This window comes from Tolypothrix sp. FACHB-123 (assembly GCF_014697075.1).
Classification (GTDB): Bacteria; Cyanobacteriota; Cyanobacteriia; order Cyanobacteriales; family Nostocaceae; genus Aulosira.
Window position 1 is genome coordinate 1 of sequence record NZ_JACJRE010000025.1, and the last position, 57671, is coordinate 57671.

Genomic DNA, 57671 nt, shown 5'->3' on the forward strand with positions numbered 1-57671 from the left:
AAAGATATCCATTTTTATTCTATTTCTTAATCATTTTTATCTTTGCGCTTTTCTCTTGCTTGTAATCTCCTTATACTTCAATTTGAAGTGCGGAGTTTGGGATATAGTATTCAAAGTAAGAAAGTTATTATTAGTGATATTGAAGAAGTAATTAAGCTAAAAAATGGCGAAGCTAGCACTTTTGGAGATATTGACTGTAAGATAGACCAAGATTTTTTTATAAATAACCGATTCCGTTTTGATAACGCTAATACTAAAACATTTATTTTAATCCTAGCTAATAATGATCCAAAATCTTTTCTGTCAGGCGCATCTATTGACCTAGATAAAGTATTGCAAAAATATAACAGAACAGAGTTTCATCATATTTATCCAAAAGCATATTTAAAGGATTTACGGTTTGAAGATAGTTATATTAACTGTTTAGCTAATTTTTGTTTTTTAAATAGTTCAGAAAACAAAAAAATATCAGCTAAGAAACCATCACAGTATATAACAATGATGCCAAAAGATAAAGAGGCATTAAAAGAGATTTTAGATCGTGCTTTATGCCCATACAATACCTTCCAAGATAATTTCAAAGCTTTTATAGATAAAAGAGTAGAATTACTTGTCACGTTTACAAAAAACTTAATTCAAATTTAATATAGTTAACAAATTTAGTTTAGGCGATAAAAAAACATAACACACCTCATTTATTGCTAAATTTTATCATCAATATCTATGCATGAGCATAACGAAGTTTGCTGAGAACCGGATGCGCCAAAAGGCACATGTCCGGTTCTAAACAGCAGGGATGGGAGATAATTTCCCCTCAACTTAACTAACTAAAACGTGGTCTAAAATAGGCTCAATATGTACAGCAGCGAAAATAGAATAATCCAGATAATATCTACAAAATGCCAGTAGATTTCCGCCATTTCAATGCCAGTGTGTTTAGTTGCAGAATAATGACCGATACAGCGCGATCGCCACAGAACACCAAGTATTAACAATAACCCAATAAATACGTGTAAACCATGAAATCCAGTCATCAAGTAAAAGCAGTTGGCAAACACGTTGGTAGTTAAGCCATATCCCAGTGTCAAATACTCATATACTTGACCGCCTAAGAAAATGGCTCCCATTAGCGCCGTAATTCCATACCACAAGCGCATTCCGGCGACATTGTTCTTTTTAATCGCTGTATCGCCCAAATGAATGACAAAGCTGCTAGAAACCAAGATGACTGTGTTAATTGTAGGTACGAGTAATTCTACTTCTGTACCTTCTGGCGGCCAGACTTCTGCGCCACCACGCAAAATCAGGTAAGTGGCGAAAAAACCAGCAAACATTAAAGATTCGGAAACCAGAAACGTCAGCAGCCCAAACACTCGCAAGTCTGGGTGGTGTTCGTGAGAAGCGGCTGAAGCTAAGGCTATTTCTGGGGCGTTCAAAGTTGAATCCTGCATAAATTCCAATTTCTAGATAAATAATTGGACGGTGTAGTCTCAAGGCTTTCTTTTCTCTCTGTGTCCTCTGCGTCCTCTGCGATTAAATCATAAAACCACAGAGACACAGAGAACGCAGAGTTAAGAGGTTAGATAGTTTCTAATATCAATTTGAAAAAAGAATGGGACAGATGGTAGGGGCATGGCAATGCTATGCCCTCTAGAATATATTGATGTACCGCAAAAACTGTTTAAATTTAGGCTGCGGTTTGGGCTGTTTCGGTAACTTCTAAATTGCGCCCGTAATCATAGGGGCCGTGAGTGACTACAGGTAATACTTCCCAATTTTCAATCGCTGGTGGGGAAGCGGTTGTCCATTCTAAAGTTAGTGCATCCCAAGGGTTATTTGTGGCTTTGGTACCATACATCCAACTCCAAATGGCGTTGAAGAAGAAGGGTAATACAGATATGCCAAGAATCATTGCGCCAATGGTACAAATATGATTGATTCCGGCAAATTGCGGGTCATACATGGCGACTCGGCGCGGCATTCCCTGTAATCCCAACTGGTGCATGGGTAGGAAGGTGAGGTGAGTACCCACAAAAGTGAGGGCGAAATGAACTCTTCCCCAAGTTTCATTCATCATCCTGCCGGTAATTTTGGGAAACCAATGATAAATTCCGGCATAGATACCAAAGACAGAACCGCCAAATAAGACGTAATGAAAGTGACCGACGACATAATAAGTATCGTGAACGTGGATATCAAAGGGTGCTGTGCCTAAAGTTACACCGCCCAATCCACCAACAACGAACATGGATAGCAAGCCAATGGCAAATAGCATGGCGCTGGTGAAGCGAATTTTACCACCCCATAGAGTTGCTACCCAGCCAAAAATTTTCACGCCTGTGGGAACGGCGACAATTAGGGTAGAAATGGTAAAGAACATCCGCATCCAAGAGGGCGTACCACTGGTAAACATGTGGTGTACCCAAACGAATAAACCGATAATACAAATTGCCAAACTAGAATATGCGATCGCTTTATAGCCAAATATCGGTTTACGGGCGTGAACGGGAATCACCTCGGACATGATGCCGAAGATGGGCAAAATCATTAAATATACGGCAGGATGGGAATAAAACCAGAATAAATGCTGATAAAGCACCACGTTTCCGCCTGCATCTGGCTTAAAGAAAGAAGTGCCAAAGTTAATATCAAATAATAACAGCACTAATCCCGCCGCTAGCACTGGGGTAGACAGCAGGGCTAAAACTGAAGTTGCTAAAATTGCCCAGCAGAATAATGGCATTTGCATCCATTGCATACTGGGGACTTTCATTTTCAAGATGGTGACGACAAAGTTTAACGCCCCCAAAATTGAGGAAGTTCCCACCAAAACGATCGCTAAAATCCACATTGTTTGGGCAGTATTAGCGGTAATTAAACTCAATGGTGGGTAAGCAGTCCAGCCGCTTTGGGAACCGCCAAAAAAGAAACTACCTAAAAGTAATGCGCCGGCTGGGGGATTCAACCAAAAAGCGATCGCATTTAATTTCGGAAACGCCATATCCCGCGCCCCCACCATCAACGGAATCAGGAAGTTACCAAATCCACCAATGGCGGCTGGTACAATCCACATAAAAATCATCAATGTGCCGTGATTCGTCATGAAGGCGTTATACAGATTGGGGTCGAGAAAATCTGCATCTGGCGTATTTAATTCGATGCGAATAGCCATAGCCATCAATCCCCCAATCAGGTAAAACACAAAGGCTGTTACCAGATATTGAATGCCAATGACTTTGTGGTCAATATTAAACGTAAAGTAGTCGTACCATTTCCAACTATGGGGTATTTCGTGGGCGGTAACGACTGCTGTGGTTTGCGGATTTTGTAATTGTGTCATAGAAAAACTAAGGATTTACGGCAACGGTTCCATCCATTTCTGGCTGCTGGGCTACTTGGTTTTCTGCTAACCAGCGATCGTATTCTTCGGGGGTGTGGACGACTACGGAAGTACGCATACTACCGTGATAGCCACCACAAAGTTCGGCACAAACTATGGGGTAGGTTCCGGTTTTGGTGGCGGTGAAGCGTAACTGTGTAGCTTGTCCGGGTATTGCATCTTGTTTCAAGCGAAACTGAGGTACCCAAAATGAGTGAATCACATCATTTGCAGAGATGTTTAACAGTACATCTTGACCGATGGGAACGTGTAATTCGCCAGTATTGACGTTGTTATCGGGATAGTTGAACAGCCAAGCATATTGCATTCCCGTGACGTTGACTACCAAAGCTGGTGGCTTCCCTTCGTTGACAGGTGTGGAACCAATGCCAATGGGGTTAGATTTTGCTTCTGCTATCATCGACTCGTGACTCATCCCGTGATGGGATATGGCATCCATCCCGCCCATTTCTGTGTAAACATCAACACTGTAAATTCCCAATCCAATGACGATGATTCCAGGGATGATAGTCCACAAAATCTCTAGGGAAAAACTACCTTCAATTGGTTCTCCATCGCTGTTATCTCCACGACGACGGCGAAATTTAATGACAGAAAATAAAATCGCACCTTGTACTACTAAAAATAAAGCAGTACCAATGCCTACCATGACGTTAAAGAAATTATCTACTAAAGGCGCTTGGGCAGAAGCTTGTTCTGGCAGCAAATGATTATTTTGTCCGACCCACAAGCTAATGAGAGTAATTAAGATCCCTGCTATTAAAGTGACGATCCCAAGGGGTATTTGTTTCATAAAATAATTTCCTCTGGATAAGGCTGTTGCTGCCACATTCTTTGCAATATTTTGATTTTTCTTTGTCGCATCGCCGCCCGATAAGCAACATAGCTATTATGCAAATTCACTCCTAAACAAAGACCAATGGGAGCCAAAATTATCAACCATAATAATGCATAAATAGTTTGATTTTCTGGACGCTCAATTAATTGTTGACCATTTTTCATGGCAGACAATAAATTTTGTGTTGCCATAAAATTTAGATGTTCTTGCCAAACTACGATTATTGCTACTAAAGCGGGAGAAAGCACTACTAAGGTTAATAAAATTACTGTGATAATTTTTAATGTTTTCGGTTGCATAAGCATCACTGCGAAACCGCATATCTTCAGAAATGCGGCGGTATAGGTACTGCATTTTCAATCCGGTTAATTACAGGGTTTAAATGTCAATAATCTTTACGAATCACAGATAACCTCTTGGATATATGAAGATATTCTTGATCTTGTCTTCTCAGCACTTTGGATATGAAGACGAAAGTCGAGAGTCAGCTAATCGCGATACCATCTCACAACCAAGAAATGAAAATATTTCTTCCTTGGTTACTTATATTTTGTGATATATATCACGAAAAAAGATTATGTGGGTAAAATCTCCGCAGCTTGAGTGATTTTTTTAGGTTTTCTTAATAGTTTAGAATTCCTTAATGCTTTAGATTTCCTTAAATATTGATGCGGAAACTCTTCTCCTCCTTGTGCTTTTTATCTCTTTATCTGTTCATATATCAAAATAGAACTGCTAGGGAATATTGATGACACTTGTATCCGACCTGTATATCAGAAGTGTTATATCAGCTACCTGGTTTTCTCATAGCATGTAATTAAGCATGTACTCAACTGTCTAAACCCTTGCAGCATCAGAGTTTCAAAGTTTTCTTAAGTCGGGGTACTAGTATTTCTCTAAGGTTAAGAATATTTACTTATAGTCAGAAGTACTAGTGTTTTTGTCACCCATACCCAGCTCTACTGAGGTAATAGAGGCAGCTATTTGTTAATGTATTCTTGGAAATCTGTCTCATTAATTCATCAGAAAAGCACAATTCACTTCACACACTTATGTGAATCAAGCTTCCAAATTAGTTGGGTATTAATCAATTTCAAAACAGTTGAGATATTTTGAATAAATTGCAGAAAATCAGAAAATTTTTCGTATTTTCACCGAATATAAGCCTTGGCAGGGATTAATTATGAGTGAGAAGTTAGCTCGGAAAATTATTCAAGAAGTTGGCGAAATAAACGACTTGATTTTTCCCAGCTATGATGCAGATTTATATCACGAAAATAATGTCAAGATTTGATGATTTTGCAAGCTATAAATCTTTGCCAGGCTGACATGTCGCTATTTTGCGCTAATTCTTAAAAAACTCATGTTTTTATAGCAATTAATTACCTTTTATGCTTTTCTTCAAATCCCCTAACCATTAGGGATAATTTTGTTACGCTCATGTTAGAATTAGTAACTAAATTTTAGAGTCAACTACTCTGGTTAATAATTTTTTGGTAAATATGAAGATTCATATAATGGTTCAAAACGAACAAAATTCTCATAATTTTTTGGTTAAAAAAGTTACTAATGTAAAGATAGAAGAATGAGGATATTACAACAATTATTCAGTGGTGTGCAATCAGTTTTAAGTAATAGAAAGTTTTTGGCGATCGCCTATTAGTAAAATCCAGTAAATTCGGCATATTTGCCACCGAGAGGAATCAACAGAAGCTGTAATTCACAGATATTTACGGCTTTATTTAGCATTTCAACCTGAAAATAACACTTATAAAACCATGTCCTACGCCATTACTAAGCGCTGTATTCAGTGTGATAATTGCCTTCCTCAGTGTCCTCAAGGTGCTATCCAAGTGATAGATGGTGAGTACTGGATCGATCCTAGTTTGTGTGATAACTGTGAAGGTTATCTGACACCACAGTGTGTGCTTTCCTGTCCAGTGAATTCACCAGTACCTTATCAGGCGAAAAAGGGCAGATGCAAGGTTGACGCCAAAACTGTTGTCAGTGCGAAGCTGTTTACTAACGGAAATAGTCATCCTTTTGCTTCCGCGATTGTGATTTGGGAATTGTGCAACGTTTTAGCGCAACGCCAATCTCTAGTCTGGGATATGGATGCAGAGGGAGAGTTATATTATCAACGACAAATTAATGGTGGTAAAGGTGCGATCGCTTTTCGGGTGACAGATAGTGTTGATTCCACCCCAGCAGTCGCCCTCAAAGGTGCAAAAGCTGTCTCTGCAATTGAGAAATTTGATCTGAGATCTGCTTGTTTGCATTTAATCTATGCTGCTTATGCAACTAATTTAGAGCAGCCTTGGGCAGAAGAATTTATTATTAATGACAAACAAATTGAAGATTATTTAGGACTGGATAAGCGCAAAGATTTAAATAAATCTACCAAACTAGCTTTAATTAAAGACCTAGTACAGCAACCTTGTAAACTGGTAGCTTCGATTAATTTACCTGGAAAAGGTAAGATTCAGGGTGTGAGTTTAGAAAACAGTCGGTTGTGGCATTTATTAGAAATTCAGCACCACTTTCAAGAAGATGATTTAGGCTGTAAACATCTTGTAGGATTAACTTTTAAACTTAAAGCTGGAGAGTGGGCACAGTATTTTTTAAATCGCCAAGCTTGCAAAGAACGGACTGCTTTCTATCAATATGGTACTTTACCTAAAGCTTTACTAAATACTGTCATGAGTATTTGGCAACAGCATGAAGGTGCAGCGCGGATGATGCTGTGGTTATTATTTAAAACCAAAATGGGTAAAGAACAGCGCGTAACTATCCCCACTTTGATGAGGGTAGCTTATGGCGAGGGAAAATTAAGCCAAGTAGCTTTGCAAGCAGAACATCGCCAACGCCTTTTAAGAATATTTGAAAGCGATTTAGAAGTACTCAATCATTATGGACTTAAACCGATATTCGATCCCGTTACCTATCCTGTAGAAATTCAACCCTTATGGGCAAAATTAGTTGATATTCCAGAGGATGCAGAAGCAGCATTAGAATTCTGGATTGATGATGGTAGTAATAGTACGCGATTAACAGATGCGGCTCCTCGTGGTAAGTGGAATCGATTAATGAATGCCCGCATCCTATACTTTGAAATGCCACCAGAATGGAGAAAACAACTGAGCAAGTCAAAGAAAAAAAGCCAGCGAACTAATAAGAGTAAAACCAAGTTAAAACAACAGATAGTCCTTTCTACCGAGTATATTCTTGAGGCGAGAAAAAGACTAGGTTTGAGTCAAAGAGATTTGGCACAGCTAACAGGTAAAAGTCAAAGTTGGATTCGGGATATTGAAAATGGGCGATTTCAAGCTAAGTTAGAAGACCAGATATTATTAAGAAAAGCATTAGGGATCAATTCCAATTCTGTAGGTGGAAGTTAGTCATTAGTCTCTCTTCCCTTATCTTTCATTCATGGCGATGAAAATTTTTTCGTCAATACTCCCCTCTGCCTTCTGCGTTCTTTTTTCAAGCACGCCCAACCAAGCTAGCAACGACTGTGGCTAACTCCGCCGGCTCGATGGGTTTAGGTAAATGTAGCTGATAACCTTCTTGAATAGCGCGCATTCTGTCTTCGGCTCTCGCATAAGCTGTGAGGGCGGCGGCGGGAATATCTCCCCCTTGCTCTGGGGAAAGCGATCGCACTTTGCGGATGAATGAGTAACCATCTTCTGCTGGCATACCGATGTCACTGACAATGACATCTGGTTTCCACTGGGCAATAATCTCTAAGGCTTCTTTGACTGATGGGGCTGTTTGGACTTCAGCTTGGGATTGTTGCAGTACAGTCATGATAAAGTCTCGGCTGTCGGCTTCATCGTCCACAACTAGCACCCGCACGCCTAATAAGGAAGGCAACAACACTGATGGAGAATTTTCTTGTTGGTGTATTTGGGAAATTGTTATCTGTGTGGGCGATAACAGCGGTAGCTTGACTGTAAATGTTGCACCTTGCTCTTCCCCTGGGCTAGAGACTTGCACAATACCGCCATGCAATTCGACTAAATGACGGACAATTGCTAAACCTAATCCCAGTCCGCCATGCTTTCTGGTACTAGAACTATCTGCTTGGCGAAAGCGATCAAAGACGTAGGGCAAAAACTCGGAACTAATACCAATACCTGTATCTATTACTTGAATTTGAGCGTAGCTAGTTAGATTACCTTTGAATTTTTCGACGATTTTAGCCAGCTTAATGTCTATTTTACCGCCAGGTGAGGTAAATTTGATGGCGTTGGATAATAAATTCCAAATAATTTGTTGCAAGCGTTCGGCATCACCAGAAACTAAAAATTGAGAGTTATGATCTGGCAGATGAAATTGCACGTCAATTTCTTTGACTTGGGCGGCGAGATGCACGGTTTCTAAGGCTGAGTTAATCATGGAAATCAGATTGCAAGTAGCCACATTTAACCGCAACTTACCTCTGATCATCCGGGAGATATCCAGCAAGTCTTCAATTAGCTGGGTTTGGATTTTGGCATTGCGTTCGATGGTTTCTAAACCCCGACTAGCTTGCATTTCGCTGAGATTGCGCGATCGCAATAATTGTGCCCAACCGAGGATGGCGTTGAGGGGCGATCGCAATTCATGGGATAGTATGGCTAAAAATTCATCTTTCATCCGGTTAGCTTCTTGCAACTGTTCGGTTTGTTGCTGCAAAGAAGAAATTAACCGCGCCCGTTCCATTGCGATCGCTATTTGATCGCAAACTGCTTGCATCATTCCCTTTTGATTATCAGTAAAGCGCGTGCGGGTGCGGCTGCCGAAGGAAAGAGTACCTAAAAGCTGTCCTTGGGTAATTAAGGGGTAACTATAGTAAGCTGTGATGCCAATTGAGCGAATTAAGGCTGTTTTAGGATCGGTTGATTGCTGCACATTATCTAAAGCAATCTGACATTTTGTTTGCGCTGTCGTCCCACATACCGCTGCTCCCACAGCCAGATACTCAATTTCTTTTGCCAGTTCTTCAGAAATACCTGTAGATGAGGCGAGATGCATGACTTGCGAGTTGTCCTCTAACAGGTAATTTAAATACATATCTAGCCCAATCTGTTCAGCAAGTTTACGGTATAAACTATCAACTAAAGCCACAGGATTTTGACTGGATAACAATTCACTAGCCGTATCAAATAAAAGTTGCAGCCGCTTGTAACCTAAAGACAGGGCTTTTGCTACCTGCTTAATATTACTAATATCTTGGAAAATTAATACACAGGTAGCCGGATAACCATGCATTGCGGGCAAAGTATCAGCAAATATCAAAAGAGAACGCACACCTTGATTTGTATGCCAATCTACCTCTAAGCCATCAAGGCGTTCTCCACGGGCTACCCGCACTGCGGGGATTTGGTCATTCGTTAGGCGTTCACCATTGGCATCGGTGAAATAATAAAATTTATTGTAATCTTCGACTGGTATGCCTTGAGGAAATTCGCCCCCAGCTACTTCATTCGCTGCGCGATTAGCAAAAGTTACCCTTGCTGTTCCCGGTTCAATAAATAATAGTGGCTTGGGCATTAAATTGAGGACATCTTCTAGCCATTTTTGCTGATTGCGTAGCAATTCCTCAGCTTGCTTGCGTTCTGTAATATCTAAAAATGCACCAATGCAACCTCTAGTATTACCTTCCTCATCAAATAAGGGTGCAACATATTCCAGCAGTTTAACGATGTTGCCATTGTCTTGGACAACATCAACTTCAAAATCCATAATTTCCACACCATGAGCAGCAGCATACTGCATGGGTAGTTCTTCTCCAGATATTTCCCTACCTTCACGGTAGACTTTAAAATTCGGTTTCTCTTCCAGTGGCGCAGAAAGGGAAGCATTGTTATTAGCTGAAATTCCTAAATATTTAGCAAAAGCTGGGTTAACGCGGATATTTTTACATTCAGGATCTTCAGCAATCCCAATGCCAACGGGAATGACATCGAGCAAAGTTTGTAACTCAGTAACCCGCCGTTGTAAATCCTTGTTGAGTTGGATAATTTGTTTTTTGGCTTGTTGGCGTTCGCTTAAATCGAGAATAAATGCTACTGACTCTTGACGTTGTTCGCCCACAAGTACATAACCCAATAAAACTGGGATACGGCTGCCATCTTTGCGGATATATTCTTTCTCATAAGGAGTACAAGCACCATTAGGGCTTGCTTGAGCTTCCGCGATTCTCTCCTCATCTAAATAAAGGTATTCTGGGGGTGTAATTTCGCTCCAGCTAATTCTTCCGGCTAATAAATCTTCCTGCGTGTAGCCAATTAGAGATAAAAATTCGTTATTGGCTTGCTGGATACCGCCATAGATATCACCACATAAAATGCCAATGACATTTGCATCAACAAAACTTCTGAGTTTGGCTTCATAGGCTTTGAGTTCATCTTGCACGCGATCGCGTTGTTTACTCAGGCGTTCCACTACTGTGGCACTTTGCCATATAATGATGGCAAAAATCACCATAACGATAATCGCAAACAATGATATAGCAAACGCCGTATCATAGCCACCAACTTTTTGACCGAGAACAATTAACCATCCCACAACAAACGGAACTGCGATCGCAGCTAATAATAACCTGCGAGACAACAAACCGCTGTCGGTATTGCTAGTAATTACTCGCATGAATCCCTGGTTTGGATTTGTCCACATAATTCCAATACACAGCGCTATAAAAGTGATAGCTGTGTGTAACGCCATCGAAGTTGAATAAGGTAGTGGGCCATATAAACTATGTACTTGATAGGTATAGCCAATTAACGCTTGAAAGGCAATTAAACCAGCAATCAGGGCGAGAAACTGTGAATACCAATAGCTGCGGTAGGTTTTTTGATGCACCGCTAATTCTAGGGATCTACCGACAAGCATAAAATTAAGTGCAGTATTCAATCCCATGCGCCCTGGCTGCGCTGTGAATATCGCATTTGGGGACTCGCGGAATAATAACTCGTCAATGCCAAAATTCTGCCTAAAGACATATTGAACAACTGTCAACAAACCAATAAGCAATACCAATATGGCAAAAAAGCGAGAACCCCACAGGTAACGGGCGTTATTTTGTAAAGAACCACCTTTTTCTTTGTTGAGATTCTGAGCTAACCACAGTGACACACCAGACAATATAAAACCTAAGGCTGTATTTGCCTTCATTGTCACTAAACCGCTAGAACAGACACATTTGAGAAATTCAATGTTTAAGCCCCAGCCAATAAGTACAAATCCACCGATGAATATAGCGATCGCACTACTGACTTGTATTATCAACGCTTGTGTGGGGAGTTGATCGAGAACTTGCAGACGCCAGCGGTTTCTGTTTAACATCCAGGTTTTTGTAACCCCATCTAAACGTGCCAAGCCAATTTCATTGTGTTTTTGAGTCTAGTGGGTTATATTCTGGTATTTTATGATACTTTAATTTAATTTTTAATTTCATCTATCTATATGCATATTTTATTGGGCATTGGGTATTGGGCATTGGGCATTGGGCATTGGGCATTGGGCATTGGGCATTGGGCACTGAGCGAAGTCGAAGTGCCCCTGCCTGTTCAGCCCTATGTAAATGTTAAAATCTCCAGGTATAAGCGCTGCCATTATCAGTAAAGCGTTGTTCGCCAATCCCAACTACTTCAACAATTACTTCTCTCTCTGGTGGTATCCATTCCCCTACTCTAGGCACAATATCAACGACAATTTGATTTTCTTGCGTATATACTCTGATTTCTCTTAAAGAATAGTTTTGATTGTGACCGCTATTACTAATTCCGTCATCTTCAAAAAATAAGTATTGGTTTTCACCAGGCCAAATACGCAAACGCAGTGAGTTTTGTGGCAATTCATCGACATATTGCTGCACTGGCTGCATGGGGATAATCGCACCACCACGGACATACAGTGGCATTTTTTCTAATGGTGCATGACTCAGAATATGGGTAGGGCCTGCGTATTGTTCTCCCGTCCACCAGTCATACCAAGTACCTGCGGGTAAATAGACAGCGCGATACTCAACCTCAGGACGGTAAATCGGTGCAGCCATTAGGGAAGCTCCCAGAAATACCTGATCGTAAATTGTGTAGGTTTGGCGATCGCGCGGATAATGGTAAAATAAAGGTCTTAAAATCGGAGCGCCTGTTTGTGCCGCTTCCCAAAACAGATTGTAGATATAAGGTAATAGTTGATAGCGCAGGTTAATATATTCTCTACAGATATTTTCTGTGCGATCGCCAAATACCCAAGGTTCATGACGCGCCGTAGACATAGCCGAATGTCCCCGCATCAAAGGGTAAAGCATTCCCACCTGCATCCATCGGGCAAATAATTCCGCAGTTGCGTTACCAGCAAACCCACCAATATCGCAACCCACAAACGCCACACCCGAAAGCCCCATATTACACAGCATGGGTAAGGACATTTCCAAATGTTCCCACAAAGATTGATTATCCCCCATCCACACCGCAGACCAACGCTGCACCCCAGCATACCCCGAACGAGTCAACACAAAAGATCGCTCCTGCTGCCGATGACGCTTTAACCCCTCAGCACAAGCCTTAGCCATCATCAACCCATATAAATTATGCACCTCCAAATGCGTCACATCAATTTTAGATTTTAGATTTTGGATTTTAGATTGAAAATCTTCCCCCTTGTCCCCCTTGTCCCCCTCATCCCCCTGCGGCGCATCTAGCGGAAACCAAATCTTCTCCCCCCCATCCCCAAAGGGACGATTATCAATGGCGGGTTCATTCATATCATTCCAAATTCCCGCCACACCGATATCGGTGAGACTTTTGTGCAAATCACCCCACCACTGACGCACATCAGAACGTAAAAAATCGGGAAAAACCGCCTTTTCCGGCCAAACATAGCCGTGGAATAACGCGCCATCGGCTTTACGCACAAAATAATCCTTAGCTAGCCCTTCATTAAAAACCTGATAATTAGCTTCCGGTTCATACTTCACACCCGGATCGATAATTGTCACCGTCTTAAAACCAGCCTGTGCTAAATCGCCAATTAACTTTGCTGGTTCCGGGAAGCGTTTCGGACTCCAGGTAAACACGCGATAACCCTGCATATAATCAATATCCAAGTGGATAACATCGCAGGGAATGCGACGCTGACGAAATTCTTGCGCCAGTTTCCGCACCACATCTTCTGATTCGTAACTCCAGCGACATTGATGATAACCTAGCGCCCATTTGGGTGGTAGCGGCATTCTCCCTGTTAATTGCGTGTATATACGCAAAATGTCTGCTGGTTCGGGGCCGTAGATAATGTAATAATCTAGCTCGCCGCCTCGTGTTTCCATCTTCCATACACCAGGCTGTGCTGCACCAATATCAAATTGACTCCAAAATGTCGTGTTAAAAAAGATGCCATAACTCAACTCTGGACGCAACGCCATAAAAAAGGGAATGGCTTGATACATTTCATCAGTCAATGCATCGTAATCTAAAGCATCAACTGTCCAGTTAGTTTTGACTTGGCTGAGTTTATCTAAAAAACCAGTGCGTTCCCCAAAGCCATAAAAATGCTCATCGGCGTAGATTTTCTTCCAGCCAGCAACCGCACCTCTGCGCCAACCTATCCCCAAATCCACATCTTCCGCAAAGGGACGATTAGCGTTATCAAAGCAAACTAGGCGAGAATTTTGCTTTTCCACGCACAAGCGGATTTTTCCCGTAGTAATTTCTACCGCAGTCTCATTATCTTGGACTTTAAAAGGTACTTGCGTCCATTCTGAATCATCCATTGTTACCGCCCAAGAACGCCGGGGAGTAAATTCTCCAGTCGGTGCGAACCTGACGCGAACTAAATTAGGGGAAAGTATACTAATGTGTAACCGCGAATTCCCACAATCAAAATTAACAGTGCGCTCGCTCCAATCTACAGCCTGTACACTACCGATATTGTTCCAAGGTTGGTTAGTTGTCGGTAATTTCCCAAAATATTGCGGCATGATAACTGATGAAGGTTGACTGTTGACTGTTGTACGGGCGGGTTCACAAATATCCTCACTGTACAACGATAATTCTCAATCAACCCGCCCCTACTGAAGGTTGACAAATGACAAATGACAAATGACAAATGACAAATGACAATCTTTTAATTCAAGACTACACCTACAACTTCCTGTAAATCTTCCTCCTTCCAGGGTTTGCGGATACAAGCATAAAGATTAGCTTGTTGTCTAGCACGCTCAATTGCGGCTTCATCAGCTTGTCCTGTCAACATGACAGTAATCACTTCGGGAAAGCGTTGATGAACTTGAGTTAAAAACTCATCTCCTCTCACATTAGGCATTAGCCAATCAGAGACAATGATGAGAATTTTGATTTCTTCCTGTTCTAATTCATCAATCACAATCCAGGCTTCTTCCGCACTTTCCGCAACTTCATAGATATACTTATTGCCAAATAACCTTTTAAGTTGTTCCTTCAGTGCCTTTAAAATTGCAACTTCATCATCTACACAAAGAATAGCAGCATCAGACATAATAAATTTCCTTGACCTATTTAAACAGACTTTATGGGCAACCACACACTGAATTGAGTATGCCCTGGTTTAGTATCTAATGTTATGCGCCCTTGATGTTTATCAATAATTCTGCGGGAAATATGTAATCCTAAACCGCTTCCCTCACCAGCAGGTTTGGTGGTAAAAAAAGCATCAAATATTTTTTGCCGTATATCTTCGGAAATGCCAGATCCTGTATCTGTAATGCTTACCTCAATTTCCTGTTCTTGCTGACGGGTGGCGATAGTCAGCGTCCCTCCTGATGGCATTGCTTGAATAGCATTAAAAATCAAGTTTGTCCATACTTGAATTAGTTCGTCTGGGTAACCCCAAATGTCTAGTACATCTTGATAATCTCGAATTAAGTTGATATTACGTTTGAGTTGATTGTGATAAATAGCCAGGGTTGTTTCTAATCCTTCAGTTACGTTTAATAACTGTTTTTTCCCACTTTGATCGAAATGTGAATAGCTTTTGAGTGCAAAAACAATTTTAGCAGAACGATCCACAGCATTGCTAATCATCTGATTGTTGATAAAACAGGAAGTGAGGTTATAGGCAAACTGTATAGCCCATTCTCCTGAATCACCTTTTAGCAGAGGTAACAAAGATTCAATATCTTCAGTTATACCCATATCCATCAACAGATCGGCAATGTATCTAGCATTGTCAATATCATTCTCTTGAAGTGTATTGGTAATTTTGCGTTTTAGCACCCGGTCTTTTTGCGAACCTAGGGACGGTTGATTTTGCAGCGCCCTATTAACGATATCAAACAAAATTTCTTGTTCTTTACTGTCCAAGTGCTGATGTAAAGAAGCAATTTCTGCGAGCGCTTCTTGTAATGCCTTATCTGTATTACTTGCCGATGCTTTGATAATCCCTAAAGGATTATTAATTTCATGGGCTATTCCCGCAATCAGTTGACCTAAAGATGCCATTTTTTCTTTTTGAATTAACTGATCTTGGGTTTGGTGCAGTTCTGTCAAGGCAGCTTTTAATTCTTGGTTTTTATTCCACAATCGCCGATTAAAATTATATGATAAACCCCCAATAATAGCGGCTGATAATATTAACGAAAATGTAGTACCAATATCTGCTATTTTTCTTCTCTGCTCTTTTTGCTCTACATAATATTTTTCTAGAGTAAAAACTTCAGCATATAACTCATCATATATTTTATCAATACCATCGGCATCGATTTGCATTGCTTCTTTAATTTTACCTTCGCTGACTAGCTTGAGGGCACCATCAATTTGTTTTCTATAGAGGCGATGCAGGCTAAATAATTTATTCAAATTATCTTGTCGATCAATTTGCCGTAGCTCATTCAAAATGATGCTTGTACTTTCTTTATTTTCAGCCAGTTCTTCTGTTAAATCCTCATCAATTGTACCTTTAGAAATACCCTCCCATTCTAAGGCATTGAGTCTGCTGACTTGCTCTTTGACTTGAGTTAAAAGTAGTCTGGTGTTGTTGCTGCTTTCTGCCATCTGATTGAGTTGATAAATTGCCACCGCTGTGGCGATCGCAACTATAATTGCCATCAACAAAGTAGAAAACGTCGAAGATTTAGACTTAAGCTTGACTGGAGCCTGAGTCAACTGACCCTTCAAGAGAAGATAGAGGTGATTAAACATACATCCTAGGCAATAGAGGTTAAGAAGCAATGATGACTGCTATAACAGTCAAAAAATCTGTCAGCGGCACCCCAAATACTGTTGATTATGAGATGATAGCAAAGCTCAAGTACTTAGAACACAGAAAACAACAGCTAAATCTCAATATTATTTTTCCCTGTTTACCCAAAAAATAACACACATTTCTTGGCATATATATTTGAGAAAATCCCGATATTTCTAGCGATCGCATCCATAAAAAAGTAGATAATTTATTTCTATCGGTGTGTAGATAATTTAATTAAAATAAAAGTTTACAATCTACAAACAATAACTAGAATCAACTGTTCAAGTTAGTTCTGGTAACGGTCGGAATAAAACAACGGTAAAGGATAAAAGAAAAAATAGTTTTATTTTTTCTTTTATCCTTTTCATATTTTATGAAGTAGAACAGCAGCAACAATTAAAGATTTATATTGTATCTCTCCAGAGAAACAAGTTAATACCGCCGGGCGAAATTCAAAATTCAAAATTCAAAATTAAGACAGAGTAAACGTTTTATTAATTTGGAATGGGTAGTTTATTTCCGCTTACTGAATATACCAAAATGAGTAGGCGTTAAGGCATTTCACCTGCGGAAAACACCAAAATGAGTAGGCGTTAAGGCATTTCACCTGCGGAAAACACCAAAATGAGTAGACGTTAAGGCATTTCACCTGCGGAAAACACCAAAATGAGTAGACGTTAAGGCATTTCACTTGCGGAAAACACCAAAACGAGTAGGCGTTAAGGCATTTCACTTGCGGAAAACACCAAAATGAGTAGGCGTTAAGGCATTTCAAGTAAGTAAAATGGTATTTCAAGTAAGTAAAATGGCATTTTGAGAAAGCGATTGCGGATTTTGCTAACTCGTTTTAGTGAAAATATAAAATTTAGGTGAAGTTCTTGCAAAGATGTAGTAAATACTTTGAAAGAATGTTTTAAAAGTCCTGTTGTAGGTAACGAAAACCTTTAGATCACCCTAAATCCACGCCACTTCCTACCCTGCGGGAAGCCGCAAGGGCGGAGTAGCTCTCCTTATTAAGGGGGACTTTAATTCTAATTCCCCCTTTTTTAAGGAGGGTTAGGGGGGATCGAAACGTTATGGGGCGAGGTTATAAGACTTGTGTATACAGGGTAGCTTTTTAAGGACTGGGGATAAATAAGTGTCTAAAATTGCAGCTAAAAACTTTTCAAACAACCTCTAAAGGTTGGCAGCAATATTGATTTATCCCACTCTTGATTCATTATACCCTAGGGGCTGAGTTTGCTTCAACAACAGGTATTCACGCTGTCTTGGGTGACTATTACTGTTTACTAAAAAATTAGCAATTAGTCTCTACAGATACAAGAACTATGATAATCTAGTCAGACTCATCAATATTTCAGCGAATTTACTTTTGTGCAAATTAGCTGTTGGTAGGAGAAAAATTTGCAAATAAATATTTAAACAAAATTTAGCATAATTATTTGTCATTACGCTAAAAAATTATGATAGCCATCTCATCCCCTATACCATGCATTTTTGTCACCAAAGGACTATATACTAGACTAGACTTTAAGCGATTTGAGCTTTTTGTTAATTGTGATACCTTAAACTATTAATTTTTAGAGGAAATACTAGCTAAAAAACAGTTCTTAAGGTTTAGTAAAAATTAGATCAAGTATCATCAAAAAAAACGAAAACTTCATGTGGTGTGAAAATCAAGAGAGGAGTGAAAACATGGATTTACGTAGAGATGCACTGCAAATCCTAAAAGAAACTAGTCGAACTTTTTACATTCCAATTAGTCTTTTACCGCCAGGATTACAAGAAGCAGTTGCATCAGCATACTTGTGTATGCGCGCTATTGATGAAATTGAAGATCATCCAGAACTAGATAACCCAACTAAAGCGCAGTTGTTACGCACAATTAGTTTGACATTACAAGCGGGGGTTGATGGTTTTGCTGTTGATGCCTTTTCCTCAGGGTTTAATGGTTATGAGAATACTTTACCAGAAGTTACCCTTGGGATTAGGGAATGGTCAATTTTAGCACCAGAAGCGATCGCACCCCGAATTTGGGACGCCACTGCGGCAATGGCAGATAGAATGGCGTACTGGGCAGAAAATAACTGGAAAATTGCCACAGAGTCAGATTTAGATCGTTATACATTTGGGGTTGCAGGTGCGGTGGGCTTGTTATTATCTGATTTATGGGCTTGGTATGATGGCACCCAAACCAACCGTACTCAAGCCATTGGTTTTGGCAGGGGTTTACAAGCAGTAAACATCCTACGTAACCACAGTGAAGACTTAAAACGGGGCGTAGACTTTTATCCCGAAGGCTGGAATGCTGCCAAGATGCACGAATATGCACGCCGCAATCTAGCCCTAGCAGACGCTTACACTCAAAGCCTAGGTACGGGGCCAGCTTTAGACTTTTGCCAAATTCCCCTCACCTTGGCACATGGAACACTAGATGCCCTAGCCAACGGCAAAGAAAAACTCAGCCGCAATGATGTTTTGGCACTGCTCAAGCAATTTATTGATGTGAACATTAAAGCTAGTTAGGAAAGGCAGGGGGCAGAAGGCAGGGGGGCAGGGAGCAGGGAGCAGGGGGACAAGGAATTTTAGATTTTAGATTTTAGATTTTAGATTCAAACCCAATCCAAAAGACGCTCGCGGACTCGCTAACGCTGCGCTATCGCAAATCCAAAATCCAAAATTGAAATGCCCCATGCCCAATGCCCCATGCCCAAATACTATTAACCTTGGACATTTTAAGGAGAGCTATCAATGAAGAAAACTTTGTTTCTCAGTCCTCCTTCCTTTGATGGATTTGACGGGGGTGCAGGTTCCAGATATCAAGCCAAGCGAGAAATTACTTCTTTTTGGTATCCCACATGGCTAGCCCAACCTGCTGCACTTGTGCCAGGTAGTAAGCTGGTGGATGCGCCACCACATGGTCAAACTGTAGAAGATGTACTGAAAATCGCTAAAGATTATGAATTGGTAATTATGCACACCAGTACACCATCATTGGCTAATGATGTGAAGTGTGCAGAAGCGATAAAAGCCCAAAATCCAGACGTACAGATAGGCTTTGTTGGTGCCCATGTGGCAGTATTACCAGAAGAAACACTGCGGGATCACCCAGTCATTGACTTTGTATGTCGTAACGAATTTGACTACACCTGTAAGGAACTAGCAGAAGGCGTAGCTTGGGAAGATATTAAAGGTTTGAGCTATCGCGATAAGTTCGCTAACGTGCGTCACAATGAAGAGCGCCCCTTAATTCACGATTGGGATGCTATGCCCAGCGTGTTACCTACCTATGCCCGCGATTTAGATATTAATAAATACTTCATCGGCTACCTGCTGCATCCCTACATATCTTTTTATACTGGGCGCGGTTGTCCGGCAAAATGTACCTTTTGCCTGTGGCCGCAAACAATAGGCGGACATTTATACCGCCATAAAAGCCCGGAAGTTGTCGGGCGGGAGATGGCAGAAGCCAAAGCCATCTTTGGGGATAAAGTGCGGGAGTATATGTTTGATGATGATACCTTTACCATCGACAAACATCGAGCGATCGCAATTAGCGAACACATGAAGCGTCTCAAACTCACCTGGAGTTGTAACGCCCGTGCTAACTTAGACTATGACACCCTCAAAACCCTGCGCGACAACGGCCTGCGCTTGCTACTTGTCGGTTTTGAATCTGGTAACCAAGATATTCTCAACCGCATTAAAAAAGGCATCAAGCTAGAAGTAGCGCGGGAATTCATGAAAAATTGCCACAAACTCGGCATCACTGTTCATGGCACCTTTATTATTGGTCTACCAGTTGAAACTCAAGAAACCGTAGAAGAGACAATTCGCTTCGCTTGCGAACTCAGTCCCCATACAATTCAAGTTTCCATTGCCGCACCATACCCTGGCACAGAACTTTACGAACAAGCCAAAGCCAACGGCTGGTTTACCAACCAATCCCTAGTAGCAAACTCCGGTATTCAAACCTCAACCCTGCAATATCCCACCCTTTCCAGCGAGGAAATCGAGGATGCAGTTGAGCGCATGTACCGGAAATTCTACTTCCGTCCTAAAGCCATCATCCCTATTGTCAAAGAAATGTTGACAGACCGACAAATGATGGTACGTCGCCTGCGCGAAGGCGGAGAGTTCTTCACCTACCTCAAAGAACGCCGTAATCAGCAGACTGCTGCACACGCAGGGAATTAGGCACAAGGGCGTAAATGTTAACGGTTAACTGTTGACTGTTGTAGGGGCGGGTTCACAGATATCCTCGTGGATCAACAATGATCTAAATAAACCCGCCCCTACAGACTGTTTTCCAATGCCCAATGCCCAATGCCCCATGCCCAATGCCCCATGCCCAATATCAAATCCCGCTTTGCCATTATTAATGGTGATGACTTTGGCTTTTCTGCCGGTGTCAATCAGGCAATTATCCAAGCTCACGAACAGGGTGTATTAACTAGTACAAGTTTAATGGTAACTGGAGATGCTGCCGCAGATGCGATCGCCTGGGCACGCGATCGCCCCAGTTTGGCAGTTGGTCTGCATTTAGTCTTGGTTTGCGGTCGTTCTGTCCTGCCTCCCTCACAAATTCCTCATTTAGTAGACTCCCAAGGCAACTTTTCTGATAGTCCTCTAGTGGCTGGCTTGCGTTATCAATTTCACCCAGCCGCCCGTGAAGAATTACGCCAAGAAATCCGCGCCCAGTTGGAAAAATTTCGCGCCTCTGGGTTGCCCCTTTCTCATGTCGATGGGCATTTACATTTACATGTACATCCTGTAATATTACGGATATTAGTAGAATTAGCTCCCGAATTTAACATCCGAGTCATCCGTCTGCCATCGGAAGAGTTGCAAATGAGCCTAAAGCTTGACCGGACAGCTTTACTAACTAAGTTAGTTTGGTCAGGAGTATTTGGGAGACTGCGCAGTTATGGCGAAAGCTTACTCACCACTCACGGTATAAAGTTTGCACAGCGAGTATATGGATTGCTGCAAACAGGCAATATGAGCGAACAATACTTACTAGGTCTCATACCCCAAATTCAAGCAGACTTAGTAGAAATTTATTCCCATCCCGCCTTAGTTCAACCCGAAGAACCGCTCAATGGATTACCCGGCGCTGGTGAAATAGAACTTGCTGCTTTATTAAGCGAACAAGTCCGTCAGGTTTTAACTATCAATGGATTTGAATTGACTAATTATCACCAGCTTGAATAGTCAACAGTCAACACTTCCCTGCGGGACGCTACGCGAACGACAGGCTCAGTGCGGCGCAGTCAACAGCCAACAGTCAACAGCCAACCGTCAACCGTCAACCGTCAATGCGTATTTTTTCAAATCCTCCAAATTACACACTTCCAAAGCTCTTGCATGGGTAGCTTCCAAGACAACTGGGGGCGCAAAACCAGCTTCTAGGGCTTCTTGCCAACGCGCTGCACATAAACACCAGCGATCGCCTTCTCTCAATCCAGGAAAATTATATTCAGGGACAGGTGTACTCAAATCATTGCCTCGCGATTTGGTAAATTGCAGAAATTCTGCTGTCATTTGCGCACATACAACATGCATTCCAAAATCTTGACCCCCTGTGTTGCAGAGTCCGTCACGGTAATAACCAGTCATTGGAGAAGTGCAGCAAATCTCCAAAGTAGTACCTAGTACGTTTTTTGCTTCTGCCATAAAAACCTCAAGTCAGTTGATAATTTATCTAATAGGACTTACGCACACTCTACTAATTTTTCTCCCAAGGGGAGACGTTGCGCGTTGGCGGAAGCCTCTTGCAGGGACTTCCAAATAAAAAACATCCCAATCATTAACTTACCAAGCAACCTCGTAGGGGCGGGGGTGACCCCACCCCTACAATTTGGGATAATTTATTTTTTGGAGTTCCCGCACAGAAGGCGTCTTGGCGGTTAAATTGTCGCTCATCTCCTTTATCCTCAGTTCCTAATTTCAAAATTCAAGGTTGGATTCTACACACTACACAGTTAAGTAATCTTAATTGTTAAAAAATCTAGACCTTGCTACGCAAGGAATTAAATAGATTTTTCTAAAGGCTTATGTCCCAAGATATAGGCAATTTTGTACTTATTAATTACGTAATTTCACAGTAGTCATCTGCTGTAACATCCGTGTAATCTGTAGCGAATATCTTTTCATAATCTCAGCTGTTGTGAAATCTATTCTTCAGACCTACTTAGAACAAGAAATCTGGATACTAATAAGAGATAAGTGGTATTTTGCCACAGTAATCGGAGTGTGGGATGACTTGTTGTGGTTCAAACACAGAACCTACAACAAAGAGACAGAGGAAGATACGCTGTGGGAAATGATTGTCAAAATCAGTGAAGTAATTGCCATTGATAAAGTTAAGTCTGTCGTCAGTAGAAAACCAGACGTATTCATTTCCAGACTTCTGGAAACAGAGACAGGTACTGCTCATAATCCAGAGCATGAAAGTTAACTAGCTTAATCAAAATCTGGCGAAAATACAGACTATTTCAGCTCATCAAGGGTAGGGGTACAACATGTTGTGCCCCTACAATTATCTGTACCTTACCCGATAAATAACACTCTAATTCGCAAGGTAATTTGGTAATATCTAATACTTTACAGTTACTTCAAGTATATGAATTTTCGACAGTACAGTCGAAATTGTTTAAAATTTCTGGGTGTGCTTGGTAAGCTTTCAGACTTACTGCGCTATTTTGTAATATCCTGTTCGTTGGCAAAATTAGTTGAATTGAAAATTACACACTTTAACAATCAGGAGAATTGAAATGGGACTGAGCGACGCACTATTGAATTCCGACAAAAAAGACATGATTGTGGATGACTGTTGCACAATGATTGAAAAGCAGGTTGCATCCAAATCAGGGCTGAGCGGTATAGCCTTAAAAACAGCCTTCGCTACATTGAAGGGAGTAAAGCCAGGATATATCCCTTACGTTGTCGAGCAGATCCTACCACAGTGTTTTACAGCCATCGATCCGATCTGGAATGAAGGATTACAGAAAGGCGATCCAGTAGAACATTTAATTACAAGTAGCGATCGCACCGCTGATGCACTACTCAGCGTCACCGATGAAAGGGCCAAAAAAGCCAAACGCCCCATCGTCCGTGGAACATACGAAAAATTTCGCGGCTCAGCTAAACAGCATGTAGAGGAAGCAGTGCCAGAATTCGCTAAGGTAATCAGTAAATACGCTAACTAATAAACAAAATAGGCAATCAATAGGCAACGCTTTTTATACTTTTGTTGCCTATTGCTACCTGTGACAGTAATCTCATACCAATTTGAAAAAAGAATACGACAGATGGTAGGGGCAGTGCCATGCCCTCTAGAATATCTTGATGTGCCGCAAACACTATTTAAATTTGTATCAATTCGCCGCTACACATGTATATTTATGACTGAGCGTCTACTACTGAGGGCGTTAATTTGTCACCTCACACAGAATTGGTCTCAGTCACAAAATCTCAGTAGACTGCATATATCTGCAATTCATAGTCTATGAAAAACTCCATCCCCTTGTGGGTGGAGTTTTTGGGTATGGGGAAGAAGCTACCAATGCTCAATGACGCCAGTTGGCAAGCGTACACCAGAACACATAAAAAATTGATTAATCCCCCTTTCTCCCTGCTCCCTGCTCCCTGCTCCCTGCTCCCCTGCTCCCCTGCTTTTCAAGTATTACAGGCTGCTAAACTAATCAAAAATTCTCCGCTGAAGATAATCAGATTGTTGTCAGCAGTGTCATGACATCGGAAATTTTTAAAATTACCCTTGTTTCTATCTATAGGAATAGAATAGAAATTTTCAGTAGCAAATGTAACGATAGAGGTGGAAACACCTATATCAACGGCGATTCTAGTAGTTAAACTAGTAACCACAGGATAAAAATCAAGGAATACTATGATGAGCGATCGCGACTATACATTGATCATTGATAAAAGTGGCAGTATGTCTACCCCTGACCAAGCAGGTGGGAGAACTAGATGGGACATAGCCCAAGAATCCACACTAGCCTTAGCAAGAAAATGTGAGCAGTATGACCCTGATGGAATTACAGTCTATGTATTTTCTGGGAGATTTAAACGCTACGATGATGTCACATCAGCAAAAGTTGCGCAGATTTTTCAAGAAAACGATCCGGCTGGGACAACAAATTTAGCAGGTGTACTCCAAGACGCACTCAATAATTACTTTAAGCGTAAAGCCTCAGGTCAAACTAAACCCAATGGCGAGACAATCTTAGTCATCACCGATGGCGAACCAGACGATCGCAAAGCCGTCTTTGAAGTCATTATTAGTGCTACCCGCCAAATGGATCGGGATGAAGAATTAGGAGTGTCTATAGTTCAGGTTGGTTCAGATCCCCAAGCGACAAAGTTTCTTAAAGCCTTAGATGACCAGTTGCAAAGTGTAGGTGCTAAATTTGACATCTGTGACACAGTCACCTTAGACGACTTAGAAGAAATGAGTCTTGCAGATGTTTTAATGAATGCCATCACAGACTGATTTTAACCAAGTCTTTAAGTTTCATCTAATTAATTATCAGCAAATTTTGGGGAACATCAGCCATGCTAGAAAATCGTGACTACACCTTAATTATTGACCAGAGTGCCAGCATGGCTACTACAGATCAAAAAAATGGTAAAAGTCGCTGGACAGCATTACAAGAATCAACATACGCTTTAGCTGCTAGATGCGAAGAATTTGACCTTGATGGTCTAACCATTTATCTATTTGCTAAAGGATTTAAGCGTTACGATTATGTTACCGCCGCTAAAATCAAGCAGATTTTTACAGAAAATATTCCTGGCGATACAACAAACTTAGCCGGAGTACTACAAGACGCCATTAATAGCTACTTTAAACGCAAAGCCGATGGCAAAACTAAGCCAGCAGGAGAAGTGATTTTAGTTGTGACTGATGGTACACCAAGCGATCGCCAAGCCGTATATGAAGTAATTATCAATGCAACTGTGCGTTTGGATAATCCCCAAGAATTAAGAATTGCTTTAATTCAAGTAGGTGCTGACACCAAAGCTACCAAATTTCTTCATGCCATAGATGATGAGTTGCAAAGTGTTGGCGCTAAATTTGATATTTGTGACACCATCACTTTAGATGAGTTAGAAGAGATGAGCCTTACCGAGGTATTAAAGGCAATAACAAGCTAATTGCTCATCGCAAATTTTTTAGACAATACTTGGAGACATTAGAAATGCTAGACAATCGTGACTATACCTTAATTATTGACAAAAGCGGCAGCATGGCTACCCCAGATCAAAAAGGCGGTAGAAACAGATGGCTAACCGCACAAGAATCAACTTTTGCTTTAGCTAGCAAGTGCGAACAATTAGATCCAGATGGGATTACTGTTTATGTATTTTCCGGCAAATTCAAACGTTATGAAAACGTCACCTCCGCTAAAGTAGCGCAAATTTTTCAAGAAAACGATCCCTCTGGAACCACAGACTTAGCAGGAGTTCTCAAACACGCCACTGATGATTACTTTAAACGCAAAGCTGCTAAACAAACTAAGCCTAATGGCGAGACAATTTTAGTAGTTACCGATGGCGAACCAGACGATCGCAAAGCCGTCATGAAAGTCATTATCGAAGCCTCCCGACAAATGGATCGTGATGAAGAACTAGCCATTTCTTTCATTCAAGTTGGTACAGACGCCCAAGCCACTCGCTTTCTCAAAGTCTTAGATGACGACCTCCAAAGCGCTGGAGCCAAGTTTGATATCTGCGACACTGTTACAATGGAAGATATGGAAGATATGAGTTTATCAGAAGTCTTGCTGAATGCCATTAATGACTAATTGTCAATAGTCAATAGTCAGTTGTTATTTATCTTCCTTGTCCCCCCACGCCCCCCATCCCTGCAATGGATAGCATTGATAAGCTATTAGCTGAACTCAAAACTGAATACCAAGAAGGGAAAACTTCTCCACCCCAACCACAACCTCAGTCTAAACCTCAGCTAAACATTACCCAACCATTGATTCCAGTAACCCCAAAAGCAGCTTCTCTCATCGATAACCTTTTGGAGGAGGTGAAGGCTGATTTTGCCGAACGAGACATAGCTGAAGAGTTGAAACGACAGGAAGAATTAGAACAAGAACGAATTCGCCAAGAACAACTTAAAGCCAAACAACGAGAAGCCTTAAAAAATCAGGCGAAAGAATGGTTAGCTAAATTAGATCCATTCTCGTCTGAAGGACTGTGGTTTGAAAGATTTGCCGAAGGATATGCTTCCAAATTAGAAGCTGCTATTGAATATTTACAAAACAATTATTGAGTCATTGTTTTGAATTTTATCTACATCAAAACCCATTAACAACTGATAACTAAAAACTGACCGATAACTTAGATTGCTCCACAACTAGAGGAGGCATTTCTAGCTGATTCAGGAATGATATTCGGAGAATTAGCTAATAATTCAGCTTCGCCTCGACTATTAATTGTCAATCCTTGAGCCTCAATAATTGCTGATGGCTCATTATTTTTTGGCTCTGCTTGAGAAGCATTTGTGACTCTTGTTTCCACGCCCTTTGGCTGTAATCCTACTTTGACAGACAAGTCACGGAAATCCGTCCAAATTGTTTGACCCATAATAATATCAGTCGGATTTTGTGGTAATCCACCTCGTCCTGTAACCACAAAATTATTTGCGCGATCGCCTCGACAACTAGCAGCAATCTGCTGGCTAGGATCTAATATATTTGCCGGTAATTCAGTATTGGCAAGATTCTTACTCGTTTCTACGTTATTAATTGTCACAATTCCATCAACCCCAAATTTGGAACTAGCATCAATATGGCTATCTGGAGACAGGAAAATGCCTTGTGTTTGGATTTGAATATTACCTCCAGAACCAAAGACAGCATTCGCTCTAATATCGCTTCTATTATGAGCGACGACAAAATTGGCATTAACGTTAATATTGCCACCACCACCATTACTATCTAAAACGCTAGTACTAATTAAACTATGATTATTTAGAAAGAGTAAATCAGTAGTAAAATTTAAATTACCGCCACCAGTTTGTGTAGAAGTAGCAACTATATTACCGCGATCGCTTTGGATTTGCTGAGCATTGATAGTGATATTACCAGCTTGACCTAATCCCGCACTATTAGTAGAGATGCGAGCTTGATTTGTCACCTTCAACAAGTTACTTGTCAGTTGAATATTGCCGCCATTACCTTGCGATTCGGCTTTGGCTTCGCTGAAAGCACCGGTAAATAACCCATCCAGATAACCATCAAACAAAACAGAATTGGCAGCAATTTTAATCAATCCGGCATTGCCTGTTCCTACTGTGCTAGTAGTCAAGGAAGCCCCAGTGGTAAATGTCAGAGAGTCAGTATTGATATTAATACTACCGCCATCACCACTACCTTTAGTATCAGCAGATATTTGGCTACCATTGTGAGCAGTTAATGATGTTTGCACATTCAAAAAGATATTACCACCACCACCAGAAGTTGTAGATGCGTTGATGCTCGCTAGATTTTCTGAGGAAGTGTTATCAAGTAAAATCGCCCCCGCATCAATCTGAATATTTCCGGCTTTTCCCTGCCCTGGCGGTATATTTGTGTTGCGGCTATGGAAATTACTAGCACTGACAATGCCTCCATTTTGAATAGTTAAATTATCAGTAGTAATATTTAAGTTTCCCCCATCACCATTGCTTTGGATTGCACTAGCAAATAAACCACTGCGTCCTAAGGCATTCACGCCAATAACTTCTATATCATTGGCTGTTACTATTAAATTACCCGCCTTGCCAGAGCCAGCAGTACTCGTAGCAATTTGACCGCCATCTATCAGTCGCAATGTATCGGTATCTAGGGTCAAATTTCCTCCCTTACCCGTGGCAGTGGAGAGAACTGTGGTAAATAATAAACTTTGACCGCTAGTAGAACCACCAATTAGCTCTATATCATTTGCCTGAATATTTAAATCTCCAGCATTCCCAGAGCTAAAAGTACCCGTGCCAATTTGCGCACCATTAATCAACCGTAAACTCTGAGCATCAATGCTTAAACTACCACCATTACCTGTTGCACCTAATTCCACATTCGCAAATAAACCGCTGGGGAAACCTCCTGGTGAAGTTCCACTCAGTTCTATCTGATTTGCTTGCAACTTTACACTTCCCGCATTACCTGAGCCAAAAGTCAATGCTGCTATCTGTGCACCATCAGCAATTCGCAAATTTTCTGTTTCAACCAACAATTTGCCACCATTACCTGTGGCTTTGGATTCTACATTCGCATATAACCCACTGGAACCAACACCAGCTGCACCCCGCAGTAGCTCTATATCTTTTGCCTTGACTGTTAAAATTCCGCCATCTTTCGCATTAAAGGTACTAACTGCTACTCTTGCGCCATTAGCAACCTGTAAGTTTTCAGTATTAATGGTGATATTCCCACCACTACCTTCACCCATAAATTCTGCATTTGCAAAGATGCCACTAGAAACCCCACCTCGTGAAGCACCAGTTAATTGTACGTTTGTGGCGTTTAATTCTATGCTGCCAGCATTGCCCAATCCAAAGGTATTAACAAATATCTGTGCACCGTTAGTAACTAACAAGTTATCTGTTTCAATTACTAAATTACCACCATTACCAGTAGCTCCCGGAGCTACTGGTGTAAATAAGCCGCTAGAACCAGAAACACCTGAACCACCAGTCAATTCAATTTGTTGGGACTTAACTATAAGACTACCGGCGTTACCAGCACCAAAGGTTCCACTAGAAATTTGAGCGCCACTAGCGACACGCAAACTTTTTGCATCAATGAATAAATTGCCACCATTACCAGTTGCGCCAGGTGCTACATCGGTAGATAAATAAGTCACAAAGGGAAGACCTAATACAGAAGTACCGCTGGCTTCTAACGCTTCTGAGGCCTTAATAATCAGACTTCCTGGCAAACCACTGCCTACAGTATCTGCGAACATAGCAGAACCATCCTTTACCTGGATGTTACGCCCCTGTAGTTGGATAGTACCGCCATTACCGCTAACCTCTAAAGAAGCTGCTTGAGATAAGTTAATATTGCGAAAACTACTCACATTTTCATAGCTTAATTCCCAACCTGAGCTAATAGGGTTAAGTTTGACAAAACTGTTTGTACCCACACTTCCTAGTTCAATTCGTCCGCCGTTTGCAGTCAGATTACCTCCAGTAACTCCAATATCCCCACCCACCAAAGCCAAAGTTTTCTGTGGCTGTACCATAAGACCGGTTGGACGAGAGTCTTTAATTACGGAAAAGTTATTGTTATTGAAACTTATATTGTTTCCGGTTCCATTGACATTGATCGCACCTGTATTACTCGGCCCATACTGCAACCCTAAAGGAAGACTCACTGTTAACAAAGGTGTTGTTTGCGGACTGCTAGCACTGAATTCACTACCGTCAGTAAATCGGATACTATTGGCTGTTGAACCAATAAAAGAACCACCAATATCTAGAGAAGCATTAGCGCCAAAAACAATACCATTGGGATTGATCAGAAATAAATTAGCTGTGCCTTGGGCACGAATTAAACCATCAATTTCGGAAATTGAGCTACCAGTAACACGGCTGATAATATTTTGAATATCTGTAGGATTATTAAAAGAGGCTATTTGCTCCTTAATCAGAGAAAATTGTTGAAAACTATGGAATAAATTATTGCCCGATCTAGTACCACCATCAATGTTAAAATTTCCAGCATTGGGAGTAACAATTGTATTATTTGGCAGCGTATTATCTGGAATAATTTGTGCATAAGCGCTCAGTCTTGTATTTGCCAGCGACCAGAAAATAAGAGGGAAGCCCAGCAATATTTTAAGGTAGAAAATTTTGCTCTTTCTTTTCGTCACTGACATAGTTTTTGCCATTATCTTGCTAGAAGCTACTATCTTAGCTACGGAGTCACTGAAATGTCTTCCCCTATTTCAAACTCTGATGATAACAAGCTCAATTGCTATCTTGTTTCAATAACTTAAGTCAGAGAAAAACCCCGATTTCGTGAAGAAACTGGGGTGTCAAACAGGTATGTTCAATTTATTTCTAACCAAGCATTTACTAGCTCTTTTATTATGGTTGTCCAGAACTTTCTACATTACAAGTGTTAGTAACACCAGCATTGACCGAAATATTATCTCCAGCAATACACCAACCACCACCTCCACCACCCCCACCACCTCCGCCACCTCCGCCACCCCAAGCGCCTACAACTAATTCAGCTTCCTTGTCTGTTAACTCGCTCAACTCTAATAGCTCGATAATTTGACTATCTTGTGAAGATTTTTTGTGATGATTTTCTGAGATTTTAACATTCATATTTGCTTGTTTAAACTCTAACGAGTATTTTGTCTGCATTTGTTATCTTTGTAAATCAACGATTCTTGTATGTATCTCAATTTGATTGGGCATAGATTATGAAAAAAATTCACATTATCTATACTCCCAAAACTTGATATTTTCAGGGGGAAGATTAGTTTAAAGAATACACCAACTACCACCACCGCCACCCCAGAGAGGGGGAATAATGAAACTACCATCTACTGCTATTATATCACTACCATCTACTACTATTTCTGCTTCATTGTCGATTAGGTCTTTTGAATTTTATATTCATAACTTTACTCTTCTTAGTTCTATTAAACTATTTACTATTTTTTATCAATTTTTTTGTTATTGACAAGAGCATTTGAGATTATTTTTTTTAATTTTAATATTCTTGGCTAATCTGATAAAAATATATATTTAAACTGTAAAATTACTGATATTTATATTTGTTAATGAGCATTCGAGTTTCTTATGGCTATAATAAATTAATACTAATTAATAGTAATTAGAGCTTTGCAATTAACAATTACTGCCGTACCTTTCTGCTAAGAAAGCTAAGCTTAGGTTTTACGATAGGACAAGGCTGCCATTTTTCATTAGTAATAGGTTCAGCAGATTTACTTTTAGTAACATAGGATAGTTGATTGTTACCTAATTACTAATTTTTTCGTAAGTATTAATCTCTCTTTTTTCTATTCACTGGTACTAAAGAAGCGACAAGTTAAAGTAAATATAATCGAAGAGGCACAACATGTTGTGCCCCTAACTGTGTAATTAACTTACTGGAAATATGTTGTATTGAAGTAGATTTTGGCTAGGTATAGTCATACTAAATAATTTGTGAACCCTAGAATCTGGCAATCACCAACTTTTTAAATAAGTTGGAAAAATAAATTTTTCATAATTATTCAGTAACTGACTGTTATAGCACTTCAATGATTAACATTATCATCAGAATCATTATTTTCCCAAGTCATTTGAATCCATCCGCTAGTAGTAATAGCGATACCACCTGTTATTTCTTCTGCTTCTTGGTCATTTAATTCAGTTAAATTTAATAGTTGCATAATTTTGCGATTTTGCTGATACTTTTTATGATTATTTTCGTGGATATTTTTCTTCATTTTTTACCGTTTAACCTCTAAATGTGAAAATTAAGGCAAACTTTGTAAATTGCACCTAGACAAGCATTTGAGAGATTCAAGCTTATCTATTTGAATTTCTATCTACCAAGTAAATTACCAACCACCAGAACCACCGGGATTTCCACCACCAGAACCACCGGAACCTCCACCACTAGAAGGATTCCAAGCCGCTGAAGTTGCTCCGGGGTCATTTGGGCCCATAATATTTTCCATGTTAGTGCTGGTGGTTAAATTACCTGTACCACCAATTACTAGTTCAAGTTCGCGATCGCTAATTTGAGTAAAGTCTAATAACTGCTGAATTTCGCTTTTTTTGTCGTCTTTGGTCAGATTATTTATTTTTACCGGTATTTTCATTTGTTTGTGTTTATGTAAAATACAATTTATAACTTATCCTAGTTATTTTATATAAGCAATCTTTCTATTAATGTCTTGTTGAAATTTTTATATTTAATTGAATAATTAATATTTTTAATCTGTAAAATTACTCGTCTTTTTGTTTATTAAACTAAAATATTTTTGAAAAAATTTCAATAAATTAATAGACTAAATAACAGTATTTATCCGTAATTTTACCAAGAACTTTATCTAAAAAATCATGAAAGCTATAGCCAAAGAAAATATCTTGAAAATATACGTAGTTTGAACGCCAATCTTAGGGAAATAAAGTTTTTATATGGTGGACAACAAACTTTGTTATCATACACAAGCAAATCATTTATATCTTTTTTCTAAACCACATTAGGTTGACATAGTTGATAGATAAATACATTAACTATGTTTTGATTAATCGACAAGATTGATTGGCATTTCTTGTTGCAAATTTAATATTAATAAGCTTTTTTATAAAAAATATATTAGCCAACCGCATAATTACTTAGGTTAGAGATTTTCTCGAATTATGTATTTTTCTGCAAATCAATATAAATGATTGATTAATTTAGTTATTTAGCCGAATTTATACCAATGCAAATAATTTTGGGGATACATAAATTATTCATAAGACCAAAATTAATGTCTCAATATTTTTGATAACTTGTATAAGTATTAATGTGTCGATATATACAGTTATTTTAATTATATAGAGAAAAAATAAATATAATTAACATTTATTGACGGAAACAATTCTGATTGAAGAGTTATTTAACTAATCAATAATTACTGCTAATTAATGCGATGGCGGCGAATTTGAGAAGAATGTTTTACAGCCCATTCATGCATTGCGTTGAGAATTGGCTGTAGGCTTTCCCCTAAAGGTGTGAGTGAATATTCTACTTTAGGAGGAATTTGGGGATAAACTTCACGATGAATAATACCATCATCTTCCATTTCCCTGAGTTGCTGAGTGAGCATTTTTTGCGTAATTCCAGGTAAAGCCCGTTGCAATTCGCCAAAGCGCTTTAACCCTGTCATTAATTCCCTAATGATTAAGACTTTCCAGCGTCCACCAATTACCTCTAATGTAAATTCTACTTCACAAGTCAGTCTGGTATCGTTTTCCGCTTTAGTTTCCGTCGTTTTGTCATTGGTCATTGGTCATTTGTCTATGCTCTATGAGCAATTGTAGATTAAATCTATAAATAGTTTATTTTCAGTGGGGGTTTAAATCCGTGACTGAAAATGTCTGAAATTTTGAACTATTCAAGGTGTAGGCGTTTCTTGGCAACTATTTAAATAGTCTCATTTGACCTACCTGTAATTGTAAATGCTGCCCAATAATAAGGATGGCAATATAGCTTTTGGTCTGGTGGCAGTTTACTACTTCTATACATTTGTGTCGCCACATGCGTCCTAATTCTTAAATCTTCAGGATGTAGATTATTCAATAAATCTTCATACCATTGTGTTAATTCTCTTGTAGTTAGTTCTCTCAGCCATGCTGTAACTTCAGCTAAGGTGGTAGCGGCAGATTTATTGGGCTGTAATCGACGGTAAAATTCTACAATCGCTAAATCATTGGCAATTGATTCTACAGTCCATAGAGTACTTATAACTTGGGAGACTCCACCACTGAGAAAGGCATTAACTAAGCTCACATATTCGCTAGTAATTTGATGATTGCTATTATTGATATTTTCACAAGCTGATAGATTAACTAGGTTATAACTTACTAAAGATTGTTGGCATATTTCTGCGAAAGTGAGTTTATCTGTATCAGATAATGCCAATTCTGATTTTTTGGGTTCGCTCAGATTGTTAACGATCGCGCCTGTAAAATGAAAGATATTGTATTCATCTTCTAAGGCATTTTGGACGATAGTTTTTGTGGCTTGTCCTCCCTGTATGCGGTAAGGATTGGGGAACATTTGGCTGATAATTTCGGCTTGCAGTTTGGCAAATTTTAGTTGGGGATAATCTGCACTATGAGGATTTTCAACGCTGAGGAATAATTGAGTGTTTTTATCTCCTATATTTGCTGCTTTGATTGTTAATCCTGTTTGGAGGCTAGGCAAATAGCTAGTAGTAAAATCTGTCTCAATATTTGATAGCTCTGGCGACAGAGAAGCGGATTCAAAAAGTGCGTGGAGAGGCAATTTTTGTAAATCACGGTGGGGAATTAAAATCAAGTGGGTAATACCTTCAAGTTCCTGGATGATAGTAGGAATATTGAGGATATTTTTTAGTTCTAATAACCTTTGTTCCATATCCAGACGCCAGGAATGGTTGCTTTGATTTTGTTTATCGGCAACATGGCTACAATATTCTTGATATTGTTGATTCCAGTCTTCTAACCAGGATTCAAAGGCGATCGCCCTTCTTACTGCTTCAGGAAGCGGAATTTCGTGTAGGCGCATTGGGGTTTTACCTAAACTAAATACCCCTGCATCTTGCATGGGGGTAAATATGAGAATAGGTGAAGGGGCTTGATCTTTCAGGACGAAGGTATGTAAGGCCGCTGGACTAATATGCCAGTAAATAATTGCTGTTTGCGGGTTGAGTAGTTGCTGAACTTGAGTATAGCTAAGTGAGTCAATCTGGTTTTGCCAACCTGCAATCTGCCAAGTTAAACAAGCATTTTTTGCTTGTTCGGCAATTTCCCAGGCTTCGATTAAGTCGCCGTAATCGACTGCTAAATCCACGACTAATTGTCTCAAGCCGGCGAATTTTAAAGCTAGCTGTTTTTTACTCTCATCGGGACGGGTGGGATCGCTAACTAACTGTTGTAATAACTCGCTACCGTATTGCAGAAATTCTTGGGATTGTGCTGTTTGTCCTAAACCAACTAAAGTTTTGGTGAGGTATTGTAAAACTTCTAAATGCAATTGGGGAAAGTCTTCGCTAGTCAGGGTTAATAGGGCCTGATTATATTCAGCTACGGCTTTTTGCCAATGACTGCGGGTAGGGGGATGTTTTTTACCGTGATCGTAATGACTATTGGCGATCGCTAAATGCAATCTTCCCCAACCTTCTGGGTGAGTATCGGGGCGAACATATTTCAACCCGGCTTCGTAACTAGCTAATTTACCTTCATAACCGCTTTGCTTCAAGGCAGAATTTTTGGCGGTGATGTTAGTAAATAAACCAGAAAGGGCATCAGGATTGGTGATGTGACCGGCGGCTGTTCCCCGTCCAATCCAAGCTTCCCAGTAGTCGGCTTTAATTTGTAAAGCGCTGTCATAGGAAGCGATCGCTTCGGCATATTTTTCTAAATAAAATAAGGCTACGGCCTGGTTGTACCAAGCTACATGGAAGTCAGGTTTAATGGCGATCGCTTTGCGATAGGAATCGATGGCTTCTTCACGGCGGCCTAAATTATCTAAAGCTACGCCGCGGTTATACCAAGCTAGATAGAAGTCAGCATGAATTGACAGTGCTTTATCCCAAGAAGCGATCGCTTCTGACCATTGTCCTAAATTAAACAGGACAACGCCCCGGTCAATCCAGACTTCATAATAATTGGGTTCAATTTCTAAAGCTTGATCATAGGAGGCGATCGCTTCTTGATGTTGCTCGCTCACACCTAAGGCGATACCCCGGTAATACCAGTTTTCTGGATCTAGGGGTTGTAATACTAGGGCTTGGTCGTAACTGGCGATCGCTTCCCATAATTGCCCTAATTTCATCAGTGCTAAACCCCGACTAGACCAAGCTTCAGGGAAATCTGGCTTGAGGGCGATGACTTGTTCAAAGGAAGTGACAGCTGCTTCAAATTCTCCTAATTCACCGAGAATTCCCCCCCGATTGTACCAAGCTTTGTGAAAATCGGGTTTGAGTTCGATGGCGCGATCATAGGATGCGATCGCCTCGGCAAAATTTTCTAAATGAAATAGTGTCAAAGCACGGTTAAACCAATACTCGTAAGCATCAGGTTTGATTTCGATGGCGGCGTTATAAGATGCGATCGCTCCTGCTAAATCTCCCGTTCTTGCTTGTTGAAGACCTTGGTAAAACCAAGCTTGGGCGCGGTCAATTTTTGGTTGGGGGATTATTTGGGAATTTTGTCGCTGAATTGCTAGTTCTGAAGCTAGTTCTTGGACTAAAGAAGTACTTTGATCCAACCTGACTAACAACTCATCAAAGGCCTGGGCTACACTTGGTTCTAATTTTGTTAAGGATTTATCCCATATCCCAGTTTCTGATGGTTCTGGGGTGGGAGTTTCTGGAGGAGGCGTTAAGCTGTTGTTATCTTCAGCCTGGATATGGCTAGGTTCTGGTGTAGGCGGATTCTGTCTCGCTACTTCTTGCGGTTGAGTGTGTTGAGGTTCTGGTGTAGGTAGATTATGTCTTGGTTCTTCTTGCGGCTGAGTATGTCTCGCTTCTTGTCTAGACTGATTTGGTTTTGGTTCTGGTTTGGCGGGATTGAGGTTAGTAATTGGTGTGGTAGTTTCGGTCTCTGGTACGTCTGGCTCAGAAAATAAATCGAATAAATTAGCGATTTCATCATCATCACCAGGATCGAGCAGAGTTGAGTGTCTGGGGATTTCTATATCTTCTGCTTGATATTCCCAGACAACTTCTCCTAAGTTACCTGTCCATGTTTCCTCAACGGTATTCATTTCTGGTATGGGCAGGATTTCTGTCTCATCATCGTCATAATCCCACAAGCGATCGCCCAAGTTTCGGATTAATTCCTGCCCTGGAGAGTTTATGCGGTTGTTTTCAGGTCTAGTGCTGTCCATTGCTATATGATGCCGATCTAGCTCTTCAATCTCTTCATACTCTGTAGCTGAGTTGCGCTTTAAGAGGCTCAGACCAATGTCATAAGCAAGGTCACCGATTCTACCAATTCCCAGTTCACCTAGCTGAATCAGTCGTGCTGCTAACTGATGATTAGGTGCAGGTGAATTTAATAATCTTTCACCAAAGCTCAATAGCCAATCTATCCAGCGCTCATCAGGAATGCGATGTTCCATCCGTTCCAGGTACTTCAGCGCCCACTGTCTACCTCTTGCTTGTTGCACGCCTTCTAGCAACTGTGTAAATAACAGTTCTAAATCCGCATTAGTAAGTTCGGGTGGTGCATTTGCCACGCCGTATCCTCTGACAGCATGAAGAGAGCCAGTTTTCTGACTGCTAAAAGGATGCTGCTGAAATAACTTTTTAAGCCACTGAAATAGACGCCTGAGCATCTGTCACACTCTTGGATTTTGTTTAACCTAGATTGTAGCCATCGTTGTGTTAAAAAGATCGTCAATTACGTAAAAAGCTACTATTAACTTGAAAAAAAGTTGAGCTATGCGTAATTTACTGATCGGGTATCTGACATAAGTTAGTGAATTTGTTACCTCAACTGAGATGAGCGCATAAGCGAATTCTTTACAGTGGCACTATTGTTTTGCTTTTGAGTAACAAAGTCAAGATTCGCTGTATTCTGTAGCTCCTTGATTAGCAGCATGATACTGATTAATCAGTGCTTGAATAATCACTTGCGGATCTTTAGTTTCTAATCCGATCTGTTGGGCAATTTGCTCAGCTAAGGTTTCATCCTGCTGCATCATCATAAATAACTGTTCTAAGGTAACGGTCTGGTAATCTCCCTCAGAAGGATTATCTCCTGGATCGGCTGCATTGGATACCGAGCCACTTTCAGAAAGTGATGAAGCACTGATAGTATCTGGCCCTGCATATTCCCAAATTGGCTCGCCTTGATTGCGGGTTAACAGTTGCATCCCAATATCGTAGGCAACATCTCCGACTTCGCCCACGCCTAGATCGCCCAGTTGTACTAACCGCGATGCTAATTCATTATTGGGTGTAGGGGCAGCGAGTAATCTTTCTTCTAGTTGCCGCAACCACTCAACCCAGCGTTGGGTTGAGATGCGATGTTCGATATTATGTAACCACTTGATTGCCCATGCTTGCCCGCGTGCTTGATGTACACCTTCCAAAAGTTCGTTGAACAGAAATTCGAGATCCGTATCGCTGAGTTGTGGTGGTGGTTCCTTGGGGACATCTCTCCTAACTGAAGAGCGGCTGGATTTCCCACCAAACAAGCCCTGAAAAAAATTTTTCAGCCACTGAATTAGCCGCTTAAGCATCTGCTGCACCATTGAGTATGATTTACCCTAAGATTGTAGCGATCGCACTTTACTATAGCTTTAATCTTCCGAAAAACTTCCTCTTGCTCAGGCTACAACCCACAACTTGAAGAATGCTCTCAAGTAGAGTTGGGATCTGGGTAGTTTACCAGATATGTCGCCACATATACAGCACTAGAAAAAAACTCAGGCTGATTCATCTACTTAAAGAAAATAGTGTATAATATACAACCCTGGAACTTTTAAAGTTTGCCCTTGTCTGATATAATTGATTTATGACCACAGTTAAAACCCCCTGGGTTATGTACAAAAGTGGCAGAAATAGTGCTATAAGAAAGCAGCAAATTGAAAATCTTACAACTGAGTCACAATTACCAATATAAAAATACTGTACTAACTGTTAAACAGTAGTTAACGATTTGGAAACAATAATTTGGGTTCCCAAAGCAATCTCTCTTAGGAAGAAGCAAGAATATTCCTGGAGAGTAGGATTCGGTTAACCCTAGTTTTGTGCTGTCCTCACCACCCTAGCTCACGTTTAAACCGCAAAATACCCTGATTTTAGAAGCCCAAACTCGACTGGGTGCTGCAATTTTATGTCTTACGAACCCCTGCACCACAAGTATCGCCCAAAGAGTTTTGCTGAACTAGTGGGACAAGAGGCGATCGCTACCACCCTCACCAATGCGATTCGCTCAGCAAAAATCGCTCCAGCTTATTTATTTACTGGCCCTAGAGGTACGGGGAAAACTTCTAGCGCGCGGATTCTCGCCAAATCTCTCAATTGTCTTCAAAGTTCTCAGCCAACAGCAGAACCTTGTGGCTTGTGCGATGTTTGTCAGGGAATTACCAAAGGCTATTCCTTAGATGTGATTGAAATCGACGCCGCCAGCAACACTGGTGTTGATAATATCCGGGAAATTATTGAAAAAGCGCAGTTTGCCCCTGTACAGTGTCGTTACAAAGTTTACGCCATAGACGAATGCCATATGCTCAGTACTCAGGCATTCAATGCGTTACTTAAAACACTAGAAGAGCCACCTAAACACGTAGTCTTTGTCTTGGCGACAACCGATCCCCAGCGAGTATTGCCAACTATTATTTCTCGCTGTCAAAGGTTTGATTTTAGACGCATTGATGTCGAGGCGATGGTCAAGCATTTAAGTGCGATCGCCAGTAAAGAAAACATTAACATTACCCTGGATGCTGTCACCTTAGTTGCCCAAATTGCCCAGGGAGGATTGCGGGATGCGGAAAGCTTACTCGACCAATTAGGACTATTAGCGGGTGAAATCACACCAGAAAAAGTTTGGGATTTAGTCGGTTCTGTGAGCGAACGAGACTTATTAGGGTTGTTAGATGCGATCGCCCAAGATAGTGCAGAAGCAGTTCTTGACTGTACCCGCAATATCCTCAATCGTGGACGGGAACCGCTGACTATTTTGCAAAATCTCGCCGCTTCCTACCGTGACTTACTAATTGCGAAAACTGCACCTAATCGCCAAGATTTAGTTGCTTGTACTCAGCAAACCTGGCAAGCTTTGATGACATTAGCTCAGAAGCTACATATCAGCACGATTTTGGCAGGACAGAAACACTTACGGGAAGCCGAAGTTCAAATTAAAAACACGACTCAGCCGCGTTTGTGGTTAGAGGTGACATTACTAGGCTTATTACCTAGCGCCAATCTTCCCGTACAAGTAGCAGCTAGTCTACCGCCACGAGTTCATACATCAGCCGTCTTATCAAATCAACCACCCATCAGCCCATCACCTTCTGCGGTTCCTTCTCTCTCAGTTGCGCCAGTCTCACCACCGGCAAATAATATTTCTGCGATTAAGACAGTTTCATCACCAACCCCAGAAAGGATAGCTAATTCTCAAACATCAGAGCAACTAAAGCCAGCAAATTCACCTGTAGAATCTGTCACTCCTGCATCAACTGTGGCGGAGATTGAAGAAAATACAGCTACGGATTTTGCGCAAATGTGGCAGCAAGTTCTCAATAATATTGCTCAAATACCTAGAAGAGAATTACTCAGGCAAATGTGCCATTTAATTGAATTTGATGGCGTTTACGCCCGTGTTGGTGTTAAAGCAGCATGGCACAAAAAAGTACAATCCGATTTGCAAATAATTACGGCCGCTTTCCAGCAAACCTGCCAACGGGAAGTCAAAGTAAGTATAGAAGTGGGCACGCCGGGAACTGCTACCCCAGTTAACAGAGAAGTTGTAAATAACAATGGCGCACCGATTGTGAAGCAGCCAGCGCCTTCGAGTTACAACAGACAAGCACCACCACCAGCGCCAGTACAGCCAGCACCAGCACCAGCACCAGCACCAGCAAGAACGGAACCAGTAGCTAAAAATAATAACGGTGTAAAAACTTTGTCACCGCCGCCAGCCCCAACAATAACTAATGATTGGGAAACAGATGAAGTAGCGATCGCCGCCCAACGATTAGCAGAATTTTTTCAAGGACAAGTCATCCGTTTATCAGATGATGGTATTGGTTTTGCTGATACTATGGCTGGCTCTGATTTGCTTGAGGAATCAGATTTTGATGATGAATAAAATAGGTAGGGGAACGGAGGTAGCAGAGGGACAGGGAGCAGAGGAAACTATTGACAGTGGATCAATGCCCAATGCCCAATGCCCAATGCCCAATGCCCAATACTTCGACTTCTCCCAAGGGGAGACGCTGCGCGAACGCTCAGTACAAGTGCCCAATGCCCTTTTACGCTTTCTCCACGCCTGTATGGACTGTTTTTACCCATTTCAGGCGCTTTGGGCGGAATGACATCCGGGCTGTAGTACTGCTCATAACTACCAACCAGTGCAACATATATAAAGTGCCGCGGATGGTTTGCAGCATTAATACTAAATATGTGGAAAACTGGAATTTTTGCCCTTGATGAATCCGTCTTAAACCGGTGAACATCCCCAACATAGAGAGGCTAACGGACAAGCCTGTGATGGGGCCTAACATAGGTAGACGATGACGGGCGATCGCCATTAATAAATCTGGGATTGTGGCAGTGGGTAAGATGTACATAATCAGCATAAAGCTGAATAAATCCCAGGTTTTGCGCACTCCTAAGCGGTTTCTTAAGAGTAAATCCCAGTAATCTAAATAGCGCTGATATCCACCTTCTGCCCAACGGTTGCGTTGATGCCAAAGGGCGATCGCACTGGTGACGCCTTCTTCTTCTACGGCTGGAGAAAAGACACATTCAATATCCCAGTCGTCTAGATGTAAGCGCAAGGTTAAATCTAAATCGTCAGTAATAGTTTCTTCGTTCCAGCCACCGCAACTACTTAAAGCTGTACGCCGGACAAATTGACCATTTCCTCGCAGTTCACCAATCCCACCTAAGGCAGTTCGCTGTTGCTGAAAATAGGTATCCAGGGCCATCTCCGCCATTTGCCCTTTTGTCCAAAAATTCTCTTTGGCGTTGGCGATCGCTTTGCGCACCTGCACCGCCCCTACCTTGTCTCTTTGGAATAAAGGCACTACCTGTTGTAACAAGTCTGGTGAAACTTGGGCATCAGCATCAAACACGGCAATAATGTCACCCTTTGTCAGTGGCAAAACTTGATTTAATGCGCCCGACTTCCCGCCAGTGGCTTGGGCACAACGGCGGAGGATCTTGAGTTGTTTGTATTCCTTGGCTAATTCTGCAAGTAAATGCGGTGTGCTGTCACTGCTGTTATCGTCAATTACCCAAAGTTCGTACTTGTGATCTGGATATTCCAGACTACAAAGATTCTTGACTAATCTGCCAATTACTGCTTCTTCATTTTTCGCTGACACTAAAACAGATACAGAAGGTAAATCTCCCTGGATTTGTTTAGGATGACGGCGGGGTCTGGCAAATACCACCTCCAAAGCGTGAATACCCAGAATAGTGGTTAGTCCCAGTACGAATGAAAAACCCCAGGATACTAAATGCAGAGCGATGGTAATGCTCCAGACTAGAGTCAAAACTAGAGCTGCTTTGCGTCTGCGTCCTTGAAACCGGAATGGTAGAAACAAAGGTTCTGTTTCTACTACTAACTCCTCGGTTGCTGAGAGGTCAGACAACAGAGAATTGAGCGGAGCAAGCTCATTACTAGAATCTTCTTCGGGCCAGAAATTCGCTGGCATAGGTTACTTGATTCAAAAACCACTATTGTTCTACGCCGATAAAGAAGCTGAGAATCAGGTAACACTAAACTGTACAACCTTGAGCTAGCCATAAGATTGGCAGTAATTTCTTACCTTTTATGACTGGCAATGAAGTCAGTAGAATCGCCCTTTAATGGCAATTCTAGTTTAGGTAGAGCGATCGCCAAGTAGCAACAGCTTGTTGTTGAGAGAAGTCACAATCACAGCATCTACCTCTAGATAGAAGAGATTTTTGATTGTTATTGTTCTCAGCTTCCATAAAAGCTAATGCAGCCCCATTGTACCTGACATTCACATATTTCTTAACAGTAACTTTATCGAATCGGCATTAAACCCCCCAGAGTCATTTATTTTCTGGAAGTCCCCTACAGCTGACAGAAAATGTGTAAACCGAAATTTTTTGGGAATACTTAGTATTGGAACCTACTTAAGCCCTTGATAAAACATAGTGGTGAGGAGTTCCCTAACTCTACATTCCCAGTCACCTGTATATAACTTGAGGAATATTTAACAATGTCCATTGAGCAACTCCAGCCAGCCAGCGCCCAACAGGCAAGTGTTTATCTACCTTACATTCAAGGTACCAAGCGTAATTTCTTACCTTATGCCATCAGTCTTTACCAAAAAGGGGTGTTAGAAGGACAGCGGAAAATAGAAGCTAGTGAAAATATTCCCTTTGTCGCTACTTGGAATGTTGCCAGTCTACCTTCAGATTTGACCCGTTGCCGAATGCAGTTCGATGGTGATGCCGATCTAAGTTACGAAGTGATGATGGCTAGTTCCGAATTTATCAGCTATTTAATTGAATTGATGGATAACCATAAACGCAATCGCATTACAGATTTTTCTCAAGCTTTTTATCGCAAACTACTACGGGTAGATGAGTGAATCTACCTCAGCCTGACAATTGCTCAATTATAGATATTATTAGTCGTCTGGCTCACAAAAGGCTTGATTCTGAGCCACTCATTACCCTGGCAACCTGGACAATAACTCCTAAAAAAACTCCACCCACAAGGCTTCTGCCGTGAGCGTCAGCCGACCGGGGATGGAGTTTTTGGGTATGGGGAAGAATTTACCAATACTCTATGCCCAAAGCGGCGAACTATCCCTCTCCAGTCGCAAGGGGATGGAGTTTCCCCTCGCTTTCAATAAATGAAGTTGCTCACAAAGCGCGATCGCCCTTGTTCGACCTAAAATTAAAAAACACCAAGCTGGGTTCTACTTCCTTTTGAATTTAGGAGTGCATGTGTGCCAAAATCCGCGAAATATTTGCTGATTGGATCGACTGAGACTTATAGCGGTAAATCTGCTACAGTTTTGGGCTTGTCTCATCAGCTAAAGCAAACAGGACTAGATATCTCCTACGGCAAACCTTTAGGTACAACTTTCAATGTATCTGTCGGGAACCGCTTTGAGGAAGATGTCCAGTTCATTGCCCATAGTCTCAACTTGAGCGAAAACCGGGTTGCGCCGACAATGTTGGCTTTGGATGAAGTAACTGTGCAAAAACGCTTGCTTGGCGAAGATAAAACTGATTATCAGCAGTCCTTAATCCAGCAATATTTGCCCATATCCAGGGGAGATTTGGTGTTGCTAGAAGGGCCTGGCGATCTGGAAGAAGGTAAGTTATTTAACTTATCTTTACTACAAGTGGCTGAGGTATTAGATGCGAGTGTGTTGTTAGTAGCACGCTACAAATCTCTACTTTCAGTTGAGCCACTCTTATCCGCTAAGCAACGTATAGGCGATCGCTTAATCGGCGTTGTCATTAATGATATTCCCAGCGACAAATTAGAATCTGCGGAAAATATATTGCGGTCTTTCTTAGAGCAGCAGGGTATTCCTGTGTTAGCAATGCTACCAAAAAGCGACCTACTCCGCAGCGTCAGCGTTGGCGAACTAGTGAAGCAGTTAAAAGCCGAAGTTCTCTGTCGTAGCGATCGCCTGGATTTGATGGTAGAAAGCTTAGCAATTGGGGCGATGAATGTAAACTCCGCTGTCAAATACTTCCGCAAACGCCGGAATATGGCAGTGGTAACCGGAGGCGATCGCGTCGAAATTCAGCAAGCTGCATTAGAAACTTCTACTCAATGTCTCATCCTCACAGGACAACTACCACCGCCTGCGTTCATCCTCAATCGTGCTGAGGAACTAGAAATTCCCATTTTGTCTGTTGATTTAGATACCCTCACCACAGTAGAAATTGTCGATCGCACCTTTGGACAAGTACGTGTCCACGAACCAATTAAGGTAGAGTGCATTCGCCAGTTGATGAGCGAGCATTTTGACCTAGAACGCCTGTTATCTAAACTTGGCTTAAACCCAGCTGCCGCCTTACCTTAGCCAGCGTGAGGAGGCAAGAGGCAGGGGGCAGGGGGCAGGGAGCAGGGGAGATATTGACAACTGACAACTGACAACTGACAATATCTAACTCAAGTAGGCTTCGCACTTACACGCTGTTTGGTAAAATATCTTGGTCGTTTCATCTCATTATGTCCATCTTTGAGCCAGTCAACAGACCTTATTAACCTCGATACATTAGCGCAAGAACTGGCGACAATCCAGCAAACAGGTTCTAAACGAATTGCCTTGCTGGGTTCCCGTCACGTCCCAATTACGCACCAGAATCTTATTGAAATGATGACCTATGCCTTGGTTTTATCAGGCAACCGGGTGATCACTTCTGGGGCTACAGGTACCAATTCTGCCGCCATTAAAGGCGCAATGCGGGCTGACCCTAATTTGTTGACGGTGATTCTACCCCAAAGCTTAGAACGCCAGCCCAATGAATCGCGTCAGCAGCTAGAACTGGTAATGCATTTAGTAGAAAATCCGAGTAACGATAATCTGTCCCTTGCTGAAGCGAGTTACATTTGCAACAAAGAGATTATTTCTCGTTGTCAGCAACTTATTTGCTTTGCATTTCACGACAGTCGCACTCTGCTGCAAACTTGTAAAGATGCAGAAGAACAAAGAAAAGTGGTTACACTTTTTTACTTTGACTAGCGTGAGGCTCGGTCGGCGTGAGTTTAGTTACCAGAAGAAAAACTACACATGGTTCATGGGTGATCAGTTACGCTAATTGCCCATAACCAACAATTAATGCTATTTATGGATTTGGTTGATGACGTAATGACATCCGCCTATTTTTGTTGCGCTTTAGACTGCGATCGCCAAGGAGGAATAAAGGATAGGCTAGTAATTACCCATTTACTCATCCCCCATCCTTATTTCAAATCCAAAATTCAAAATTCAACGATGCGCTATGGCTTCTAATTATTCCTTTGACATTGTGAGTGACTTTGACCGACAAGAATTGGTCAATACTGTCGATCAAGTTGTACGAGAAATCAAAGGCCGTTACGACCTCAAAGATACTGCAACTACGGTTGAGTTAGGTGAGCAAAGTATTGACGTTAATACTGACAGTGAGTTTACTTTAGATTCTGTACACAACATTCTTCGAGAAAAAGCTGCTAAACGGAATCTTTCTCAGAAAATATTTGATTTTGGCAAAGTTGAATCCGCTAGTGGTAACCGGGTACGCCAAGAAATCAAACTCAAAAAAGGTATCAGTCAAGATATCGCCAAACAAATTTCTAAATTGATTCGAGATGAGTTTAAAAAAATCCAAGCCTCGATTCAAGGTGATGCTGTGCGGGTAACTGCTAAATCTAAAGATGAATTGCAAGCTGTGATTCAGAGATTGAAACAAGAAGATTTACCTGTAGCTTTGCAATTTACAAATTATCGTTAAGTCATTTGTAGATTGTTCAATATCCTGTTTATATCCCTAACTTGTGGCAGGATTCTGATAGAAAATGGTGGGTTAGACCCATCAATTCACATTCAGAAATTTCTCGTGCTTACCCGAAATAACGCCCGCAGGCTGGAAACCTGCGGCTACATTTACGAAGCCGAAGCCTGCAAAAGCAGGCTTTGTTCTATTAGCTGCACAGGAAGTGACAGTGAGATTGTGGAATAACCAAGAAAGATGATGAAAAACTCTCAGATTTAAAATAAATTAAGATTTTTTGAAACCAAAGATTTTGCGGAAAAATTCTAGAGTTTTTAGCCCTAATCTAACTACAAATATCTTAGAAAATTTCTCAAATTTGTAGTTAAACAGTAAATCCATAATTTCATTAATATTCAAAAATTTTAGATAGGTAATTGAGCGATCTACTATACTGTCGCTATCTAATAAATATTTTTTTATTCCTAATTTTTCCGAAATTATCCATTTTTTATAAAATATTTTGTACATTTCTTTTTGATAGTCTTGAAAATTTGCAGCTTGATTATTTAAATATTTGTCAATATATTTAACAGCTACTTCAGCACTCACCATGCCATGTCTAATGCCTTCTCCGCCTAAAAAATTAACTGTAGAGACGGCATCGCCTATAGCAATAATATTTTTGCTGTAATACTTATCTTGCAATCCTTGACTATACTTGAGGGTTGCACCATGAATTTCCAGAATTTTATAGCTTTTGGGTTGAATATAATCTTTAATAATTAATTCAATATAATATTTTATAGGTTCTAGTTTTTTAACTAATTGATGTTTAGAATTTAATAATCCAGCCCCTACTTTTAATTTATATTTTTCCATAGGAAATATCCAAGAATAGCCTTTAGGCATCCATTTATGACCCAGGAAAAAAGTTAAGCGATCGCAGTGTCTTTCGTAATCTTCTGGTTCTACTTCTAAAAGGTACTCAATTCCTGTACCACTGTGGAATAATGGCTGAGTTTCTCCTTTGTTATAAATAACTGCTCTTGCTGGGCCAGTTGCATCAACTACAACTTTTGCTGTAACTTTTATTTCTCCTTCTTTTTTAGATTTAAAAACGAGAATAGTTTGCTCTGTTAACTCTTCTTTTTTCAGGTAAAGATAACCCAGCCAAACTTCTCCACCGTTGGCTTTGACTTCATTCGCTAAGAATTCTCTTAATTTAGTAAAATCCAAAACCGCACCCAGAGATTTTGGCGCATCCCAAGTTTCATTTAAATTGGTAGTGACAATTTTAATTCCTCGCCAATAACTACCGATAACCTCATCCGGTAAATCAAACTTAGCTAATGTTTCTATCGGTGTTCCCGCACTAGAGAAGCTATTTACAGAAAAGTTTGTATAGCGTTCTACCAGCAAAACTTTACGCCCAGCTTTTGCTAACAAGCGCGCACAGTGTCCCCCAGCCGGGCCTGCTCCGACAACTACTACATCAAAATTTTTCATAAATTTTAAATTTTCAACAATAAATCTGATTAATTAAGAATTAATTTTTATTGGCTGCAAGATCCCCGACTTCTTTAAGAATTCGGGGATCTAAACAGTAGTTGATAATACCCTAGCCTCCAGAAATGCTAGAGTATTACGAATTACGAATTATTTAAAGAACTTTATGAGTGTGGGAATGCTGTTTGACGTTATCGTCTTTGGTCACTACCCTAGCAGCATTTAACACGCGCTTACGTTCAGTAGAGTAATTCAACTCTGTGTAGGTTGTACCTAAAGGAATGAGAGATTTTGTTACTTCACGGCGCTTATAGGTACGTGCTGCTGCAAATAGCCTAAGTCCAAATTCATCTGCAAATTGAGCCGATTCGGGGAAGTTAGTTGGTTTTGAGACTTGATCCCCATTGAGGATAGAGCCTAAAGTTGTGGCTAAAGCTAACTTGTATGAAGTAGGAATCCCTTTCATAATTGCTTCTAAAGCCGCAGAAGGTATGGGTTCAATTACTTCAATTTGATGTACTTCGCCATCTTCCTTCACAAAGCATGTTGCCAAACCGAGCACAATGTAATCATCAGCAGTTAAATCGGGGGACTCAGGGTAAGAAATTGCGATTGTCATAAGAAAATTTTCTCAAAACTTAAAAGTCAGATTAAGGAACTCGCAGATGGAACCGTTAGATGCGAATCTATAAAGAGACACGGTAACGGGGATCAACCTCAGATCTCAAGCTAGGGGATTCGCGCCTGAATTGTTGTTTTTCTTTACGGTTTCAGTCATTTGCTCGAGAATAATTGCTCCAGCAGGAAAACAGGGTTACCCATTCTCAGCATTGCCGTGTTCCTGGGTGCTCTGCGTCATATCTCATCAACGGCTTGTTGGCATTCTACCAAGTTGTCGCTCTCACTACCTGACTAGTCTTGCGGATTGATCTTGCTTTTTCTGGAATTTAACCTGGGGATGAGGTATCTATGATGAGATTGGATCATGAATTGTTTATATGAGATAAAGTTTTTCTATGGTTGTGGTTGTAATTATTAAGTAATTATAGACACCTTAGGAACTGACATATCTGACAAACTAGCAGCACAATAATAACTATATTTTGATTTCAAAAACCAAGTATATACGGCAGGAATATATGAGTAATAACTCCTATTTAGCTTTTGGAGATAAGCAAAATAACTTATGCGATTTAGTATCAAATCAAACTAAAAATTTTCGAGATAATTTAGATATAGAAGATAGCGATCTACGCTCTTGTGCCTTGGGATTGGCTCAGAAAGGAGATTATCATCAAGCGATCGCTCTTTTAAGCCAACTGATCCGCCGTCATCCGCAAAATGCTATTGATTATAACAACCGGGGGCTGATTTACTTTCAAAGCGGTGAAACCCAAAAGGCTTTTTGTGACTACAACACAGCACTACAAATTAATCCGGCTTTGGCTAGTGCTTATAACAACCGCGCCAACTACTACGCTGCTTGTGGCAAATTAGCCGCAGCGATCGCTGATTACGATCGGGCGATTGATTTAAATCCTAGCCATGTCCGGGCGCGCATCAATAGAGGCATCACCTGGCGCGAATTAGGGCAATATGAAGAAGCAATTGAGAATTTTGATGTCGCCCTGCTTTTTGGGCAGCTAGAAGGTCATATCTGGGCTGAGAGAGGCAGAACTTATCATCTTTGGGGCGATTGGAATTGTGCGATCGCTGATTATCGTCGTGCTTTAACTCAACTCCCCGAACGAAAAGATGTTCCTGGTTGGCGCTTGCGCAGACAACTAGAAAATTGGTTAACTGAACTGCTATCTCCTGAACATCCTGATTCTGTAAGTTAGTCCTGCTTGGGACTGGTAAATCTAAATTGTGAGTAGAGTATAGCGACCCTGTATAACTAATTGCGAATAAATTTTAATTAGTGCAGCTTGGCGACAATAACTATAACAGAAATATCATCCTGTTGACTGTTGACTGTTGACTGTTGACTGTTGACTGTTGACTGTTGACTGTTGACTGTTGACTGTTGACTGATAGTTTAAGGTGATGACTGTGATTGAGTAGTAGCTTCTGTTGCATCTGGATTTATCAATACGATTTGACGCTGGGATGGGTCAACTCGGTAGCTTTGTTGTTGCATGATAGTTTTAGCCTGGGAGGGATCGAAGTTACGGCTAAATTTTGCTTGTAAAGCATTAACACGTCCTTCCATCTGCTTGATTTCAGTCCGCATTTCTCGCAATTTATCTTGCTGTAACCAGTGATAGGGCAAAAGTTGCATGAGGGCGGAAACGGCTGCGGCTGATATCGCCAAATTAACTGCTATCTTGGCTGTCGCTTCTATAGCCATGACTTGATGCGATCGCTGACGCAGATGACGCTTGGGACGAGGTGCAACCCGGCGTTTCTGTATCGGTTGAACCGGCAGACTTGATGGTTGAATAGCGTTCATGATGGTAAAAAAGACCTCACAAATTCAAGCAGAACAGCGTAATACCAATTCAAAATTCAAAATTCAAAATTAAGAAAGCCAGACATAACAAGGGTTTGAGACTGTGTATCTGTCGCATTCTTCTTTCAAATTGGTGTAAAAAGCCTACTTATTATAATTACGGCTTGATTTAGCTGCCATATTACTTCATTTTTGGAAAATTGCTACAGGTGTATTCATTGACAAAAAAGAAACCTGGCATACGTAAGTATCCTTAGTCAAACACTTACTCGCCTCAAGCTAAAAGTGTTGATCCAGGTTACTCACTCATGCCAGGCTTCTTAGCCCAACAACTGTGTCACACTCTGGCTTATTTGTAAAGTTCTGTAGCTAAACGCCAAGCCAAAGCGCCTGGAATCAAGGCTACGACCAAAGCGATGTACACTTGAGTATCTGAGAGAGATGTCACAGCGAACAAGAGACTGTTGGATATAGGCATGGTTGGAAACCTCCTAAACTCAATGCATTTTAAATTAGTTCGTTTACTACTTTTCACTGTTTTGCGAGGTTTGGGGAACATCTTGTTACAAGATGCAACAAAAGCCGCGATCGCTCAGTAGTGATTCGTTATTCTTTTTAAAGAAAATATATCAATCTATGGATTTTTTTCTCGGGATCGATTTTGGGACATCTGGCGCTAGGGCGATTGTCATTGACGCTGCGGCTAGTATCCAGGCAGAAATGCGGTTTCCTTGGGAAAATTCCCCTGATTGGCTAGATGTATGGAAAAGGGCCTTATGGGGGCTTTTAGAGGCGATTCCCGAACCACTGCGGCGAAAAATTAAAGCGATCGCGATTAATGGGACTTCTTCCACTGTTTTGCTAACAGACGCGACGGGTAAGCCTGTGGACGCGCCCTTACTTTATAACGATCCACGGGGAGCGGTGATGTTAGAACAGTTGAAAAGCTTCGCACCGGAAAATCATACAGTAGTTAGTGCTACTTCCAGCCTCGCCAAACTTCTGTGGATGTCACAGTTACCAACATTCAGCCAAGCCAGATATTTCCTGCATCAAGCGGATTGGCTAGCATTTCTACTGCATGGACGCTTAGGTATTAGCGATTACCACAACGCCTTAAAACTGGGTTACGACGTAGAAGAGTTGAAATACCCAAAATGGCTGGAAAATTTGCAAATCCCGATTCAGCTACCGGAAGTTTTACCGCCTGGGACACCTATTGCTGAATTACAGCCAGAAATTGCCGCTAAATTTGGTTTACGCCAAGATTGTTTAGTTTGCGCGGGAACAACAGATAGTATTGCGGCTTTTCTCGCCAGTGGTGCAAAATCGCCGGGGGAAGCGGTAACTTCCTTGGGTTCGACATTGGTATTAAAACTCTTGAGTCGCACTCGTGTTGAAGATGCGCGATATGGAATTTACAGCCATCGTCTAGGCGATTTGTGGCTAACTGGCGGCGCTTCTAATACTGGCGGTGCAGTTCTGCGGGAATTTTTTACGAATGCTGAGTTAGAAAGCTTGAGCCAGGAAATTGATGCTACCACAGCCAGCGAGTTAGATTATTATCCCTTATTGAAACCAGGCGATCGCTTTCCAATTAACGATCCCCATTTACCCCCACGTTTAGAACCACGCCCAGATAATCCCAGAGAATTTTTACATGGGTTATTAGAAAGTATTGCCCGCATCGAAACAAGAGGGTATGAATTGTTACAGCAAATGGGTGCAGATAAGTTACAGCGCGTTTATACGGCTGGTGGTGGTGCAGCAAATAATACTTGGACTGCGATTCGCCAAAGGTATTTGCAAGCCCCTGTAGTTTCATCAGCACAGACAGAAGCAGCCTATGGAACAGCGCTTTTGGCGATGGGGAAAGTGAATAAACAAAAGGGACAAGGGGGAGAAGGAAGATAGATGATTGTAACTTTACGCACATTTTAAAAATTCTTGGCGTTCTTGGCGTTCTTGGCGGTTCAATAAATTAAAGGTTTTTGGTAATTTGTGCGTATTCTCTCTTTTTTTTCGTAACTCCAGCTTGATTTTTAACTTTCCATCCCTTATGACTTTGGTTTTTAATCAAAAACTAGCTCCCAAATTCCCTATCATTTGTTTTGTGACAGTTTCAGGTGCGGAATGTAGGTTTTATTATTAAACCGCAGAGGACGCAGAGAGCGCAGAGGAAAAAACAGAATTGATTGCTCTCATTGAGACGACGAATAAATTACTCGCCTTGATGAATTTGTTGATAAACCAAATCTCGAAGATTATTTGCTGTTTGGTTAGTAATAGATGCATAAAGACTCCTGAGAGTCATTCGCAGCAGAAAATTTTTTTGATGAGGTTGGATACCTAAACGTTGTCTTGCTGTTTGTGGAAGTTGCTGGTAAGAAGTTTCGCTGAATATTTCCACCGATTCTAATATTTCTGCTTCATTTCCTAACACTTGTAGTATCTGTTCACAAATATCTTCTAAATCAGTATCTATCCCGGTGACAATAGACATATCTCGGCTGATACTTGGTTTATTAGATACCTGATTATAGGTTTCCAGGTTCGTCATCTGGGCAGCTATTTGGAGATGGTTGCTTCGTAGCAAGCGAATGTCATCTATCCCCTTTACTAACATTACTAAACGATCTAATCCCCAACCAGATGCTAAACCTGTATAGCCTCTTTTGAGTAAATTCGGATGAATTTCTCCGCATTCTCCTATTTCAATCCAATTACCATTAACTAACACTTCAATTTCTAAGCCATTGCAAGTATATGGGTGAGATGTTTCGTTTAAGCGATAGGAAACACCGGGAATAATGGCGTTGATAATAACAGCAATTAACTGAATTAAAGCTGCTCTACCTAATTTTTGCTGTTGGCTAATTAACCATACATCCATTTGATGGGGTTCGCCAACATGACGTTTATATACCACATCTCGACGGTAACAAATACCGGGATGGAGAATGAGTTGTTCCCCCTGTAAGTGAGGAAGCAACTCTGGCATAATGACAGTGGTGTGAGTTCTTAGTAGCCTACCGTCGCTGAGGTAACGGGTGTATTTAGGGGAACGCGATAAACTTTCTTGAGGAATATACAGCTTATCGTAGTTATTGGCGATCGTAGTGATGGGAGAGGAACGCCAAATTATTGGTTCGGGATAACCGGATGCTTGCAGAACTTCGGCTATTTGGTAGACAATAAGATTAAGGGCGTGAATTCCATTAGCCGGGTTCGTTAAGTCCGGCTTAAGAAGTCCAGGTGGTTCATTTTTTGCCTCTCGTGAATTTATTTGTAATACAAGTGTAACACAAAATCTGATTCAGGAAATTACTAGCTATCATTTCTGCAATTGTTGCTGAATGGGAATCTGAATGACAAACTCTGTTCCTTCTCCCAAGGTAGAAAAACAAGTGAGCTTACCACGATGTTTTTCGGTAATAATTTGATAACTAATAGACATACCCATACCTGTACCTTTTCCTACAGGTTTGGTTGTAAAGAAAGGATCGAAGATGCGTTGCTGAATATTTTCGGGAATACCAACGCCGTTATCCGCGATCGCAATTTCTACCGATTGGCTATCAATAACTGATGTGCGAATGGTAATCTGGCTGGGTTTGGCTTTAATCTCTGCAACTGTGCGCTGACTATTTTGTTCTTCCATTGCATCGATGGCGTTGGATAAAATATTCATAAAAACTTGATTGAGTTGTCCAGGATAGCACTCAACTTCGGGTAAGTTACCATAATCCTTAATTACTTCTATTGCTGGATAAGGCGATCGCGCTTTCAGGCGATGTTGTAAAATTAGCAGCGTGCTATCGATTCCTTGATGAATATCCACTGTTTTAAAATCGGCTTCATCCATGCGTGAGAAGTTACGCAGCGATAACACAATCTCACGAATGCGATCGGTTCCTATCTTCATGGAATTTAGGATCTTCACCAAATCTTGCTGCAAAAAATCCAAATCCATTTCTTCCGCTTCGGCTTGGATTTCTGCTGGAGCCTTGGGATAAAACTTCTGGTAAAGTCGGATAAAAGCTAAAAGACTGTTTGCATAATCTTGTAGATAAGTCAAGTTACCGTGAATAAAATTAACTGGGTTATTAATTTCGTGAGCTACACCAGCTACCAGTTCTCCCAAACTGGACATTTTTTCACTTTGCACCAATTGTAACTGAGCTTTTTGCAGGTTATCTAAAGTCAGTTGCAACTGTTGGGTTTGCTCCCGCAAAAGAGTTTCAGCTTCCTGTAGTTCTGTGATAGAATTTTCCTTTTCTTGTGCATCAGATTTCATCTTTTGTGCTAGCTGATGTCCATAAAACGTCACGCTAGCAACCATCAGTAGCATTGCAGACGCGATCGCAAACTCATAATATCGAAATACATTAGCTGCTACCTTTTCTTGCTGCAAAAGGTGCTGCTGAATCTGGCTGACATTACGGCGAAAAATCGCCAGTGCTTTATTGACTTTATGATATTGACGATCCATCGTCGCCATGCGTTTCCCAGCCATTTCCGGCTGATTCTGGCGAAAGTAGGAAAAGATGAGTTTGGCTTCAGCTATCATTTCCGTGGTTGCTGCTTGTACTGAATCCAAGTCTTTGAGCAACTTTTCTACCTGTGCTGGATCTACTTGAGTTTGTAACTCTTGTTTAATGCTGTTAAATTTCTGCTCAAAGTTATCTTGAGCAATTGCTAATTTCTTTGATTCCATCTCCACATCTTGAGAATCAAAAACATCATTCCCTGGAGCATTAACATCTGCTAAAAGTTGACCTAATTCAGAATATCTTTCCAATCGCACAGCCCACTCATGATTTACCACAATGGATTGAGTATAGATGTCCATAATTCTGTGGTTAAGGTATAGGCTGCTGGATACAGTTAGGAGGTCAAAAGCTGCGAGAGCATAGTAAATATATTGCCACTTAGCTATTGAGAACCACTGCACAAAAGTGGGAAACTTTTTTTTCAGAAAAATTACTGATGTTGGCATGGGGATTCAATATCTAGACAGTCAAGATTAGTTATAAGTAATCCCAAAGAATTATTCACACGTAATTTTCTAGTCTAAATAAGAGTTGCAAGCCTTAATTTTTTGTATAAAGTGTGTGATAAATTCTGTCGAAATACTTATAATTAATTCTTCCCCAAATATCTCTGAGACGAACATAGATGCTCTCTGTGTTCTCTGCGCCTCTGCGGTTATTAAAAATGCTTATTTAATTAACTTCTGTAACGCCAATAAACCCGCGCCATAAGCAGGTTCATACTTGGGAAATATCACTTTTACTTCGGGAAAATTCTGATTGAGAGAAGCTGTAAACCTCTGATGCATTTTCGCTTTACCAGTCCACACACTTCCCGTAGTCACTACTTCTAAAATATGGCGATCGCTAAAAAGTTTATCAATAACTGTGGAAGTGGCGACAACTAAATATTGTACGGCATCATCAATGATTTGATTGGCGACGCGATCGCCTAAAGCAGCGGCTAAATCAACAATTTCTGCTAAAGCGGCGATTTCCGTCACACCCCAACCCCGACGATAGATCAACTCTACTAAATTTTCTAAATTGGATAATTCGAGATAAACTTTAAAAATATCTATCAAACTAGTAGGCATTCCACTACCATCGTAAGCTTTTAATGCAGCTTGCACGCCCGCGATCGCAATTCGATAAGCGCTACCTTCATCACCTAAAATATATCCCCAACCACCAACGCGCTTAGTTATTCCCTGATGATTGCGTCCAAAAATTATCGAACCGGTACCTGCGGCGGTGACAATTCCCACGCTATTACCAGTACCGCCAACTAACGCAATTAAAGCATCGTGACAAATCAAAATATTAGTTGCTGGTAATGCCCAGTTTATTGGCAATAATTGACTATTTTGTAATTCTTTAACTAAACTTTTGATAACTTCAATATCTTCTTTACGTCCTACACCAGCTAAACCTAAACAAATTGCACTAATTGTTATCGGTTTGGGAATATTTACGGCTTTATCTGTTGCCGCCATGATAGCAAATTCAATTGATTGTTTAGCTGTAGCAATACCGATACTTTGATAATTAGATGCGCCAGCTTCACCACGACTAATAACTTGGCGATTTTCATCCATCAAAACACAAACGGTTTTGCTACCGCCGCCATCAATTCCTAAAACGTAACTCATGGATAAATTCAAAACTCGCTATTTTATTGATTGCAGAAAAACAGAGGGCAGAAGTTATCAAGATATATTTTTTGTTATCTGTCTTGCTTTTTTCTTTTAATTGGTGGGAGGTTTGACTGGTTCTTGTAAGGGAATGAAAAAGATAGTAATCATTCCGGGAATCGTCAGCAAACAGACCAAAATAAAAAATAATGGATATCCCACTGCTTGTTGAATTGTACCGCTAATTGCCCCTGGTAACATCAAACCTAAAGCCATCAGTCCCGTAGATATGGCGTAGTGAGAGGTTTTATATTCTCCTTGGCAGATATACATTAAATATACGCTAAAGGCTGTAAAACCTAGTCCATAACCAAATTGTTCTAAGGAAACTAGGGGATAAACTAATGTGAGTGATGGTTTGGCATAGGCGAGATATACATAAAATATGTTCGGTAAATTCAACGCTAACGCCATTGGAAACAGACATTTTTTTAAGCCATAGCGGGAAATTAACATTCCGCCTAAAATGCCACCAATAATTAAAGAAAGTACGCCAAATGTTCCGTAAATTAGTCCAACTTGTTCTGTAGAAATAGACAAACCGCCTTTTTCTAATTTGTCTAAGAGAAATAACGAGGCTATTTTGACAAGCATGGCTTCACCGAATCGGTAAAGTAAAATAAATGCTAAAATCGCAATTATTTTCTCTTGTCGAAAATAGGTTTGGATAATATCTAAAAAAGGGATTTTTTCAGTTTGGGCTTGTGATTGCCTGGGAATATCTGAGGCTGGTAAAGGTAAAACGAAGCGGTGAAAAATAAACAGAATGGCAAAAATAAAGGCGGAAAAACCGATCGCGATCGCCCAACTTAAAGGAATATTATTGAGTGTGGTTTCTAAGCGTCCAGCTAAAACGACTAACAAGCCGCTACCAAATAATACAGCGATGCGATAAAAGAGCGAGCGAATACCTACAAAAAAAGCTTGTTGTTCGGGACTTAATGCCAACATATAATAGCCATCTGTAGCTATATCATAGGTGGCAGAAATAAAGGCTCCGACTGTTAAGGCTGCTAAGGAGATGAAAAAGAAATTTGGCAGTTGTAAGGATAAGGCGACTAAAGTTAAGCAGCAAAACATGGCAAATTGGGTGACAAGTATCCATGTTCTTTTGGTGGCGTAAATATCGACAATTGGCCCCCAA

Annotated in this window: 46 protein-coding genes (1 of these 46 running past the window's edge); 20 read left to right on the forward strand and 26 right to left on the reverse strand. The window is 40.8% G+C overall.

Annotated features, from left to right (window positions below):
* Positions 1–96: 96 nt before the first annotated feature.
* Positions 97–645 (forward strand): DUF1524 domain-containing protein, encoded by a 549-nt coding sequence (locus H6G41_RS17405; protein ID WP_242037959.1) that lies wholly within the window; start codon positions 97–99, stop codon positions 643–645.
* Between the two features lie 194 nt (positions 646–839).
* Here H6G41_RS17405 and H6G41_RS17410 read toward each other — a convergent pair whose 3' ends face one another.
* The 4 genes from H6G41_RS17410 to H6G41_RS17425 form a co-directional block, all read right to left on the reverse strand.
* Positions 840–1451, reverse strand: coding sequence for a heme-copper oxidase subunit III (locus H6G41_RS17410; RefSeq protein ID WP_190747443.1), 612 nt, complete (start codon positions 1449–1451; stop codon positions 840–842).
* A gap of 236 nt (positions 1452–1687) precedes the next feature.
* Complete coding sequence (ctaD, locus tag H6G41_RS17415; protein WP_190747444.1) at positions 1688–3340, reverse strand: cytochrome c oxidase subunit I; 1653 nt, start codon at positions 3338–3340, stop codon at positions 1688–1690.
* 7 nt (positions 3341–3347) lie between these two features.
* A complete protein-coding gene (gene coxB / locus H6G41_RS17420) occupies positions 3348–4193 on the reverse strand; it encodes a cytochrome c oxidase subunit II (protein WP_190747445.1) in 846 nt (281 codons plus the stop codon).
* The gene (locus H6G41_RS17425; protein WP_190747446.1) at positions 4190–4537 is read right to left on the reverse strand and encodes a hypothetical protein; all 348 of its coding nucleotides are present in this window, start codon (positions 4535–4537) and stop codon (positions 4190–4192) included. Before H6G41_RS17425 ends, coxB begins: the two co-directional genes overlap by 4 nt.
* Positions 4538–6016: 1479 nt before the next feature.
* On the opposite strand from H6G41_RS17425, the gene H6G41_RS17430 reads away from it, so the two are divergent.
* Complete coding sequence (locus tag H6G41_RS17430) at positions 6017–7636, forward strand: helix-turn-helix domain-containing protein (protein ID WP_190747447.1); 1620 nt, start codon at positions 6017–6019, stop codon at positions 7634–7636.
* A gap of 85 nt (positions 7637–7721) precedes the next feature.
* Here H6G41_RS17430 and H6G41_RS17435 read toward each other — a convergent pair whose 3' ends face one another.
* From H6G41_RS17435 to H6G41_RS17450, 4 genes are all read right to left on the reverse strand, one after another.
* A complete protein-coding gene (locus H6G41_RS17435) occupies positions 7722–11567 on the reverse strand; it encodes an ATP-binding protein (protein ID WP_190747448.1) in 3846 nt (1281 codons plus the stop codon).
* 241 nt (positions 11568–11808) lie between these two features.
* Entirely contained in the window at positions 11809–14202 is a 2394-nt protein-coding gene (locus H6G41_RS17440; RefSeq protein ID WP_190747449.1) for a TIM-barrel domain-containing protein, read from the reverse strand.
* A gap of 146 nt (positions 14203–14348) precedes the next feature.
* Complete coding sequence (locus H6G41_RS17445) at positions 14349–14738, reverse strand: response regulator (protein ID WP_190747450.1); 390 nt, start codon at positions 14736–14738, stop codon at positions 14349–14351.
* Positions 14739–14758: 20 nt separating this feature from the next.
* Positions 14759–16306 (reverse strand): ATP-binding protein, encoded by a 1548-nt coding sequence (locus H6G41_RS17450; RefSeq protein WP_242037960.1) that lies wholly within the window; start codon positions 16304–16306, stop codon positions 14759–14761.
* 1834 nt (positions 16307–18140) lie between these two features.
* Here H6G41_RS17450 and H6G41_RS17455 point away from each other — a divergent pair.
* The 3 genes from H6G41_RS17455 to hpnK all read left to right on the forward strand — a co-directional run bounded on the left by H6G41_RS17455 (position 18141) and on the right by hpnK (position 21659).
* On the forward strand, positions 18141–18971 hold the full coding sequence (locus H6G41_RS17455) for a squalene/phytoene synthase family protein (RefSeq protein WP_190747451.1): 831 nt from the start codon (positions 18141–18143) through the stop codon (positions 18969–18971).
* Positions 18972–19196: 225 nt separating this feature from the next.
* A complete protein-coding gene (hpnJ, locus tag H6G41_RS17460; protein ID WP_190747452.1) occupies positions 19197–20642 on the forward strand; it encodes a hopanoid biosynthesis associated radical SAM protein HpnJ in 1446 nt (481 codons plus the stop codon).
* A gap of 129 nt (positions 20643–20771) precedes the next feature.
* Entirely contained in the window at positions 20772–21659 is an 888-nt protein-coding gene (gene hpnK / locus H6G41_RS17465) for a hopanoid biosynthesis-associated protein HpnK (protein ID WP_190747453.1), read from the forward strand.
* An 87-nt stretch (positions 21660–21746) separates the two neighbouring features.
* Here hpnK and H6G41_RS17470 read toward each other — a convergent pair whose 3' ends face one another.
* Positions 21747–22121, reverse strand: coding sequence for a DUF2237 family protein (locus tag H6G41_RS17470; RefSeq protein ID WP_190747454.1), 375 nt, complete (start codon positions 22119–22121; stop codon positions 21747–21749).
* Between the two features lie 493 nt (positions 22122–22614).
* Between H6G41_RS17470 and H6G41_RS17475 the strand changes: the two genes are divergently transcribed.
* The 6 genes from H6G41_RS17475 to H6G41_RS17500 all read left to right on the forward strand — a co-directional run bounded on the left by H6G41_RS17475 (position 22615) and on the right by H6G41_RS17500 (position 26754).
* Positions 22615–22905 (forward strand): hypothetical protein, encoded by a 291-nt coding sequence (locus H6G41_RS17475; protein ID WP_190747455.1) that lies wholly within the window; start codon positions 22615–22617, stop codon positions 22903–22905.
* Positions 22906–23221: 316 nt separating this feature from the next.
* Positions 23222–23656: a DUF6918 family protein gene (locus tag H6G41_RS17480; protein WP_190747456.1), complete on the forward strand. Its 435-nt coding sequence runs from the start codon at positions 23222–23224 to the stop codon at positions 23654–23656.
* A 698-nt stretch (positions 23657–24354) separates the two neighbouring features.
* Positions 24355–24960, forward strand: a complete 606-nt coding sequence (locus H6G41_RS17485) for a VWA domain-containing protein (protein ID WP_190747457.1) — start codon at positions 24355–24357, stop codon at positions 24958–24960.
* 62 nt (positions 24961–25022) lie between these two features.
* Positions 25023–25625, forward strand: coding sequence for a VWA domain-containing protein (locus tag H6G41_RS17490; protein ID WP_190747458.1), 603 nt, complete (start codon positions 25023–25025; stop codon positions 25623–25625).
* A 44-nt stretch (positions 25626–25669) separates the two neighbouring features.
* Entirely contained in the window at positions 25670–26275 is a 606-nt protein-coding gene (locus H6G41_RS17495) for a VWA domain-containing protein (protein WP_190747459.1), read from the forward strand.
* Positions 26276–26340: 65 nt separating this feature from the next.
* A complete protein-coding gene (locus tag H6G41_RS17500; RefSeq protein ID WP_190747460.1) occupies positions 26341–26754 on the forward strand; it encodes a salt stress protein, Slr1339 family in 414 nt (137 codons plus the stop codon).
* Positions 26755–26822: 68 nt separating this feature from the next.
* Here the strand turns inward: H6G41_RS17500 and H6G41_RS17505 are convergent, their stop codons facing one another.
* From H6G41_RS17505 to H6G41_RS17535, 7 genes are all read right to left on the reverse strand, one after another.
* Complete coding sequence (locus H6G41_RS17505; protein ID WP_190747461.1) at positions 26823–30344, reverse strand: S-layer family protein; 3522 nt, start codon at positions 30342–30344, stop codon at positions 26823–26825.
* A gap of 211 nt (positions 30345–30555) precedes the next feature.
* Positions 30556–30801 carry a hypothetical protein gene (locus tag H6G41_RS17510; RefSeq protein WP_206756945.1) on the reverse strand — a complete coding sequence of 82 codons (246 nt, stop codon included), beginning with the start codon at positions 30799–30801 and terminating at the stop codon, positions 30556–30558.
* 941 nt (positions 30802–31742) lie between these two features.
* Positions 31743–31934, reverse strand: a complete 192-nt coding sequence (locus tag H6G41_RS17515) for a hypothetical protein (protein WP_190747463.1) — start codon at positions 31932–31934, stop codon at positions 31743–31745.
* A gap of 114 nt (positions 31935–32048) precedes the next feature.
* The gene (locus tag H6G41_RS17520; protein WP_190747464.1) at positions 32049–32312 is read right to left on the reverse strand and encodes a hypothetical protein; all 264 of its coding nucleotides are present in this window, start codon (positions 32310–32312) and stop codon (positions 32049–32051) included.
* Positions 32313–33119: 807 nt separating this feature from the next.
* Positions 33120–33488: a helix-turn-helix domain-containing protein gene (locus H6G41_RS17525; protein WP_190747465.1), complete on the reverse strand. Its 369-nt coding sequence runs from the start codon at positions 33486–33488 to the stop codon at positions 33120–33122.
* 137 nt (positions 33489–33625) lie between these two features.
* Positions 33626–37525 carry a tetratricopeptide repeat protein gene (locus tag H6G41_RS17530; protein ID WP_190747466.1) on the reverse strand — a complete coding sequence of 1300 codons (3900 nt, stop codon included), beginning with the start codon at positions 37523–37525 and terminating at the stop codon, positions 33626–33628.
* 225 nt (positions 37526–37750) lie between these two features.
* On the reverse strand, positions 37751–38434 hold the full coding sequence (locus tag H6G41_RS17535) for a hypothetical protein (RefSeq protein ID WP_190747467.1): 684 nt from the start codon (positions 38432–38434) through the stop codon (positions 37751–37753).
* A 596-nt stretch (positions 38435–39030) separates the two neighbouring features.
* On the opposite strand from H6G41_RS17535, the gene H6G41_RS17540 reads away from it, so the two are divergent.
* Together H6G41_RS17540 and H6G41_RS17545 are read left to right on the forward strand one after the other, a co-directional pair.
* The gene (locus H6G41_RS17540; RefSeq protein ID WP_190747468.1) at positions 39031–41007 is read left to right on the forward strand and encodes a DNA polymerase III subunit gamma/tau; all 1977 of its coding nucleotides are present in this window, start codon (positions 39031–39033) and stop codon (positions 41005–41007) included.
* Positions 40997–41233, forward strand: coding sequence for a hypothetical protein (locus H6G41_RS17545; protein ID WP_190747469.1), 237 nt, complete (start codon positions 40997–40999; stop codon positions 41231–41233). Before H6G41_RS17540 ends, H6G41_RS17545 begins: the two co-directional genes overlap by 11 nt.
* Here the strand turns inward: H6G41_RS17545 and H6G41_RS17550 are convergent.
* Entirely contained in the window at positions 41171–42580 is a 1410-nt protein-coding gene (locus H6G41_RS17550) for a glycosyltransferase family 2 protein (protein ID WP_190747470.1), read from the reverse strand. The genes H6G41_RS17545 and H6G41_RS17550 overlap by 63 nt on opposite strands.
* Before the next feature lie 163 nt (positions 42581–42743).
* Positions 42744–42896, reverse strand: coding sequence for a hypothetical protein (locus H6G41_RS17555; protein ID WP_190747471.1), 153 nt, complete (start codon positions 42894–42896; stop codon positions 42744–42746).
* Positions 42897–43114: 218 nt separating this feature from the next.
* Here H6G41_RS17555 and ebsA point away from each other — a divergent pair, with 218 nt between their 5' ends.
* From ebsA to H6G41_RS17575, 5 genes are all read left to right on the forward strand, one after another.
* On the forward strand, positions 43115–43489 hold the full coding sequence (gene ebsA, locus H6G41_RS17560) for a type IV pilus biogenesis protein EbsA (protein WP_190747472.1): 375 nt from the start codon (positions 43115–43117) through the stop codon (positions 43487–43489).
* Between the two features lie 139 nt (positions 43490–43628).
* Positions 43629–43760 (forward strand): hypothetical protein, encoded by a 132-nt coding sequence (locus H6G41_RS35790; protein ID WP_277878145.1) that lies wholly within the window; start codon positions 43629–43631, stop codon positions 43758–43760.
* A gap of 92 nt (positions 43761–43852) precedes the next feature.
* Positions 43853–44947, forward strand: coding sequence for a DRTGG domain-containing protein (locus H6G41_RS17565; protein ID WP_190747473.1), 1095 nt, complete (start codon positions 43853–43855; stop codon positions 44945–44947).
* A gap of 159 nt (positions 44948–45106) precedes the next feature.
* Positions 45107–45610 (forward strand): DNA recombination-mediator protein A, encoded by a 504-nt coding sequence (locus tag H6G41_RS17570; protein ID WP_190747474.1) that lies wholly within the window; start codon positions 45107–45109, stop codon positions 45608–45610.
* A gap of 259 nt (positions 45611–45869) precedes the next feature.
* The gene (locus H6G41_RS17575; RefSeq protein WP_190747475.1) at positions 45870–46361 is read left to right on the forward strand and encodes a YajQ family cyclic di-GMP-binding protein; all 492 of its coding nucleotides are present in this window, start codon (positions 45870–45872) and stop codon (positions 46359–46361) included.
* A 267-nt stretch (positions 46362–46628) separates the two neighbouring features.
* On the opposite strand, the gene H6G41_RS17580 is transcribed toward H6G41_RS17575, so the two are convergent.
* Both H6G41_RS17580 and H6G41_RS17585 read right to left on the reverse strand, forming a co-directional pair.
* Positions 46629–47849 (reverse strand): NAD(P)/FAD-dependent oxidoreductase, encoded by a 1221-nt coding sequence (locus H6G41_RS17580; protein WP_190747476.1) that lies wholly within the window; start codon positions 47847–47849, stop codon positions 46629–46631.
* Between the two features lie 154 nt (positions 47850–48003).
* Positions 48004–48468, reverse strand: coding sequence for a hypothetical protein (locus H6G41_RS17585; protein WP_190747477.1), 465 nt, complete (start codon positions 48466–48468; stop codon positions 48004–48006).
* A gap of 520 nt (positions 48469–48988) precedes the next feature.
* Here H6G41_RS17585 and H6G41_RS17590 point away from each other — a divergent pair.
* A complete protein-coding gene (locus H6G41_RS17590; protein ID WP_190747478.1) occupies positions 48989–49690 on the forward strand; it encodes a tetratricopeptide repeat protein in 702 nt (233 codons plus the stop codon).
* A 197-nt stretch (positions 49691–49887) separates the two neighbouring features.
* Here H6G41_RS17590 and H6G41_RS17595 read toward each other — a convergent pair whose 3' ends face one another.
* Together H6G41_RS17595 and psaM are read right to left on the reverse strand one after the other, a co-directional pair.
* The gene (locus tag H6G41_RS17595) at positions 49888–50301 is read right to left on the reverse strand and encodes a hypothetical protein (RefSeq protein ID WP_190747479.1); all 414 of its coding nucleotides are present in this window, start codon (positions 50299–50301) and stop codon (positions 49888–49890) included.
* A gap of 349 nt (positions 50302–50650) precedes the next feature.
* Complete coding sequence (gene psaM, locus H6G41_RS17600; RefSeq protein WP_374939436.1) at positions 50651–50749, reverse strand: photosystem I reaction center subunit XII; 99 nt, start codon at positions 50747–50749, stop codon at positions 50651–50653.
* A gap of 188 nt (positions 50750–50937) precedes the next feature.
* Here psaM and H6G41_RS17605 point away from each other — a divergent pair, with 188 nt between their 5' ends.
* Positions 50938–52215 (forward strand): FGGY-family carbohydrate kinase, encoded by a 1278-nt coding sequence (locus tag H6G41_RS17605; RefSeq protein ID WP_190747525.1) that lies wholly within the window; start codon positions 50938–50940, stop codon positions 52213–52215.
* Between the two features lie 307 nt (positions 52216–52522).
* On the opposite strand, the gene H6G41_RS17610 is transcribed toward H6G41_RS17605, so the two are convergent.
* From H6G41_RS17610 to H6G41_RS17625, 4 genes are all read right to left on the reverse strand, one after another.
* Positions 52523–53617 carry a hypothetical protein gene (locus tag H6G41_RS17610; protein ID WP_308796219.1) on the reverse strand — a complete coding sequence of 365 codons (1095 nt, stop codon included), beginning with the start codon at positions 53615–53617 and terminating at the stop codon, positions 52523–52525.
* A gap of 18 nt (positions 53618–53635) precedes the next feature.
* The gene (locus H6G41_RS36005) at positions 53636–55300 is read right to left on the reverse strand and encodes a sensor histidine kinase (protein WP_190747481.1); all 1665 of its coding nucleotides are present in this window, start codon (positions 55298–55300) and stop codon (positions 53636–53638) included.
* A gap of 222 nt (positions 55301–55522) precedes the next feature.
* Complete coding sequence (locus H6G41_RS17620; RefSeq protein ID WP_190747482.1) at positions 55523–56485, reverse strand: N-acetylglucosamine kinase; 963 nt, start codon at positions 56483–56485, stop codon at positions 55523–55525.
* A gap of 96 nt (positions 56486–56581) precedes the next feature.
* Positions 56582–57671 carry the 3' portion of an AmpG family muropeptide MFS transporter gene (locus H6G41_RS17625; protein ID WP_190747483.1) on the reverse strand. Its footprint extends 179 nt past the window's final position, so the window shows 1090 of its 1269 coding nt (coding positions 180–1269); the start codon falls outside the window, past its right edge — the gene reads right to left on this strand; its stop codon occupies positions 56582–56584.

Coding starts and splice junctions, on each gene's coding strand:
- H6G41_RS17410 (WP_190747443.1), bottom strand. CDS start 1,451: ATGCAGGATTCAACTTTGAACGCCCCAGAAATAGCCTTAGCTTCAGCC.
- ctaD (WP_190747444.1), bottom strand. CDS start 3,340: ATGACACAATTACAAAATCCGCAAACCACAGCAGTCGTTACCGCCCAC.
- coxB (WP_190747445.1), bottom strand. CDS start 4,193: ATGAAACAAATACCCCTTGGGATCGTCACTTTAATAGCAGGGATCTTA.
- H6G41_RS17425 (WP_190747446.1), bottom strand. CDS start 4,537: ATGCAACCGAAAACATTAAAAATTATCACAGTAATTTTATTAACCTTA.
- H6G41_RS17430 (WP_190747447.1), top strand. CDS start 6,017: ATGTCCTACGCCATTACTAAGCGCTGTATTCAGTGTGATAATTGCCTT.
- H6G41_RS17435 (WP_190747448.1), bottom strand. CDS start 11,567: ATGTTAAACAGAAACCGCTGGCGTCTGCAAGTTCTCGATCAACTCCCC.
- H6G41_RS17440 (WP_190747449.1), bottom strand. CDS start 14,202: ATGCCGCAATATTTTGGGAAATTACCGACAACTAACCAACCTTGGAAC.
- H6G41_RS17445 (WP_190747450.1), bottom strand. CDS start 14,738: ATGTCTGATGCTGCTATTCTTTGTGTAGATGATGAAGTTGCAATTTTA.
- H6G41_RS17450 (WP_242037960.1), bottom strand. CDS start 16,306: ATGGCAATTATAGTTGCGATCGCCACAGCGGTGGCAATTTATCAACTC.
- H6G41_RS17455 (WP_190747451.1), top strand. CDS start 18,141: ATGGATTTACGTAGAGATGCACTGCAAATCCTAAAAGAAACTAGTCGA.
- hpnJ (WP_190747452.1), top strand. CDS start 19,197: ATGAAGAAAACTTTGTTTCTCAGTCCTCCTTCCTTTGATGGATTTGAC.
- hpnK (WP_190747453.1), top strand. CDS start 20,772: ATGCCCCATGCCCAATGCCCCATGCCCAATATCAAATCCCGCTTTGCC.
- H6G41_RS17470 (WP_190747454.1), bottom strand. CDS start 22,121: ATGGCAGAAGCAAAAAACGTACTAGGTACTACTTTGGAGATTTGCTGC.
- H6G41_RS17480 (WP_190747456.1), top strand. CDS start 23,222: ATGGGACTGAGCGACGCACTATTGAATTCCGACAAAAAAGACATGATT.
- H6G41_RS17485 (WP_190747457.1), top strand. CDS start 24,355: ATGATGAGCGATCGCGACTATACATTGATCATTGATAAAAGTGGCAGT.
- H6G41_RS17490 (WP_190747458.1), top strand. CDS start 25,023: ATGCTAGAAAATCGTGACTACACCTTAATTATTGACCAGAGTGCCAGC.
- H6G41_RS17495 (WP_190747459.1), top strand. CDS start 25,670: ATGCTAGACAATCGTGACTATACCTTAATTATTGACAAAAGCGGCAGC.
- H6G41_RS17500 (WP_190747460.1), top strand. CDS start 26,341: ATGGATAGCATTGATAAGCTATTAGCTGAACTCAAAACTGAATACCAA.
- H6G41_RS17505 (WP_190747461.1), bottom strand. CDS start 30,344: ATGTCAGTGACGAAAAGAAAGAGCAAAATTTTCTACCTTAAAATATTG.
- H6G41_RS17510 (WP_206756945.1), bottom strand. CDS start 30,801: ATGAATGTTAAAATCTCAGAAAATCATCACAAAAAATCTTCACAAGAT.
- H6G41_RS17515 (WP_190747463.1), bottom strand. CDS start 31,934: ATGAAGAAAAATATCCACGAAAATAATCATAAAAAGTATCAGCAAAAT.
- H6G41_RS17520 (WP_190747464.1), bottom strand. CDS start 32,312: ATGAAAATACCGGTAAAAATAAATAATCTGACCAAAGACGACAAAAAA.
- H6G41_RS17525 (WP_190747465.1), bottom strand. CDS start 33,488: ATGACCAATGACAAAACGACGGAAACTAAAGCGGAAAACGATACCAGA.
- H6G41_RS17530 (WP_190747466.1), bottom strand. CDS start 37,525: ATGCTCAGGCGTCTATTTCAGTGGCTTAAAAAGTTATTTCAGCAGCAT.
- H6G41_RS17535 (WP_190747467.1), bottom strand. CDS start 38,434: ATGCTTAAGCGGCTAATTCAGTGGCTGAAAAATTTTTTTCAGGGCTTG.
- H6G41_RS17540 (WP_190747468.1), top strand. CDS start 39,031: ATGTCTTACGAACCCCTGCACCACAAGTATCGCCCAAAGAGTTTTGCT.
- H6G41_RS17545 (WP_190747469.1), top strand. CDS start 40,997: ATGATGAATAAAATAGGTAGGGGAACGGAGGTAGCAGAGGGACAGGGA.
- H6G41_RS17550 (WP_190747470.1), bottom strand. CDS start 42,580: ATGCCAGCGAATTTCTGGCCCGAAGAAGATTCTAGTAATGAGCTTGCT.
- ebsA (WP_190747472.1), top strand. CDS start 43,115: ATGTCCATTGAGCAACTCCAGCCAGCCAGCGCCCAACAGGCAAGTGTT.
- H6G41_RS17575 (WP_190747475.1), top strand. CDS start 45,870: ATGGCTTCTAATTATTCCTTTGACATTGTGAGTGACTTTGACCGACAA.
- H6G41_RS17580 (WP_190747476.1), bottom strand. CDS start 47,849: ATGAAAAATTTTGATGTAGTAGTTGTCGGAGCAGGCCCGGCTGGGGGA.
- H6G41_RS17585 (WP_190747477.1), bottom strand. CDS start 48,468: ATGACAATCGCAATTTCTTACCCTGAGTCCCCCGATTTAACTGCTGAT.
- H6G41_RS17590 (WP_190747478.1), top strand. CDS start 48,989: ATGAGTAATAACTCCTATTTAGCTTTTGGAGATAAGCAAAATAACTTA.
- H6G41_RS17595 (WP_190747479.1), bottom strand. CDS start 50,301: ATGAACGCTATTCAACCATCAAGTCTGCCGGTTCAACCGATACAGAAA.
- H6G41_RS17605 (WP_190747525.1), top strand. CDS start 50,938: ATGGATTTTTTTCTCGGGATCGATTTTGGGACATCTGGCGCTAGGGCG.
- H6G41_RS36005 (WP_190747481.1), bottom strand. CDS start 55,300: ATGCCAACATCAGTAATTTTTCTGAAAAAAAAGTTTCCCACTTTTGTG.
- H6G41_RS17620 (WP_190747482.1), bottom strand. CDS start 56,485: ATGAGTTACGTTTTAGGAATTGATGGCGGCGGTAGCAAAACCGTTTGT.